55 protein-coding genes and 1 riboswitch (2 of these 56 running past the window's edge) are annotated in these 56,013 nt (G+C 69.2%); of the genes, 21 read left to right on the top strand and 34 right to left on the bottom strand.

Features of this window, described 5'->3' with window-relative positions:
• Both AC6CH0_RS15900 and AC6CH0_RS15895 read left to right on the top strand, forming a co-directional pair.
• Positions 1-374, top strand: the 3' portion of a protein-coding gene (locus tag AC6CH0_RS15900; protein ID WP_498102611.1) for an O-methyltransferase. Its footprint begins 259 nt before the window's first position; 374 of the gene's 633 nt are visible here — the last part of the coding sequence; its start codon lies beyond the left edge, outside the window; the stop codon is at positions 372-374.
• 93 nt (positions 375-467) lie between these two features.
• Complete coding sequence (locus AC6CH0_RS15895; RefSeq protein WP_498102609.1) at positions 468-1,469, top strand: zinc-binding dehydrogenase; 1,002 nt, start codon at positions 468-470, stop codon at positions 1,467-1,469.
• A gap of 63 nt (positions 1,470-1,532) precedes the next feature.
• Here the strand turns inward: AC6CH0_RS15895 and AC6CH0_RS15890 are convergent, their stop codons facing one another.
• From AC6CH0_RS15890 to dapE, 3 genes are all read right to left on the bottom strand, one after another.
• Positions 1,533-1,706 (bottom strand): DUF3117 domain-containing protein, encoded by a 174-nt coding sequence (locus AC6CH0_RS15890; protein ID WP_495353471.1) that lies wholly within the window; start codon positions 1,704-1,706, stop codon positions 1,533-1,535.
• 140 nt (positions 1,707-1,846) lie between these two features.
• Positions 1,847-3,076, bottom strand: coding sequence for a hypothetical protein (locus AC6CH0_RS15885; protein ID WP_498102607.1), 1,230 nt, complete (start codon positions 3,074-3,076; stop codon positions 1,847-1,849).
• Positions 3,077-3,093: 17 nt separating this feature from the next.
• Complete coding sequence (dapE, locus tag AC6CH0_RS15880) at positions 3,094-4,194, bottom strand: succinyl-diaminopimelate desuccinylase (RefSeq protein ID WP_498102605.1); 1,101 nt, start codon at positions 4,192-4,194, stop codon at positions 3,094-3,096.
• Between the two features lie 77 nt (positions 4,195-4,271).
• Between dapE and dapD the strand changes: the two genes are divergently transcribed.
• Entirely contained in the window at positions 4,272-5,228 is a 957-nt protein-coding gene (dapD, locus tag AC6CH0_RS15875) for a 2,3,4,5-tetrahydropyridine-2,6-dicarboxylate N-succinyltransferase (RefSeq protein ID WP_498102603.1), read from the top strand.
• 115 nt (positions 5,229-5,343) lie between these two features.
• A complete protein-coding gene (locus AC6CH0_RS15870; RefSeq protein ID WP_498102601.1) occupies positions 5,344-7,926 on the top strand; it encodes a penicillin acylase family protein in 2,583 nt (860 codons plus the stop codon).
• Positions 7,927-7,998: 72 nt separating this feature from the next.
• Here the strand turns inward: AC6CH0_RS15870 and AC6CH0_RS15865 are convergent, their stop codons facing one another.
• From AC6CH0_RS15865 to AC6CH0_RS15845, 5 genes are all read right to left on the bottom strand, one after another.
• Positions 7,999-9,324 carry a citrate synthase gene (locus AC6CH0_RS15865; protein WP_498102599.1) on the bottom strand — a complete coding sequence of 442 codons (1,326 nt, stop codon included), beginning with the start codon at positions 9,322-9,324 and terminating at the stop codon, positions 7,999-8,001.
• A gap of 183 nt (positions 9,325-9,507) precedes the next feature.
• On the bottom strand, positions 9,508-10,623 hold the full coding sequence (gene dapC / locus AC6CH0_RS15860; RefSeq protein ID WP_498102597.1) for a succinyldiaminopimelate transaminase: 1,116 nt from the start codon (positions 10,621-10,623) through the stop codon (positions 9,508-9,510).
• A 2-nt stretch (positions 10,624-10,625) separates the two neighbouring features.
• The gene (gene fdxA / locus AC6CH0_RS15855) at positions 10,626-10,946 is read right to left on the bottom strand and encodes a ferredoxin (protein ID WP_498102595.1); all 321 of its coding nucleotides are present in this window, start codon (positions 10,944-10,946) and stop codon (positions 10,626-10,628) included.
• Between the two features lie 38 nt (positions 10,947-10,984).
• Positions 10,985-11,368, bottom strand: coding sequence for a hypothetical protein (locus AC6CH0_RS15850; RefSeq protein ID WP_498102593.1), 384 nt, complete (start codon positions 11,366-11,368; stop codon positions 10,985-10,987).
• Positions 11,365-11,820: a hypothetical protein gene (locus tag AC6CH0_RS15845; RefSeq protein WP_498102591.1), complete on the bottom strand. Its 456-nt coding sequence runs from the start codon at positions 11,818-11,820 to the stop codon at positions 11,365-11,367. The genes AC6CH0_RS15850 and AC6CH0_RS15845 overlap by 4 nt, the downstream gene beginning before the upstream one ends.
• A 154-nt stretch (positions 11,821-11,974) precedes the next feature.
• Between AC6CH0_RS15845 and AC6CH0_RS15840 the strand changes: the two genes are divergently transcribed.
• Complete coding sequence (locus AC6CH0_RS15840; RefSeq protein WP_498102589.1) at positions 11,975-12,793, top strand: enoyl-CoA hydratase-related protein; 819 nt, start codon at positions 11,975-11,977, stop codon at positions 12,791-12,793.
• A gap of 27 nt (positions 12,794-12,820) precedes the next feature.
• On the opposite strand, the gene AC6CH0_RS15835 is transcribed toward AC6CH0_RS15840, so the two are convergent.
• The 6 genes from AC6CH0_RS15835 to AC6CH0_RS15810 all read right to left on the bottom strand — a co-directional run bounded on the left by AC6CH0_RS15835 (position 12,821) and on the right by AC6CH0_RS15810 (position 21,490).
• Positions 12,821-13,522 (bottom strand): M23 family metallopeptidase, encoded by a 702-nt coding sequence (locus AC6CH0_RS15835; RefSeq protein WP_498102587.1) that lies wholly within the window; start codon positions 13,520-13,522, stop codon positions 12,821-12,823.
• Between the two features lie 382 nt (positions 13,523-13,904).
• Complete coding sequence (typA, locus tag AC6CH0_RS15830; protein ID WP_498102585.1) at positions 13,905-15,809, bottom strand: translational GTPase TypA; 1,905 nt, start codon at positions 15,807-15,809, stop codon at positions 13,905-13,907.
• Positions 15,810-16,041: 232 nt separating this feature from the next.
• Complete coding sequence (locus tag AC6CH0_RS15825) at positions 16,042-17,811, bottom strand: dipeptide ABC transporter ATP-binding protein (RefSeq protein ID WP_498102583.1); 1,770 nt, start codon at positions 17,809-17,811, stop codon at positions 16,042-16,044.
• A complete protein-coding gene (locus tag AC6CH0_RS15820) occupies positions 17,808-18,761 on the bottom strand; it encodes an ABC transporter permease (protein ID WP_498102581.1) in 954 nt (317 codons plus the stop codon). The genes AC6CH0_RS15825 and AC6CH0_RS15820 overlap by 4 nt, the downstream gene beginning before the upstream one ends.
• A complete protein-coding gene (locus AC6CH0_RS15815) occupies positions 18,751-19,680 on the bottom strand; it encodes an ABC transporter permease (RefSeq protein ID WP_498102579.1) in 930 nt (309 codons plus the stop codon). The genes AC6CH0_RS15820 and AC6CH0_RS15815 overlap by 11 nt, the downstream gene beginning before the upstream one ends.
• Positions 19,681-19,867: 187 nt before the next feature.
• Complete coding sequence (locus AC6CH0_RS15810) at positions 19,868-21,490, bottom strand: peptide ABC transporter substrate-binding protein (RefSeq protein ID WP_498102577.1); 1,623 nt, start codon at positions 21,488-21,490, stop codon at positions 19,868-19,870.
• 206 nt (positions 21,491-21,696) lie between these two features.
• Between AC6CH0_RS15810 and AC6CH0_RS15805 the strand changes: the two genes are divergently transcribed.
• Complete coding sequence (locus AC6CH0_RS15805) at positions 21,697-22,461, top strand: CPBP family intramembrane glutamic endopeptidase (RefSeq protein WP_498102575.1); 765 nt, start codon at positions 21,697-21,699, stop codon at positions 22,459-22,461.
• Here AC6CH0_RS15805 and AC6CH0_RS15800 read toward each other — a convergent pair.
• The gene (locus AC6CH0_RS15800) at positions 22,407-22,874 is read right to left on the bottom strand and encodes a hypothetical protein (protein ID WP_498102573.1); all 468 of its coding nucleotides are present in this window, start codon (positions 22,872-22,874) and stop codon (positions 22,407-22,409) included. The two genes, AC6CH0_RS15805 and AC6CH0_RS15800, sit on opposite strands and share 55 nt — an antisense overlap.
• Positions 22,875-22,962: 88 nt before the next feature.
• Between AC6CH0_RS15800 and AC6CH0_RS15795 the strand changes: the two genes are divergently transcribed.
• Positions 22,963-23,217 carry a hypothetical protein gene (locus tag AC6CH0_RS15795; protein WP_498102571.1) on the top strand — a complete coding sequence of 85 codons (255 nt, stop codon included), beginning with the start codon at positions 22,963-22,965 and terminating at the stop codon, positions 23,215-23,217.
• 24 nt (positions 23,218-23,241) lie between these two features.
• Here AC6CH0_RS15795 and gcvP read toward each other — a convergent pair whose 3' ends face one another.
• The 3 genes from gcvP to gcvT are packed head-to-tail and all read right to left on the bottom strand — an operon-like array spanning position 23,242 to position 27,738.
• Positions 23,242-26,139, bottom strand: a complete 2,898-nt coding sequence (gene gcvP / locus AC6CH0_RS15790; RefSeq protein WP_498102569.1) for an aminomethyl-transferring glycine dehydrogenase — start codon at positions 26,137-26,139, stop codon at positions 23,242-23,244.
• Positions 26,140-26,147: 8 nt separating this feature from the next.
• A complete protein-coding gene (gene gcvH / locus AC6CH0_RS15785) occupies positions 26,148-26,519 on the bottom strand; it encodes a glycine cleavage system protein GcvH (RefSeq protein WP_498102567.1) in 372 nt (123 codons plus the stop codon).
• Between the two features lie 49 nt (positions 26,520-26,568).
• On the bottom strand, positions 26,569-27,738 hold the full coding sequence (gcvT, locus tag AC6CH0_RS15780) for a glycine cleavage system aminomethyltransferase GcvT (protein ID WP_498102565.1): 1,170 nt from the start codon (positions 27,736-27,738) through the stop codon (positions 26,569-26,571).
• A gap of 166 nt (positions 27,739-27,904) precedes the next feature.
• Positions 27,905-28,026, bottom strand: a riboswitch (glycine riboswitch).
• A 156-nt stretch (positions 28,027-28,182) separates the two neighbouring features.
• On the opposite strand from gcvT, the gene AC6CH0_RS15775 reads away from it, so the two are divergent.
• The 7 genes from AC6CH0_RS15775 (at position 28,183) to AC6CH0_RS15745 (ending at position 35,678) form a co-directional block, all read left to right on the top strand.
• On the top strand, positions 28,183-28,917 hold the full coding sequence (locus AC6CH0_RS15775; RefSeq protein WP_498102563.1) for an NUDIX hydrolase: 735 nt from the start codon (positions 28,183-28,185) through the stop codon (positions 28,915-28,917).
• Positions 28,914-30,236, top strand: a complete 1,323-nt coding sequence (gene nadA, locus AC6CH0_RS15770) for a quinolinate synthase NadA (protein ID WP_498102561.1) — start codon at positions 28,914-28,916, stop codon at positions 30,234-30,236. Before AC6CH0_RS15775 ends, nadA begins: the two co-directional genes overlap by 4 nt.
• Position 30,237: 1 nt before the next feature.
• The gene (gene nadB / locus AC6CH0_RS15765) at positions 30,238-31,809 is read left to right on the top strand and encodes an L-aspartate oxidase (RefSeq protein ID WP_498102559.1); all 1,572 of its coding nucleotides are present in this window, start codon (positions 30,238-30,240) and stop codon (positions 31,807-31,809) included.
• A complete protein-coding gene (nadC, locus tag AC6CH0_RS15760; protein ID WP_498102557.1) occupies positions 31,809-32,663 on the top strand; it encodes a carboxylating nicotinate-nucleotide diphosphorylase in 855 nt (284 codons plus the stop codon). The genes nadB and nadC overlap by 1 nt, the downstream gene beginning before the upstream one ends.
• Positions 32,660-33,805 (top strand): cysteine desulfurase family protein, encoded by a 1,146-nt coding sequence (locus AC6CH0_RS15755; RefSeq protein ID WP_498102555.1) that lies wholly within the window; start codon positions 32,660-32,662, stop codon positions 33,803-33,805. Before nadC ends, AC6CH0_RS15755 begins: the two co-directional genes overlap by 4 nt.
• Positions 33,802-33,972 (top strand): hypothetical protein, encoded by a 171-nt coding sequence (locus AC6CH0_RS15750; protein ID WP_498102553.1) that lies wholly within the window; start codon positions 33,802-33,804, stop codon positions 33,970-33,972. Before AC6CH0_RS15755 ends, AC6CH0_RS15750 begins: the two co-directional genes overlap by 4 nt.
• Before the next feature lie 242 nt (positions 33,973-34,214).
• A complete protein-coding gene (locus AC6CH0_RS15745) occupies positions 34,215-35,678 on the top strand; it encodes an MDR family MFS transporter (RefSeq protein WP_498103284.1) in 1,464 nt (487 codons plus the stop codon).
• A gap of 104 nt (positions 35,679-35,782) precedes the next feature.
• Here AC6CH0_RS15745 and AC6CH0_RS15740 read toward each other — a convergent pair whose 3' ends face one another.
• A complete protein-coding gene (locus tag AC6CH0_RS15740; protein ID WP_498102551.1) occupies positions 35,783-37,492 on the bottom strand; it encodes a VWA domain-containing protein in 1,710 nt (569 codons plus the stop codon).
• Positions 37,493-37,734: 242 nt separating this feature from the next.
• Here AC6CH0_RS15740 and AC6CH0_RS15735 point away from each other — a divergent pair, with 242 nt between their 5' ends.
• Positions 37,735-38,385, top strand: coding sequence for a phosphoribosyltransferase (locus AC6CH0_RS15735; RefSeq protein ID WP_498102549.1), 651 nt, complete (start codon positions 37,735-37,737; stop codon positions 38,383-38,385).
• Here the strand turns inward: AC6CH0_RS15735 and AC6CH0_RS15730 are convergent.
• Positions 38,374-39,201, bottom strand: a complete 828-nt coding sequence (locus AC6CH0_RS15730) for a putative protein N(5)-glutamine methyltransferase (RefSeq protein ID WP_498102547.1) — start codon at positions 39,199-39,201, stop codon at positions 38,374-38,376. The two genes, AC6CH0_RS15735 and AC6CH0_RS15730, sit on opposite strands and share 12 nt — an antisense overlap.
• Before the next feature lie 171 nt (positions 39,202-39,372).
• On the opposite strand from AC6CH0_RS15730, the gene AC6CH0_RS15725 reads away from it, so the two are divergent.
• A complete protein-coding gene (locus AC6CH0_RS15725; RefSeq protein ID WP_498102545.1) occupies positions 39,373-41,289 on the top strand; it encodes an anthranilate synthase family protein in 1,917 nt (638 codons plus the stop codon).
• Between the two features lie 88 nt (positions 41,290-41,377).
• Positions 41,378-41,887: a hypothetical protein gene (locus AC6CH0_RS15720; RefSeq protein WP_498102543.1), complete on the top strand. Its 510-nt coding sequence runs from the start codon at positions 41,378-41,380 to the stop codon at positions 41,885-41,887.
• 15 nt (positions 41,888-41,902) lie between these two features.
• Here AC6CH0_RS15720 and AC6CH0_RS15715 read toward each other — a convergent pair whose 3' ends face one another.
• The 9 genes from AC6CH0_RS15715 to AC6CH0_RS15675 form a co-directional block, all read right to left on the bottom strand.
• Positions 41,903-42,487, bottom strand: coding sequence for a GNAT family N-acetyltransferase (locus AC6CH0_RS15715; RefSeq protein ID WP_498102541.1), 585 nt, complete (start codon positions 42,485-42,487; stop codon positions 41,903-41,905).
• Positions 42,488-42,517: 30 nt separating this feature from the next.
• The gene (locus AC6CH0_RS15710; RefSeq protein ID WP_498102539.1) at positions 42,518-44,194 is read right to left on the bottom strand and encodes an ABC-F family ATP-binding cassette domain-containing protein; all 1,677 of its coding nucleotides are present in this window, start codon (positions 44,192-44,194) and stop codon (positions 42,518-42,520) included.
• A 43-nt stretch (positions 44,195-44,237) separates the two neighbouring features.
• Positions 44,238-44,834 carry a GNAT family N-acetyltransferase gene (locus AC6CH0_RS15705; RefSeq protein WP_498102537.1) on the bottom strand — a complete coding sequence of 199 codons (597 nt, stop codon included), beginning with the start codon at positions 44,832-44,834 and terminating at the stop codon, positions 44,238-44,240.
• A 25-nt stretch (positions 44,835-44,859) separates the two neighbouring features.
• A complete protein-coding gene (locus AC6CH0_RS15700; RefSeq protein ID WP_498102535.1) occupies positions 44,860-45,720 on the bottom strand; it encodes an Fpg/Nei family DNA glycosylase in 861 nt (286 codons plus the stop codon).
• A gap of 73 nt (positions 45,721-45,793) precedes the next feature.
• Positions 45,794-47,200, bottom strand: a complete 1,407-nt coding sequence (locus AC6CH0_RS15695) for a hypothetical protein (protein WP_498102533.1) — start codon at positions 47,198-47,200, stop codon at positions 45,794-45,796.
• Positions 47,201-47,271: 71 nt separating this feature from the next.
• Positions 47,272-47,793, bottom strand: coding sequence for an RNA polymerase sigma factor (locus tag AC6CH0_RS15690; protein ID WP_498102531.1), 522 nt, complete (start codon positions 47,791-47,793; stop codon positions 47,272-47,274).
• 101 nt (positions 47,794-47,894) lie between these two features.
• Positions 47,895-48,746 carry a DNA-formamidopyrimidine glycosylase family protein gene (locus AC6CH0_RS15685; RefSeq protein ID WP_498102529.1) on the bottom strand — a complete coding sequence of 284 codons (852 nt, stop codon included), beginning with the start codon at positions 48,744-48,746 and terminating at the stop codon, positions 47,895-47,897.
• An 84-nt stretch (positions 48,747-48,830) separates the two neighbouring features.
• The gene (locus AC6CH0_RS15680) at positions 48,831-49,082 is read right to left on the bottom strand and encodes a DUF6458 family protein (RefSeq protein ID WP_498102527.1); all 252 of its coding nucleotides are present in this window, start codon (positions 49,080-49,082) and stop codon (positions 48,831-48,833) included.
• 30 nt (positions 49,083-49,112) lie between these two features.
• Complete coding sequence (locus AC6CH0_RS15675) at positions 49,113-49,295, bottom strand: CsbD family protein (protein WP_498102525.1); 183 nt, start codon at positions 49,293-49,295, stop codon at positions 49,113-49,115.
• A gap of 154 nt (positions 49,296-49,449) precedes the next feature.
• Here AC6CH0_RS15675 and AC6CH0_RS15670 point away from each other — a divergent pair, with 154 nt between their 5' ends.
• A complete protein-coding gene (locus AC6CH0_RS15670) occupies positions 49,450-49,677 on the top strand; it encodes a hypothetical protein (protein ID WP_498102523.1) in 228 nt (75 codons plus the stop codon).
• Positions 49,678-49,685: 8 nt separating this feature from the next.
• On the opposite strand, the gene AC6CH0_RS15665 is transcribed toward AC6CH0_RS15670, so the two are convergent.
• Complete coding sequence (locus tag AC6CH0_RS15665) at positions 49,686-49,991, bottom strand: NIPSNAP family protein (protein WP_498102521.1); 306 nt, start codon at positions 49,989-49,991, stop codon at positions 49,686-49,688.
• Positions 49,992-50,163: 172 nt separating this feature from the next.
• On the opposite strand from AC6CH0_RS15665, the gene AC6CH0_RS15660 reads away from it, so the two are divergent.
• From AC6CH0_RS15660 to AC6CH0_RS15650, 3 genes are read left to right on the top strand one after another with little or no spacing between them, the layout of a single operon-like run.
• Complete coding sequence (locus tag AC6CH0_RS15660; RefSeq protein ID WP_498102519.1) at positions 50,164-50,508, top strand: LysR family transcriptional regulator; 345 nt, start codon at positions 50,164-50,166, stop codon at positions 50,506-50,508.
• A gap of 30 nt (positions 50,509-50,538) precedes the next feature.
• Positions 50,539-51,753, top strand: coding sequence for a hypothetical protein (locus AC6CH0_RS15655; protein ID WP_498102517.1), 1,215 nt, complete (start codon positions 50,539-50,541; stop codon positions 51,751-51,753).
• Positions 51,746-51,889, top strand: coding sequence for a hypothetical protein (locus tag AC6CH0_RS15650; RefSeq protein ID WP_498102515.1), 144 nt, complete (start codon positions 51,746-51,748; stop codon positions 51,887-51,889). Before AC6CH0_RS15655 ends, AC6CH0_RS15650 begins: the two co-directional genes overlap by 8 nt.
• Before the next feature lie 316 nt (positions 51,890-52,205).
• Here AC6CH0_RS15650 and AC6CH0_RS15645 read toward each other — a convergent pair whose 3' ends face one another.
• From AC6CH0_RS15645 to AC6CH0_RS15630, 4 genes are all read right to left on the bottom strand, one after another.
• Positions 52,206-53,654: a hypothetical protein gene (locus AC6CH0_RS15645; protein ID WP_498102513.1), complete on the bottom strand. Its 1,449-nt coding sequence runs from the start codon at positions 53,652-53,654 to the stop codon at positions 52,206-52,208.
• Positions 53,655-53,703: 49 nt separating this feature from the next.
• The gene (locus tag AC6CH0_RS15640; RefSeq protein WP_498102511.1) at positions 53,704-54,273 is read right to left on the bottom strand and encodes a hypothetical protein; all 570 of its coding nucleotides are present in this window, start codon (positions 54,271-54,273) and stop codon (positions 53,704-53,706) included.
• 54 nt (positions 54,274-54,327) lie between these two features.
• Positions 54,328-54,924 carry a GNAT family N-acetyltransferase gene (locus AC6CH0_RS15635; protein WP_498102509.1) on the bottom strand — a complete coding sequence of 199 codons (597 nt, stop codon included), beginning with the start codon at positions 54,922-54,924 and terminating at the stop codon, positions 54,328-54,330.
• A gap of 477 nt (positions 54,925-55,401) precedes the next feature.
• Positions 55,402-56,013, bottom strand: the end of a protein-coding gene (locus AC6CH0_RS15630) for a cell wall-binding repeat-containing protein (RefSeq protein WP_498102507.1). Its footprint extends 837 nt past the window's final position; 612 of the gene's 1,449 nt are visible here — the last part of the coding sequence; its start codon lies beyond the right edge, outside the window; the stop codon is at positions 55,402-55,404.

Here is a 56,013-nt window from a genome sequence, read left to right as displayed (position 1 = left end):
AGTACCAGCAGCACGCCCGTCAGCACTTCGCCGACGCGGGCATCGCGGCAGCGCGCGTGCGCCTGATCGCGGGGCGTGCCAGCGAGGTGCTGCCGCGCATGAACGAGAGCTCGTACGACATCGTCTTCATCGACGCCGATGCACCATCGGTCATCGAGTACGCCGAGCATGGCCTGCGTCTCGCCAAGCCCGGCGGCATCGTGCTCGTCGCCCGCGCACTCTGGAAGGGCCGTGTGGCCGACCCGGCCCGCCGCGACGAGTCGGCGAGTGCCTACCGCACACTCATCACCGAGCTCTCGGCCTCGACCGCCGTGGCGACGGCGATCACTCCGGCCGGCGACGGGCTGCTGCAGATCGTCAAGCTCGGCGTCTAGCTGCACCGAGCCGACGGCGCCTCCGTCTCGCATTCGCATCCACGATTCCCGTCGGCTTGACGTCAAGCAGACTTGAAGTTGCAGACTCCCTCCATGGAAGCTATTCGTCTGCACACCTTCGGCCCACCCGAGAACCTCGTCCTCGATCACGTTCCCGACCCCGTTCCCGGCCTCGGCCAGGTGCTGATCGAGGTTCGCGCACATGGCGTGCACCTGCTCGACACGACACTGCGCCGCGGTGAAGCGGGCGGACCCCTGGGCCTGCCCGCACTGCCGACGATCCCGGGCCGTGAAGTCGGCGGCACGGTCATCGGGGTCGGCGACGACGTGGACCCTGCGTGGACCGGACGCCGCGTCGCCGCCCACCTCGGCGCGACGGTCTCCGGCGGTGGGTACGCGCGTCTCGCCGTGGCGCCGGTGGAGGCGTTGCATCCGGTGCCCGACGAGCTCGACGAAGCCGACGCCGTCGCGATGATCGGCACCGGCCGCATGGCGGCGTACACGCTCGAGATCGCCGCGCTCCACGACGACGACATCGTCGTCGTGACGGCCGCCGCGGGCGGTCTCGGTTCACTGTTCGTGCAGGCGGCCCTGTTGGCGGGGGCACGAGTCGTCGCCCTCGCCGGCGGGCCGGAGAAGGTGCGCGCACTCGAGTCCGTCGCTCCCGCCACGGAGCGACTGACGATCATCGACTACCGCGCGAGCGGGTGGGAGTCGGCAGCTCGGAGCGCCTTCGGTCCGAACGGGCACGGGGCGACGATCGCGCTCGACGGCATCGGCGGAGACCTCGGTGCAGCAGCCACCGCGCTGCTGGCTCCCGGCGGCCGGCTCGTCGTCTTCGGCTGGGCATCGGGCTCCGCGAACCCGCTCGCCGAACCCGAACGCGCGGCCGCCGCCGGCATCGAGGTGCGACCGGTGGTCGGGCCGGGTGCGCCGAAGGTCGGCGACATGCGTCAGTACCAGGAGCGCGCGCTCGCACTCGCGTCCGCCGGCACGTGGCGGGTGCTGACGCACCGCGTGCCGCTGGCCGACGCCGCACGAGCGCATCGCGAGCTCGAGGAGCGCCGGACGACGGGAAAGGTCATCCTCGTCTGACGCCACGCCTGCAAACGGATCGAGCCCCGAGAGTCTCGGGGCTCGATTCGGGAGTGATGTGACTCAGGCGGGCTTCACGACGCCGCCGAGCACGTCGTGCAGCTCCTTGGCCTCAGCGTCGTTCACCGAGACGACGAGGCGCCCCCCACCTTCGAGCGGAACTCGAACGATGATGAGCCGACCCTCCTTCACAGCCTCCATAGGCCCGTCTCCGGTGCGTGGCTTCATGGCCGCCATAGAGCTCCCCTTTCGTGGCTGAGCTTCCATTATCTGCCATCACAGGCGGTGCTGGGAAATCGCCGCGAGTCTGTGGACAACGTGTCGGAAGGCAGCGGGCACGAGGAACGTCGCCGTCGCCTCACGGATTCGTGCTCCGATCAGGGCGGCGTCCAGTCGCGCCCGTCGACGCCCCATGCGATGAGCAGCCAACCCAATTGGAGCACGAGGGAAAGCGCTACCACGCCCCAGCGGTACCATGCCGCCCGCGGCGCCGCCAGCGCGCCGACGAGAGGGAACATCGGCGCGAGCAGACGGAACGTGCTCGACTGCGGGAAGAACACCGCGAGGAGGTACAGCGCGTAGCTCGCGAGCCACAGCCGGAGGTCGACGCCGAGGCGTCGCACCGCCGGCAGGAAGAGCGTGATGGCGAAGCCGGCGATGAGCGCGACCACGACGATCGTGCCGAGCGGCTGGTGCAGCCACCAGTCCCCCGACTGGAACCAGGCCGTGAACGGCACGAGCTCCTGGTAGCCGATGTACGCCGATCGCCAGGCGAGCTCGGTGGCCGTGTACCCGTGCAGGTCCCCGGTCACCGCCCACACGACGCCGGGCCACGCGAGACCGGCGAGACCGGCGAAGACGGTGACGGATGCCGCGAGCACGCGCTCCCGCATCGGGAACGGCTCCCGCTTGCGCGTCCACCAGCGCCACGCCCAGTGCAGGCCGAGGGTGAGTGCGAACGCGAGCGCCCCGGGCCGGGTGAAGGCCCACACGGAGATCACGGGCACGAGCCATCCGTAGCGCCGATCGACGAGCAGGAGCAGTGCGAGCGCGAGCCAGAGCAGCCCGAGCGACTCGGCGTAGCCGAACTGCATGATCGGCGACACCGGTGCCACCGCGAAGAGCACGACGGCGAAGAGCGCGCGGTCGGGCTCGAGGAATCGGCTCATCAGCCGGTGCGTCACGAGCGCGGCACCGAGCCCTGCGACGAGCGCCACGACGACGGATGCCGCGTTCCACGGCACGCCGAACCACGTCACGACACCGACGAGCATCGGATAGACGGGCAGGAACGCCCACGCGTTCTCGGCGACCTGGCCGGCCTCGGTGAGCGGGAGTTCGCGCGGGTAGCCGCCGAGCCAGATGATCTGGTACCACCGCGCGTCCCAGAGATTGGCGTATTCGAAGTACCCGGGGCGAGCGCCGGTCCACGGGTTCGCCCCCTGCACGCTCGCGAGGCAGAGCACCATCAGCGTGGTGATCGCCCGGGCCCCGAGGAAGATGACGACGACCTTCGCCCACCACGGTGCGAGGCGCCAGCGCACCCGCGGCGATCGGCGGGTCGCCCGGAACGGGTCGGGCTCCCGCTCGGCGGTCGCGACGGTCACGGTGCCGTGCCTCCGCGTCAGCCGGCGGTGCCCGACAGCCAGGCGCGCAACGCCCGCTCGGTCGAGTGGATCTGCTCGACGGCGACGCGCTCGTCGTCGGCGTGGGCCTTCAGCGGGTCGCCCGGCCCGAAGTTGACGGCCGGCACGCCGAGTGCGCTGAAGCGCGCGACATCCGTCCAGCCGTACTTGGGGCGCGCTTCGGCTCCGACGGCGCGCACGAATTCCTGCGCGAGTGGATCGTCGAGACCCGGCCGGGCACCCTCGGAGCTGTCGACGATCGTGACCTCGAAGCCGTCGAAGAACTCGATCACGAGCGCGGATGCCTCGGCGACGCTGCGACTCGGCGCGAACCGGTAGTTGACGTCGAGCACGGCGTCGTCGGGAATGACGTTGCCCGCGATGCCGCCGCCGACCCGCACGGCGTTCAGCCCTTCACGGTAGGCGAGCCCGTCGACCGTCACGGTCTCGGCCTCGTACGCCGCGAGCTTCGCGAGTGCGGGAGCGAGCTTGTGGATCGCGTTCTCGCCGACCCAGCTGCGTGCGGAATGGGCTCTGAGCCCTCGCGCCCGCACCTCGGCCCGCAGCGTGCCGTTGCAACCGCCCTCGACCTGACCGTTGGAGGGTTCGCCGAGAATCGCGAAGTCGGCCTCGAAGAGCTCGGGCCGGTTGCGGGAGAGCCTGCCGAGCCCGTTCAGCGCCGCCGCGACCTCTTCGTTGTCGTACCACATCCAGGTGAGGTCGACGATGGGCTCGGTGAGCTCGAGCGCGAGCTTCAGCTGCACCGCGACGCCCGCCTTCATGTCGACAGTGCCGCGGCCCCAGAGGAAGTCGACCCCGTCGATCGTCTCGAACCGCGTCGGCAGGTTGTCGTTGATCGGCACCGTGTCGAGGTGACCGGCGATCGCGACACGGCGGTCGCGACCGAGGTTCGTGCGAGCCACGACCGTGTCGCCGTCGCGGATGATCTCGAGGTGGGATGCTCCGGCGAGCGCGTCGACCACGAGGTCGGCGAGCAGCGTCTCATCGCCGGATTCGCTCGGCACGTCGCAGATCGCACGGGTGATGGCGACGGAGTCGGCGGAGAGGTCGAGCGGCGGAGCGGTCGCGGTCGAAGGCATGGGTCCCAGTCTACGAACGCCCCGGATGCCGCGACGCACCACGTCACAGCCGCCCGCGGCTCGATACGCTGGAGCACATGCCCGAGAACGACGTCGCCCCCAGCTCGCCCCGCCTCGCCCGCGGGGCAGGACTCGCCACGATCGCCGCCGACGGCACCGTGCTCGACACGTGGTTCCCGGCGCCGGCGCTCGGCGACACGAACGCCGAGGCGATCGCCGCCGAGCATCTCGCCCTCACCGGCCGAGACGAGCGCCGAAACGTCACGGTCGACGCCGTCGACCTCACGATCGACCTCGATGCCCCTCCCGCAGGCACGAGCGACGCGTACCTCCGCCTCCACCTGCTCTCGCACCTGCTCGTCGAGCCGAACACGGTGAACCTCGACGGCGTCTTCGGTCACCTGCCCGCCGTCGTCTGGACCAACGCGGGCCCGGTGCATCCGGCCGACTTCGACCGCCTGCGCCCTGCACTCCAGCGCGCCGGCATCCACGCGACGGGCATCGACAAGTTCCCGCGCCTTCTCGATTACGTCACGCCCGAGAGAGTGCGCATCGCCGATGCCGCGCGCGTGCGCCTCGGGGCGCATCTGGCACCGGGCACGACGGTGATGCACGAGGGCTTCGTGAACTTCAACGCCGGCACGCTCGGCGCCTCGATGGTCGAGGGCCGCATCTCGCAGGGCGTCGTCGTCGGCGACGGCTCCGACATCGGCGGCGGGGCTTCGATCATGGGCACCCTCTCGGGCGGCGGCACCCAGCGCGTCGCGATCGGCGAGCGCGCACTGCTCGGTGCCAACTCCGGCATCGGCATCTCGATCGGCGACGACAGTGTCGTCGAGGCCGGCCTCTACGTCACCGCCGGCACGAAGGTCGTGCTGCTCGGCGCCGCGGGTGAGCGACCGAGCACGGTGAAAGCAGTCGTGCTCTCGGGCGTGCCGAACCTCCTGTTCCGGCGCAACTCGCTGAACGGGCAGGTCGAAGCCCTCTCCCGCACGGGCGAGGGCGTGCAGCTGAACGCGGCGCTGCACGCATAGCACCCAGGAGTCCGCCCGGCTTCGCTCCCGCTGTCCCGCGCCCACCGTCTCGGCTACAGTTGGTCTCCTGGCCGCCGCGGGGCGGCCCTCGTCTTGCGCATCACGAAGGAGTGGCGTGGGTACCGACGCACCGAGAACCCGTCGGCATCGGGGAGTGAGCCTGCTCATCGGGCTGCTCATCACCGTGCTCGTGCTCGCCGTCGTGGCTGCCGGGCTCGGATGGTGGACGGTGCACCGGTCGTTCCCGACCACGAACGGCACGATCGAGGTTCCGGGCCTCGCCGCGACGGCCACGGTGCATCGCGACGACGCCGGAATCCCCCAGCTCTACGCCGAGACCGACCACGACCTGTTCCTCGCCCAGGGCTACGTGCACGCGCAGGACCGATTCTGGGAGATGGACTTCCGCCGGCACGTCACCGCTGGCCGTCTCGCCGAGCTCTTCGGCGAATCGCAGGTCGAGACCGACGCGTTCATCCGCACGCTCGACTGGCGCGGCATCGCCGAGCAGGAGTACGGCATGCTCGACGAACCGACGAGGGCGTACTACGACGCCTACGCCGAGGGCGTGAACGCCTACCTCGCCGAGCGAAGCGGGGCTGAACTCTCGCTCGAGTACGCCGTGCTCGGCCTGCAGAACCCCGGGTACTCCCCCGAGCCGTGGTCCGGAGTCGATTCGATCGCGTGGCTGAAGGCGATGGCGTGGGACCTGCGCTCGAACCTCGGCGACGAGATCGATCGCGCCCTCCTCTCGACGGTGCTGCCGCCCGAAGAGGTCGCCCGCCTGCACCCCGGATTCGCATGGGGGCAGATGCCGACGATCACCGGCGAGGGGGCCGTCGCCGCACCCGCGGCGCTCTCGGTCGCACCGCTCACGAGCGCCGCCGAGTCGACCGAGACGGATGTCGCAGCGGCATCCGCGCTGCCGCCCGACTACGCCGCCGCGCTCACGACGCTTCGGACCGCGATCGACGGTGTGCCCGAGCTGCTCGGACCCGAAGGCGGGGATCTCGGCTCGAACTCGTGGGTCGTGTCGGGTTCGCTCACCGAATCGGGACTCCCGCTGCTCGCCAACGATCCGCACCTCGGCCCTGCCATGCCCTCGATCTGGACGCAGATGGGCCTGCACTGCATCGAGATCACCGCGGACTGCGGCTTCGACGTCGCCGGCTACTCGTTCTCGGGGTTGCCCGGCATCGTCATCGGACAGAACCAGAACATCGCGTGGGGGTTCACGAACCTCGGACCGGATGTCGCGGACCTGTACCTCGAACGCATCGAAGGCGAAGCGTACGAACTCGACGGCGCCCTCGTGCCCCTCACGATCCGCGAAGAGACGATCACTGTCGCCGGTGCGGACCCCGTCACGATCACCGTGCGGTCGACGGCCCGGGGGCCGATCGTGACCGGCATCGGCGAGAACTTCGCCGCCGTCGCGGCAGGGTTGCCCGCGGCGACCGGCGAGCCCGAGGGCGAGTATCAGGTGTCGCTGCAGTGGACAGCCCTCACTCCGGGCACCACCGCGCGCGCGATCTTCGCGCTCGATCGCGCGCAGGACTGGAACGGGTTCCGCGCCGCCGCCGCCATGTTCGACGTGCCGGCCCAGAACCTCGTCTACGCCGACGTCGCCGGCAACATCGGGTACCAGGCGCCCGGCCGCATCCCGGTTCGTCTCTCGGGCGACGGCACGATGCCGCTACCCGGCTGGACGACTGCGAACGGGTGGGCCGGCAGCGTCGCGTTCGACCAGCTCCCATCGGTGGTGAACCCCGCTGCGGGCTACATCGTCACGGCCAACAATCCCCCTGCCGGGCCCGACGGCCCCATGCTCACGGCAGACTGGGACTACGGCTATCGAGCCGCAGCCATCGAACGTCTCATCGGCGAACAGGCCGCGGCCGGCGAGAAACTCACGGCAGAGGCGATCGCGCAGATCCAGCTCGACACGAACGACGCGAATGCCGCGGCATTGCTGCCGGTGATCGAGTCCCTCGACCTCGGCGGTGACGCCGCGCGGGGAGCCGATCTCCTCGTCGGCTGGAACGGCCGAGCCGACGCCGACAGTGCGCAGGCAGCCTACTTCGCCGTCTTCTGGCGCACACTGCTCGACGACATGTTCGGCGGGCTGCCCGATGCCGCGCGGCCGCAGGGCGGCGATCGGTGGTACAGCGTGGTGGGCGCCCTGCTCGCCGAACCCGACTCGGCCTGGTGGACGAACGGCGATCTGAATGTCACCGGCCGCGACGCGATGATCGAGCGTGCGCTCGGCGCCGCGTGGAGCGAGGCCGAAGACCGCATGGGGTCGAATCCGGGTTCCTGGCGGTGGGGGCGCCTGCACACGCTCACCCTCACCAATCAGAGCTTCGGCGAGTCGGGCATCGGCCCCATCGAATGGCTCTTCAATCGCGGACCCTACGAACTCGGCGGCGGCTCATCGATCGTGAACGCGATCGGCTGGGACGCCAGCGTCGGCTACGGCGTCGACTGGGTGCCGTCCATGCGCATGGTCGTCGACCTCGCCGATCGAGACGCTTCTCGCTGGATCAACCTCACGGGTGCTTCCGGTCACGCGTTCCACCCGAACTACGTCGACCAGGCGCCGCTCTGGCAGCACGGCGAGCTGCGCGACTGGGCGTTCACCGCCGAGGCGATCGAGACCAACGCGCGGGACACCCTGCGCCTCGTCCCGGCTGAGTGAGGCGGCGGGGCTCCTGCACGACGAAACGCCGGCAACGCCCGAAGGCGGCACCGGCGTTTCGACGAGTGGCGTTCAGACCGAGGGGTAGTGCCGCTCCGCATCGCCGATGTACAGCTGCTGCGGCCGACCGATCTTGGTCTGCGGGTCGAGGTTCATCTCGCGCCAGTGCGCCATCCATCCGGGCAGGCGACCGATCGCGAACAGCACGGTGAACATGCGCGTCGGGAAGCCCATGGCCTTGTAGATGACGCCCGTGTAGAAGTCGACGTTCGGGTAGAGCCGGCGCTCCTTGAAGTAGTCGTCCTGCAGGGCGAACTGCTCGAGCTCCTTCGCGATGTCGAGCAGCGGGTCGGCGACGCCGAGCCCGGCGAGCACCTCATCGGCCGACTGCTTCACGATCGTGGCGCGCGGGTCGTAGTTCTTGTAGACGCGGTGCCCGAAGCCCATGAGCTTCACCCCGTCTTCTTTGTTCTTCACGCGCTCGACGAACTTCTCGACACCCTCGCCCGAGTCGCGGATGCGGGCGAGCATCTGCAGCACGGCCTCATTGGCTCCGCCGTGCAGCGGCCCCGACAACGCATGGATACCCGCGGAGATCGAGGCGTACAGGTTCGCACCGGTCGAGCCGACGAGACGCACGGTCGATGTCGACGCGTTCTGCTCGTGGTCCTCGTGCAGAATCAGGAGCCGGTCGAGCGCCGTCGAGAGCACCGGGTCGACCTCGAACGGCTCGGCCATGTTGCCGAAGTTGAGCTTGAGGAAGTTGTCGACGAACGAGAGCGAGTTGTCGGGGTAGAGGAACGCCTGGCCGATCGACTTCTTGTGCGCGTAGGCCGCGATCACCGGAAGCTTCGCGAGCAGTCGCACCATCGTCAGTTCGACCTGTTCGGGGTCGTGCGAGTCCGACGAGTCCTCGTAGTAGGTCGAGAGCGCGGAGACCGCGCTCGAGAGCACCGCCATCGGGTGGGCGGTGTGCGGCAGCGAGGAGAAGAAGCGCTTGAGGTCTTCGTGCAGCAGCGTGTGGCGACGGATCTTCTCGTCGAACTCGCCGAGCTGGTCGGCCGTCGGCAGCTCGCCGTAGATGAGGAGCCATGCGACCTCGAGGAACGTCGAGTTCGCCGCGACCTCTTCGATCGGGTACCCGCGGTAGCGGAGGATTCCCTGCTCGCCGTCGATGTAGGTGATGGCCGACCGCGTCGAGGCGGTGTTCACGAAGCCGTAGTCGAGCGCCGTCAAGCCCGTCTGGCGCGTCAGCGTCGAAACGTCGATGCTCGAGTTGCCCTGTGCCGACCGGTGGACGGGGAACTCGGCGGTGGTGCCGCCGAAGCTGAGGGTGGCGGTCTGGGGGGTCTCGGCCTGGGGGGTCTCCCCTGCCGCATTCTTCACGACGTCGTTCACGGCGCCTCCTGTGATCGTCACTTGCGCGGTCACCTGCTTTCCGGTCGGGACCGTGAGGTCGGCCGCAACCCGAATACAGCCTAGACGGGCTCTGGGCACACTGTCGCATCCGCCAACAGATCACAGCTTCCGTTGGCGGTGATCACCACCGTCAGGCGCGATCCGACGACGAGCGAGCGGATGTCACGCCACAGCAGCGGCGCTGAGACGCTCGGCGGCGGCCGCGATGCGCTCGTCGTTCGCGGTCAACGAGAGCCGGATGTGCTCGGGGTGGTGCACCCCGTAGAAGTGGCCGGGTCCGCCGACGATGCCGAGGTCGGCCAGTCGCCCGATGGAGTCCCAGGCATCGCGCCCCTCGGTCGCCCACAGGTAGAGGCCCGCCTCACTGCGGTCGATCCGGAATCCCGCGACCTCGAGCGCGGACTTCAGCACCGTGCGCCGCGCGCGATAGCGCTCCTTCTGAGCGGCGACGTGCTCGTCGTCGCGGAGGGCGGCGAGCATCGCCGCCTGCAACGGCTGCGCGAGCATGAGTCCGGCGTGCTTGCGTACCGTGGTGAGTCGGCCGATCACCGTGCTGCAGCCGGCGACGAACGCGGTTCGATAGCCGGCCATGTTCGACTGCTTCGACAGGGAGTAGGCGACGAGGGTGTTGTGCCGGTCGTCGCCGACCACGTGCGGGTCGAGCAGGCTCGGCACCGGCGTCTCGGCCCACTCGCCCTCCCAGCCGAGTTCGGCGTAGCACTCGTCGCCGACGATGACCGCTCCGAGTTCGAGCGCACGCTCTCGAGCGGCACGCAGCTCGCTGATCGTGAGCACCCTGCCGTCGGGGTTGCCGGGACTGTTGAGCCAGACGAGCCGAGTCGCGGCCGGCCACTCGGCGGGGTCGTCGGACGCCATCGCCGTGGCTCCGACGAGCACGGCGCCCATCTCGTAGCTCGGGTACGCCGCCCGCGGGTGCACGACCACATCGCCCTCGCCGAGTCCGAGGAGGAACGGCAACAGGGCGACGAGCTCTTTGGAGCCGACCGTCGGCAGCACGTTCGCGGCGGTGAGGCCGGTGACGCCGCGGCGCCTGGCGAACCAGTCGACGATCGCGTCGCGCAGCTCATCGGTGCCCGTGGTCTGCGGGTAGGCGTGGGCGTCGGTCGCATTCACGAGCGCCTCGCGCACCAGATCGGGCGTCGAGTCGACCGGTGAACCGATCGAGAGATCGACGACGCCGCCCGGATGCGCCGCCGCACGCTGCCGGTACGGCGCCATGAGGTCCCACGGGTAGTCGGGCAGCTCTCCGCGAGCCATGCTCAGTGGACCTGGGGCGGAAGCGCAGAGATCACCGGGTGATCCTTCGGGATGACACCGATCTTCGCGGCGCCGCCGGGCGAGCCGATGTCGTCGAAGAATTCGACGTTGGCCTTGTAGTAGTCGGCCCAGAGTTCGGGCAGGTCGTCTTCGTAGTAGATCGCCTCGACCGGGCAGACCGGTTCGCAGGCGCCGCAGTCGACGCACTCGTCGGGGTGGATGTAGAGCGAACGCTCACCCTCGTAGATGCAGTCGACCGGACACTCGTCGATGCACGCACGGTCTTTCACGTCGACACACGGAAGGGCGATGACATAGGTCACGGTGGCTTGCTGTCCCTTCGGAAGGCTGGAAGTCCAGTCTAGGCGTCGCGCGGGCGCGCCGACGGCAGCTTGGGCCAGGCGACCACGAGCACCGCGATGAGTGCCGGGGAGATCGACCACACGGTGCCGGTCACGTCACCGACGATGAGCACCGACCCGCCGGGGCCGGGCAGCGTGAGCACGGCCACGGCGACGACGATGCCGGCGCCCGCCGCGGCTGCAGCGGCCCTCCCGCCCGCGACGAGGCGGATGCCGAGCAGCAGGGCAGCCACCCCGACGAGCGCGGCGAGCAGCCCCCAGGGAATCGCGACCTCCCCGATGCGGAGAGTCGATCGATGGCCCGCCGTCGCGAGCGCGCCGAACGCGAGTCCGATCAGGAACGAGATGACGATGGTGCCGATTCGACTGCCGGTGCGCGTCATTTCGGCTGGGGGGTGACCGTGTACGACACGGTCTCGCCTTCACCGGCGACGAGCACGAGGTACTCGCCGTTGGTATACACCACGGCGCCGGTGTCTTGACCTGCGAGGCTCGTGTCCTGCGTGAACCCTGCGGCTTCGAGCTTCGATGCCGCCTCGGCGACCGGGTCGGCCGCCGACGACGTGATCATGACGGTCCAGCCGGAGGTTCCACCGGCTTCGCCGCCGGCGGCGAAGCCGATCTCGCCCTCGATCAGTTCGACCGATTCGGGGAAGTCGGCGGGCAGTTCGCCGCCCAGGCTCACGTCACCGCCGGTGGCGTCTTCGATGGCGTCTTCGACGCCCTGGTTGACGAGGTCGCCGGGATTCGGGAAGCACCCGGAGAGCAACGTCGCGGCCACCGCCGCGATCACCGCGGCGGTGACCGCTCGACGATGGCTGATGGAGTGTCGCATGGCCGGCTCCTCGTGTGCGGTGGTCGAATGCTGGGGTCATGGCGCGGCGCGCCGATGGCGTCCCCAGCCTGAATTCTAGCGACCCGAACGCTGGTGGACCATGGCGTACCGTGGACGTGAACACACGGGACGGACCGTGCGGAGAGGATCGACCATGGCCGAGACCACCCCACCCGCAGCCGCGCCGAACGCACCCGACGTGCTCGTCGAGCGCGACGGCGGAATCGCCATCGTGACGATCGATCGCCCGAAGGCCCTGAACGCCCTCTCTCCCGACCTGCTCCGCTCGCTGCTCGGCGTCTTCGAGTCACTCGCCGAAGAGGGCAGTGCCGTGCGCGGCGTGATCCTCACGGGTGCCGGCGGCCGCGCGTTCGTGGCGGGCGCCGACATCCGTGCGATGGCCGACTTCTCCCCCGAGCAGGGCGAGGAATCCGCGCGCCTCGGCCACAGGGTCGCCGCCGCGATCGAGGGACTCGCGGCCCCGGTCATCGCCTGCGTCGACGGCTTCGCACTCGGCGGCGGGCTCGAGCTCGCCCTGGCGTGCGACTTCATCTACGCGACGGAAGCCTCGAGCTTCGGCCAGCCCGAGGTGCACCTGGGGCTCGTGCCCGGCTTCGGCGGCACCGTGCGTCTTCCCCGCGCGGTCGGTCTCGCGCGCGCGAAGGAGCTCATCTACACCGCACGACGCATCGACGCGGCCGAGGCGAACGCACTGGGCCTCGTCGCTCGCACCTTCGCCGATCGTGCGGCGCTCTTCGCCGGAGCCCGTGCGACGCTCGACGAGGTGGCCGCCAACGCGGCTCCCGCGGTCGCCATCGCCAAGCGAGTGCTCGTCGCCGCGGCAGGCCGTCGCACCGAGAGTGCGACCGAGCTCGAAGTCGAAGGGTTCGGCGACGCGTTCCGCACCGACGACATGCGCGAGGGCGTCGCGGCGTTCATCGAGAAGCGAGAGCCGCGCTTCACCGGCGCCTGAAGCGAACGGCCGGCGTCGACCTCGACCTCAGCCGATGCGCGCGGCGAGCCAGGCGAACCCGTCGAACCGCACGCCGTCGACTCCGAACATCTCGAGGTGCAGGTGCGGGCCGGTGGACTGGCCGGTCGAGCCGACGAGGCCGAGCTGCTGGCCAGCGGTGACCCGCTCGCCCACGGAGACGCCGAGCGAACCGAACTGCATGTGCCCGTAGGAGCTCGTGATGAGCTCACCGCCGATGTTGTGCTGCACCTCGACGTTGACGCCGAGGCCGCCGCCGTTCTCGGTCGCGAGCACGACGACGCCGTCGGCGATCGACATCACCGGGGTGCCGTTGCCCGGGTTGAAGTCCACACCGTCGTGGTTGGTCGAGCAACCTGCGCAGGGCGCCGAGCGCGGGCCGAAGCCGGAGCTGCGGCGGTCGGGTGTCAGCACGGGCCAGACGACGGCATCGGTGTCGATCAACGAGACGCTGCCGACGCTCGCCACCTGCGAGAGCAGGGGCGGAGGTGCGGCTTCGACGTTGTACTGCTCGGCGGCGAGCGTCGACATGACGCCGTCGCTGCCGACCTCGACGGTCTGCGGCTCGTAGTGCACCGTGTCCTCGGCCGGCGCGTACACGGAGGCGAGAGGCTCGACGGCGGTGGCGGTGATCGCGGTGGCCGGCACGTTCGCGGCGATCATCATGCCGCCGACGAAGGTCATCGCGAGGAGCGAGAAGGCCGGACGCACCGCGCGTCCGCCTCGCGTGGATCTGGGCTGCGCCGATTGCGGGGGTGTCGAGTTCGCGAACTCGCGGGGGGCTGCGGAATCACGAGTGGTGGAGCGGCGGAGGCGGGCAGAACGGGGGGCGGCCGCGCGACGGCCGTGCGTGGGGAGAGTCATGTGGTGCGTTACGTATCCGGGTCGAGGGGGAGTCGAGACGATCTCGTCGGGGGCTGTCGAGACAATCTCAGCTACCGTACGCACCGAGTCTGAGAGAGTCCTCCGTTATGCATCCGTTATCTGGCAAAACCCTGAGAGCGCTCTCCTGGGAGCGCTCTCCGGCGACGAGCAGAGCGGATGTCACGAGCCCTCGCCCGCGACATCCGCTCAGTTCTCTCTTCGCCGAGTATCAGCCCTGCTTCTTCAATCGCGAGGTGTTGCGAGCGCGGGCAGTGGCGTCGAGCTCGACCTTGCGGATGCGCACCGCAGCGGGCGTGACCTCGACGCACTCGTCTTCGCGGGCGAACTCGAGGCACTCCTCGAGCGAGAGCTGACGCGAAGGCGTCATCGACTCGAACGTGTCGGAGGTCGACTGACGCATGTTGGTCAGCTTCTTCTCCTTCGTGATGTTCACGTCCATGTCGTCGTTGCGCGAGTTCTCGCCGATGACCATGCCCTCGTAGACCTCTTCGGTCGGGTTCACGAAGAACGTCATGCGCTCCTGCAGGGCGATGATCGCGAACGGGGTGACGACACCCGAGCGGTCGGCGACGATCGAACCGTTGTTGCGCGTGACGATCTGGCCGGCCCACGCGTCGTAGCCGTGCGAGATCGCGTTCGCGATGCCGGTGCCGCGCGTGGTGGTCATGAATTCGGTACGGAACCCGATGAGGCCGCGGCTCGGCACGATGAACTCCATACGCACCCAGCCTGTGCCGTGGTTCGACATGTTGTCCATGCGACCCTTGCGGGCGGCGAGCAGCTGCGTGATCGCTCCGAGGTACTCTTCGGGCGCGTCGATCGTGAGGTGCTCGTAGGGCTCGTGCGTCTTGCCGTCGACCTGCTTCGTGACCACCTGCGGCTTGCCGACGGTGAGTTCGAAGCCTTCACGGCGCATCTGCTCGACGAGGATCGCGAGCGCGAGCTCGCCGCGTCCCTGCACCTCCCACGCATCGGGCCGGCCGATGTCGAGCACCTTGAGCGAGACGTTGCCGACGAGTTCGCGGTCGAGGCGGTCTTTCACCATGCGAGCGGTGAGCTTGTGGCCCTTGACCTTGCCGACGAGCGGCGAGGTGTTCGTGCCGATCGTCATCGAGATCGCGGGCTCGTCGACCGCGATGATCGGCAGGGGGCGCACGTCGTCGGGATCGGCGAGCGTGTCGCCGATCATGATGTCTTCGAAGCCGGCGACCACGGCGATGTCGCCGGGCCCGGCACTCTCGGCCGGGAACCGGTCGAGCGCCTTCGTGAGGAAGAGCTCGGTCACGCGCACGTTCTGCACGGAGCCGTCGTGCTTGACCCAGGCGACCGTCTGGCCCTTCTTGATGGTGCCGTGGAAGACTCGGAGCAGCGCGAGGCGGCCGAGGAACGGCGAGGCGTCGAGGTTCGTCACGTGGGCCTGCAGCGGGTGCTCGTCGTCATAGACGGGAGCCGGGATGTGCTGCAGGATCGCCTCGAAGAGCGGCTCGAGATCGTCGTTGTCGGGCAGCTCGCCGTTGCCGGGCTTGTTGTGGCTCGCAGCGCCGTTGCGCCCCGAGGCGTAGACGACGGGAACGTCGAGGATCGCGTCGAGGTCGAGGTCGGGCACGTCGTCGGCCAGGTCGGAGGCGAGGCCGAGCAGTAGGTCCTGGCTCTCGGCGACGACCTCGTCGATGCGCGCGTCGGGGCGATCGGTCTTGTTGACGAGCAGGATCACCGGCATGCGCGCCTCGAGTGCCTTGCGCAGTACGAAGCGGGTCTGCGGCAGCGGGCCCTCGCTCGAGTCGACGAGCAGCACCACGCCGTCGACCATCGACAGGCCGCGCTCGACCTCGCCGCCGAAGTCGGCGTGACCCGGGGTGTCGATGACGTTGATCGTGATCGGGCCGTCGGTGGCGTGCACGCCCTTGTACGAGATCGCCGTGTTCTTGGCGAGGATCGTGATGCCTTTTTCGCGCTCGAGCTCATTGGAGTCCATCGCCCGCTCTTCGACGTGGGCGTGCTCGGCGAACGAGTGCGTCTGGTTGAGCATCGCGTCGACGAGCGTGGTCTTGCCGTGGTCGACGTGTGCGACGATCGCGACGTTGCGCAGGTCATTGCGGGTGGCGTTGGCCATAGTTGGTCCTCGAGGGTGCCGGCCGCCGCGCCGCCCGAGCGGCGTGAGCACGCACGGGGACAGCATGGAAGCGCTGTGATGAAGGTCTGTGGGGAGCGCGGGAAGCCGCAAGGACGGCGTGCGCCCCTCTAGCGTACCCTGCTACGCGCCCTGCACGCTGAGAACGCACAAGCGCCCGCCATCCGAGTGTCGGATGTCGGGCGCTCGCGTCGCGCGTGTTCTGCTCTGCGCGCTAGGCGCCGAGCTCGATGTTCGCACCTGGGATCGCCGCGAGGAGATCCTTCGTGTACTGCTCTTTCGGGTTGTCGAACACCTCATCGGTGGTCGACGCCTCGACGATCTTGCCTCGTTGCATCACGCAGACATGGTCGGCGATGACTCGCACGACCGCCAGGTCGTGCGTGATGAAGAGGTAGGTCAGGTCGAGTTCGGCCTGCAGGTCGGCGAGCAGACGCAGGATCTGCGCCTGCACCAGCACGTCGAGCGCCGACACCGCCTCGTCGAGCACCACGATCTCGGGCTTCAACGCGAGCGCACGTGCAATCGCGATGCGCTGGCGCTGGCCGCCTGAGAGCTCGTTCGGGTACCGGCTGACGAGGGTGCGCGGAAGCGACACCTGGTCGAGCAGCTCGTAGACCCGCTCACGACGAGAGGCGACCGTGCCCACCTTGTGCGTGAACAGCGGCTCGGAGATCGTGTTGCCGATGTTGCGCAACGGGTTCAGCGAACCGTAGGGGTCTTGGAAGACCGGCTGCATGCGGCTGCGGAGGTTGAAGAGCTCCTTGCCGGAGACGCTCGCGAGGTCGTGACCGCCGACGACGATCTTGCCGCTCGTGGTGTCTTCGAGCTTCAGCAACATCTTCGCCACGGTCGACTTGCCCGAGCCCGATTCGCCGACGAGCGCCATGGTGGTGCCCTTCGCGATCTGGAAGGAGACCTTGTCGACCGCCGTGAAGTCGCCGGAGCCGCGAATCTTGAAGACCTTCGTCAGGTCTTCGACCACGATCGCCGGCGGAGCCGGAGGGGCCGCCGCGAGCGCTTCCGCGCGAGCCTCGGCCGTGGCGATGAGGTCGATCGCGTCTCCCGCGGCGGCTGCCGCGCCCACGTGCATCGATGACTCCGCCGCCGCGATCGAGCCCGTCGCCTGGATGCGGCGCGAGGCGAGGCTCGGTGCCGCTGCGACGAGCCGCTGCGTGTACGGGTGCTGCGGATTCTGCAGGATCTCGACCGACGGGCCGGATTCGACGACCTTGCCCTTGTACATCACCACGAGCTGCTCTGCCCGTTCGGCCGCGAGACCGAGGTCGTGCGTGATGAACAGCAGTGTCGTGCCGAGTTCGCGCGTCAGCGACTCGAGGTGGTCGAGGATGACCCGCTGCACCGTGACATCGAGCGCCGAGGTCGGCTCGTCGGCGATGAGCAGCTGCGGGTCGGCCGCCAGGCCCATGCCGATCAGCACGCGTTGCCGCATGCCGCCCGAGAACTGGTGCGGGAACTGCCGCATGCGACGATCGGCATCGCCGAGGCCGGCCTCTTTCAGCACCTCGATCGCACGCTTCTTGACCGCCTTGCGGCCGCTCGCGATGCCGTTGGCCGCAATCGCCTCTTCGACCTGGAAGCCGATCGACCACACGGGGTTCAGGTTCGACATCGGGTCTTGGGGAACGAACCCGATCTTGCGGCCGCGAACGGCCTCCATCTCTTTCTTGCTGGCCTTCGTGAGGTCTTGGCCATCGAGGAGGATCTGTCCGCCCGAGATGTGCCCGGTGCCGGGGAGCAGGTTGATGATCGCGTGCGCTGTCGTCGACTTGCCCGAGCCCGACTCCCCCACGATGGCGAGGCTCTGCCCGCGGTAGAGGGTGATGTTCACGCCATCGACGGCCTTGACCAGCCCGTCTTGGGTGTTGAAGCCGACCTGGAGGTCCTTGATCTCCAGCAGCGGCCGTTCGGCGCCTTCGGCACGTTCTGTCTGCACGTTCGATCCGTTCGAAATCTCGCTCATCGCTGTGCCCTCGCCTTCGGGTCGAGTGCGTCGCGCACGACCTCGCCGAGCATGATGAAGCTCAGCACGGTGACCGACAGCGCGATCGAGGGGAGGATCAGCGTCTGGGGCGCGGTGCGCAGCGAGGTCTGCGCCTGGCTGATGTCGTTGCCCCACGACATGATGTTGGTCGGCAGTCCCACACCGAGGAACGACAGCGTCGCCTCTGCGACGATCGCCGATGCGAGCGAGATCGTCGTGATGACGATGACGGGTGCGATCGAGTTCGGCAGCACGTGACGCAGCAGAATGCGGAATCGCGAGACGCCGAGCGCCGTCGATGCCATCACGAAGTCGGCGTTCTTCACCCTGAGGATCTCGGCTCGCAGCACACGTGCCGTGGCCGGCCATGCGAACAATCCGATCGCGAGCGAGATCACCCACACGTTCCGGTACCCCGAGAGCACCGACATGATGACGACCGCCGCGAGGATGTAGGGGATCGAGAAGAAGATGTCGCCGAGGCGCGAGAGTACTGCGTCGAGCCATCCGCCGTAGAAGCCCGCGAAGGCACCGAAGACGATGCCGAGCAGCGCCACGAGCGACGTGACGATGATGCCGACGGCCAGTGAGGTCGACGTGCCGTGGATGATGCGCGAGTAGATGTCGCAGCCCTGCTTGGTGAAGCCGAGCGGGTGACCGTCGGTCGGGCCGCCGTTGCTGTTCGCCAGGAGGCAGTCGTTGTTCGGCGGTGTCTGGGTGAACCAGCCCGGGAACAGTGCGACGACGACGACGAGCAGGATCAGCACTGAGGAGATCCAGAACATCGGGCGCTTGCGAACGTCGTTCCACGCATCGGTCCAGAGGTTCGAGGGCTTGCCCTCGGCCTTGACGGAGTCGATCGCGACGAGCGGGGTTTCGTCGAGCGGGGCGACGAAGTGCTGCTGGTCTGGTCTGGTGTTACTTTGCATAACGGATCCTCGGGTCGAGAACGGCGTACAGGAGATCCACCAGCAGGTTCACCACGAGGTAGATCAGCACCATGATCGTCACGAAGGAGACGACGGTGGGTCCCTCTCCGCGAATGATCGCCTGGTAGAGCGTGCGGCCGACACCCGGCACGTTGAAGATGCCCTCGGTGACGGTCGCACCGACCATGAGCGTGCCGAAGTCGACGGCGAGGTAGGTCACGACCGGAATGAGCGAGTTGCGCAGGATGTGCACGGGGACGATGCGGTTGCGGGAAAGGCCCTTGCTCGCCGCGGTGCGAACGAAGTCCTGTCCTCCGGTCTCGATGACCGACGCCCTCGTCAGTCGAACGATCTGCGCGAAGCTGATCGTCGCGAGCACGATGGCCGGCAATATCAGGTCTTCCGTCGGGGCTCCGGGCCCCACAGTTGTTCTGAACCACCCCAGATAGATGCCGAAGAACCACTGCATCACGAACGCCAGCACGAAGATCGGCAGCGAGATCAGGATGAGGCTCACGACGAGCGCGCTGGCATCGAAGATGCCGCCCTTGCGGAGGCCCGACACGAGGCCGATAGTGATGCCCGCGACCATCTCGAAGAACACGGCCATCGCCGCGAGGCGGAGCGTGACGGGGAAGGTGGCCATCAGGATCTCGGAGACCGGCTGCCCCGAGAACGAGACGCCGAGGTCACCCCTGAAGATGTTGCCGAGGAAGATGAAGTACTGGACGATGAACGGCTGGTCGAGGTGATACCGCTCGCGCAGGGCTTCGATGACCTGAGGGGGCGGAGTCTTGTCGCCGAACAATGCGACGATCGGGTCGCCGGGCATGGCGAAGACCATGAAATAGATCAGGAACGTGGTGCCGAGCAGGACAGGGATCGCCTGCAGGAGTCGGCGCAGGATATAGCCGGCCATGGATCAGGCCCTGCGTTCTGCGTATGTGGACATGTTGAAAGAAACCTCACCGTTGTGCGAGTTCGATTCCACGATGCTACGCCGATCAGGCGAACACCATGGATACGTGGGAGTGGGGCGGCAGCCTGCTCGGCTGCCGCCCCACGGGCGTCTCAGAGTCTAACCCCGAGGCGTCCTCGATCGAGAATTACTCGCTCTTGGTGATCTGGTAGTACAGCGGCACCGAGTTCCAGCCGAACTCGACGTCGTTGACCAGTTCGCTCCAAGCGCCGTTGACCGTGGAGTACCACAGCGGAACGGCCGGGAGGTCCTGGAAGAGGATCTCCTGCGCGGCCTGGAACTTCTCGTTGGCTGCTTCGATGTCGGTCTCGGCGAGGCCTTCGGTCAGCAGGGTGTCGACCTCGGGGTTCGAGTAGTCGCCGTCGTTGGAACCGGCACCGGTTCCGTAGAGCGGGCCGAGGAAGTTGAAGAGCGCCGGGTAGTCCGCCTGCCAGCCCGAACGGAATGCCGTCTGGATGGTGCGGTCGGTGATCTTCGTGCGAGCTTCGGCGAACGTCGGGTAGGGGTCGCCCGCCGCGTCGATGCCGAGCGTGTTCTTCAGGCCGTTCGCCACAGCGTCGACCCAGGCCTGGTGGCCGCCGTCGGCGTTGTAGGCGATCTTGAAGGTGCCGTCCCACGGAGCGATCGCGTCGGCCTCGGCCCACAGCTTCTTCGCCTCGTCGGGGTTGTACTCGAGCACCTCGGAACCGGGGATCTCTTCCGAGTAGCCGTCGATGACCGGCGACGTGAAGTCGTGTGCCGGGGTACGGGTGCCGGCGAAGATCACGTCGGTGACCTCTTCACGGTTGATCGCGAGCGAGATCGCCTGGCGACGGAGGTTGCCCTCTTCGCCCGAGAAGTGCGGCAGACGCGCGGGGATCGTGAACGACTGGAAGATCGCGGCGGCCTGGGTGACCGAGCGGTCGCCGAACTCGTCTTCGAAGGTCTCGAGAGCGGAGTCGGGGATCGCGTCGAGCACGTCGAGGTTGCCACCCTGGAGGTCCGCGTACGCGGCGTCCTGCGAGGCGTAGAAGATGATGCTCAGACCACCGTTGACCGCCTTGCGGGGACCGTCGTAGTCGGGGTTGACGACGAGGTCGATCTTCTCGTTGTGCTTCCAGGCGCCTTCGCCGTCGAGCATGTACGGGCCGTTGCCGACGGGGTTCTCACCGAAGCCGGCGGGGTCGTCGAGCGCGCCCTCGGGCAGCGGGTAGAAGGCCGAGTAGCCGAGACGCAGCGGGAAGTCCGACTCGGGCTGCTTCAGTGCGACCGTGAACGTCGTGTCATCGACGACCTCGAGGCCCGGAAGCTCGGGGACCGACTCTTCGTAGCTGAAGCCCTCGATCGACTCGAAGAAGTACTGCGAGAGCTGCTCGTTGCCCGTGTCGGCGCCGTAGTTCCACGCGTCGACGAAGGAGCTCGCCGTGACGGGCGAGCCGTCGGAGAAGGTCTGGTCGGCCTTCAACTTGATCGTGTAGTTCTGAGCGTCTTCGGTCTCGATCGACTCGGCGACGTCGTTGTGGGCAGCGCCCTCGGCGTCGTAGTAGACGAGGCCCGCGAAGATCGCGTCGAGGATCTTGCCGCCACCAACCTCGTTGGTGTTGGTGGGGATCAGCGGGTTCTGGGGCTCGGAGCCGTTGGTCGTGATGACCGCGGTGGCATCGCCCGCGGGCGCCGACGGGTCAGCGCCGCCACTCGTGCAGCCCGACAGCGTCAATGCGCCGGCGGCGGCAAGAGCAATGGCGGCTACGCCGATTCTCTTGATCTTCAATGTTCCTCCTGATGAGATATGCGACGCAACACGGCTCGTGGCCGCGCTGGAGCGCTGGTAGATCGAGACTATGAACCCGGTCACCCCGAAGCAAACCCGAAGGGCAAACCGTTACCGACGCGCAACCTAGCGTCACATGCTTCGCCGAAATTCGGCGCTGATCCGCACGATTCTTGCGTTTCGGACCCTCGTGCGAAGATTGCGGCATGTCTGCTGCACGACGACTGCGACTCGAGGTCGTCATCGTGCTCGGGCTGTCACTCGGGGCATCCGCGGTCTATTCGATCGTCTCGATCGTCGCGAAAGTCACCGACGAAACGCCGCTCGGGGAGCAGTCGGTGGCCCTGAACCCATCTCGCGCGCCCCGTGAATGGCTCGACTTCACCTATCAATTCCTCGACGTCTTCTTCGGGCTGTTCGCCGTCGCCCTCGTGCTCTACCTGCTCTGGCAGCCGGGCGGAAACCCCTTCCGCCGGATCGGGCTCGACCTGTCGCGACCAGGCCGCGACGCGTTGTCCGGCGTGCTGCTCGTGGTCGCCATCGGCGCGCCGGGAATCGCCCTCTACGCGCTCGGCCGTGCACTCGGCGTCACCGTCGCCGTGGAGGCCTCACCCGCCGATTGGCTGTGGTGGACGGTGCCGATCCTCGTATTCCGTGCGCTCGAGGCGGCACTCACCGAAGAGATCATCGTCATCGGCTACCTCTTCACCCGGTTCAGGGAACTCGGCGTCGGTCCGTGGGCGACGATCCTGTCGAGCGCGGTGCTGCGGGGCAGCTACCACCTGTACCAAGGCTTCGGGCCGTTCTTCGGCAACGTCGCGATGGGCATCGTATTCGGCTGGTGCTACCAGCGATGGGGGCGCACGATGCCGCTCGTCGTCGCGCACTGGATCATCGACATCATCTCGTTCGTCGGCTACCCGCTCGCCGTGGGCTGGTGGCCGGCGCTCTTCGCGGTTCCGGCCGGCTGAGGCGCAGTGGTGGGCGACTGGCCTGATCGGTGCGGATGCCTGGAGCGCGGCGCCGTGGCCACGTGCCGACTGTCGCCGAGCGCGACGACAGTTGCCGGCATCGGTGGCAGGCTCTCCTCGGCGGCTTCGACGCGCAGGTCGGAATCGGTCGCCCGAAGACGCGCCATCTCGAGCCCACTGCGCCGGCTCGGAGTGCACACCGCCGAGAACCCCTCATTGGCGTAGATCCCGACGCTCGCGAAGTCGGTGACGGATTGAGCTCGACGCAGCGCGGCCGCAGTGCCGGGGTCGCGTCGCTCGAGGAGACCGGCACGCTGCTCGAGTCCGAAGCCGCGACCGGCGAGCACCGAGGTTCCGACGAGGAGCCCGAGGAAACCGGCTGTCGCGAGCAGTCCGAGGAGATCGACGGTCATGACGCCCCCTATCCTGAGAGAATCTCAGTGTACTCCCGGAGCAGTGATCGGGCTCACCCTGATCTGCGTCGCTCTCGCGGGCGCCAGCATGAGACCGGCCCTCGCCTTCGAGGTGCTGCCGTCACCGGCCGGCCGACCCGATGGAGCGCACAGCATGTTCGCACTCGCACTGATCCGCGGCACCACGACTCGAGCCGAGGCACGCCGAGCGGCAGAGCTCCGCGCCGCCGAATTGCGGGTCGCCGCCCGTAGTTCGCTCAGTGGTGCAGCCTCCGGCCGCCGCGAGTACCTCGAGCGAGGGCGGCACGCCGCCCCCGCTCGTCTCGCTCCGCGTGCGCCGTGACTGCAGACGGCGAATCGTCGCTCGCTACGCGAACGCCTCGACCGGCGGGCACGCGCACACGAGGTTGCGGTCGCCGTAGGCCTGGTCGATGCGACGCACTGGAGCCCAGTACTTGTTGCGCACGAGCGCATGCACCGGGTAGACGGCCTCTTCGCGGGTGTAGGGGTGGGTCCACTCCCCCGCGATGACCGACTCCGCGGTGTGCGGCGCATTCACGAGCGGGTTGTCGTCGGCCGGCCATCGACCGCCGGCGACCGCGTCGGCTTCGGCCTTGATGGCGACCATCGCCTCGACGAAGCGCTCGAGCTCGGCGAGATCCTCCGACTCGGTCGGCTCGACCATGAGCGTCCCGGCGACCGGGAACGACATCGTCGGCGCGTGGAAGCCGTAGTCGACGAGCCGCTTCGCGACATCGTCGACCGTCACTCCCGTGGCTGCCGTGAGAGGTCGCAGGTCGAGGATGCACTCGTGCGCCACGAGCCCGTTGTCGCCCGTGTAGAGCACCGGGAAGTGCTCGCGCAAGCGCGACGCGACGAAGTTCGCCGCGAGCACGGCCGTGGCCGTCGCCTGCTTCAGGCCCTCGGAGCCCATCATGCGCACGTAGGCCCACGAGATCGGCAGGATCGACGGGCTGCCGTAGGGCGCAGCCGAGACCGGTCCGCCGTCGTGCGTGACACCGCCCGAGTGGTCGGCGCGCTGCGCCATCGGATGCCCGGGCAGGTACGGCGCGAGGTGCGCCTTCGCCGCGACCGGGCCGACGCCGGGGCCGCCACCGCCGTGCGGGATGCAGAACGTCTTGTGCAGGTTCAAGTGCGACACGTCGCCGCCGAAGTCTCCGAAGCGCGCGTACCCGAGCAGCGCGTTGAGGTTCGCGCCGTCGACGTAGACCTGGCCGCCGGCATCGTGCACGGCCTGGGTGATCTGCTTGACCTCGTGCTCGTAGACGCCGTGCGTCGAGGGGTAGGTGATCATGAGCGCGGCGATGCGATCGGCGTGCTCGGCGATCTTCGCGCGCAGGTCGTCGAGGTCGACGTTGCCGAGCTCGTCGCACGCGACGACGACGACGCGCATGCCGGCGAGCACGGCTGAGGCCGCGTTCGTGCCGTGGGCGCTCGAGGGGATGAGGCAGAGATCGCGGTCGGCCTCGCCGTTCGCGAGGTGGTAGCCGCGGATCGCGAGGAGTCCGGCGAGCTCGCCCTGACTGCCCGCGTTCGGCTGCAGCGACACGGTGTCGTAGCCCGTCACCTCGGCGAGCCAGCTCTCGAGCTGCTCGATGAGGCCGAGCGTGCCGACGACGTCGGACTCGGGTGCGAAGGGGTGCAGGTTCGCGAACTCGGGCCACGTGACCGACTGCATCTCGGTGGCCGCATTGAGCTTCATCGTGCACGAGCCGAGCGGGATCATGCCGCGGTCGAGCGCATAGTCACGGTCGGCGAGTGTCTTCAGGTACCGCATCATCTGCGTCTCGGACTGGTGCGTGTTGAACACCGGGTGCTCGAGGTAGCCGCTCGTGCGGCGGAGGGCGCCGTCGGCGACGGCCGGCAGCGTCGAGACGTCGACGGTGACCGGAGTGCTCTCGGGCAGGCCGAATGCGTGGGCCACGAGCGACAGCTCGACCTCGGTGGTGGTCTCGTCGACGGCGACGTGCACGGTCGCCTCATCGGCCTCCCACACGTTCACGCCGAGCGCGCGGGCACGCTCGACGATGTTGCCGGCGAGCCCGGGCACGTGCACCCGGATCGTGTCGAAGAAGGTGTCGTTCACGAGCGTCAGGCCGTGCCCGGTGAGCACCTCGGCGAGCGCGGTCGCCTTCGCCGCGGTCGAGACGGCGATGTGACGGATGCCACGGGGCCCGTGGTACACCGCGTACATCGACGCCATGACGGCGAGCAGCACCTGCGCGGTGCAGATGTTCGAGGTCGCCTTCTCGCGGCGGATGTGCTGCTCACGAGCCTGCAGGGTGAGTCGATAGGCCGGCGCGCCGACGGCATCTTTCGAGACGCCGACGAGGCGCCCCGGCAGCTGGCGTTCGAGGCCCTTGCGCACGGCCATGTAGCCGGCGTGCGGTCCGCCGAAGCCCATGGGCACCCCGAAGCGCTGGGAGGTGCCCACCGCGACGTCGGCGCCGAGTTCACCAGGGCTCGTGATGAGCGCGAGCGCGAGCAGGTCGGCCGCCGCGACGACGAGACCGCCCTGCGCCTTCGACGCCGCGATGACGGATGCCGGGTTCCACACACGGCCCGATGCGCCCGGGTACTGCACGAAGAGACCGAAGTGCTCGCCGAAGGCGGCGACATCCGTCGCCTCATCGAGCGACGCGACGACGAGCTCGATGCCGACCGCGACCGAACGCGACTCGAGCAGCGCGAGGGTCTGCGGCAGCACGTCGGCGTCGACGATGAAGCGGTTCGACGTCGACTTCGAGGCGCGGCGCGCGAGCAGCATGCCCTCGACGACCGCGGTGCCCTCGTCGAGCATCGACGCGTTCGCCGTGTCGAGCCCGGTGAGGTCGGTGACCATCGTCTGGAAGTTGATGAGCGCCTCGAGCCGGCCCTGGGAGATCTCGGGCTGGTACGGCGTGTAGGCGGTGTACCAGCTCGGGTTCTCGAGCACGTTGCGCTGGATGACCGACGGCGTGATCGTGCCGAAGTAGCCGAGGCCGATCATCGAGGTGCGCACGGTGTTCTGTTCGGCGAGTGCCGCGAGTTCGGCGAGCGCCTCGCGCTCGGTCGCCGCGGCCGGGATCGCCGAGTTGAGCACCTCCCCCATGCGGATCGACGTGGGCACCGCGGCGCCCATCAGCGCGTCGAGGGAGTCGTAGCCGAGCTCGGCGAGCATGAGCCCGTGGTCGCTCGGGCTCGTGCCGATGTGGCGACGGCCGAAGGCGTCGAGGTCGAAGGCTGAAGAGGTGGGGGTGCTCATGTGGTTCGTTACTCTCCGACCAGTGCGCGGTATTCGTCGTGGGTGAGGAACTTCGGCAGGCTCGAGGCGTTCACCTTGATGAGCCAGCCCTCGCCGAACGGGTCGCTGTTGACGAGTTCGGGCGAGTCGACGACGGCCTGGTTCGCCTCGACCACCTCGCCGCTGACGGGAGCGAAGAGCTCGCCGACCGATTTCGTCGACTCGATCTCGCCGACGACGGTGCTCTCGGTCACGGTGGTGCCCGCTGCGGGCAGCTCGACGTAGACGACGTCACCGAGCTTGTCGGCGGCATAGTCGGTGATGCCGATCGTCGCGATGTCGCCGTCGACGGCGATCCACTCGTGTTCTTCGGTGTAGTGCAGTTCGGTCTGGTCGGTCATGACGTGCTCCTCGAGAGTGGTGTGGTCGGTGCTGGCGGCGGGTGCCGGGTCAGGCGTTGCGCTTGTAGAAGGGGAGGGGAACGACGGTTGCTGCGACTCGCGTGCCCCGCACATCGACGAACAGCTCCCTGCCGGTCTCGGCGGCATCGGGGACGACGGACGCCATCGCGATCGGGTGTCCGAGCGTCGGCGAGAGCGCGCCGCTCGTCACGACACCCACGCGGGTCGCCGCCTCGCCATCGCCGTCGAACACCTCGTAGTCGGCGCGCGGCGCACGGCGGCCGGTCGCGGTGAGGCCGACGAGCACCGGGGCATCCGCTGCCGGGCCCTGCTCGATGGCCGCGCGACCGACGAAGTCGCCCGGCTTCGCGAGCGCCACGACACGACCGAGGCCGGCCTGCACGGGCAGGGTGTCTCGGCTGAGCTCATGGCCGTAGAGCGGCATGCCGGCTTCGAGGCGCAGCGTGTCGCGGCTCGCGAGGCCGCACGGCGTGAGCCGGGGTCCGCCCGTCTCGACGAGCGCCTCCCAGAGCCGCGATGCCCGTTCGGGCGCGACGTAGAGCTCGAAGCCGTCTTCGCCGGTGTACCCGGTTCGAGCGACCAGCACGGGCTGGCCTTCGAAGGTGGCGGGGAACGCGCGGTAGTACTTCAGGGCTCCGAGCTGCACGTCGAAGTCCTCGGCATCGTTGCCGGGCCCGTCGACGCCGAAGCCCGGCGTCTCGAGCAGGATGGCCCGCGCATCGGGCCCTTGCACGGCGACGAGCGCGACGTCATCGCTCTCGTCGGTCACGATCGTGTCGAAGCCGGCTGCACGGGTGCGCAGTTCGTCGGCGACGACAGCGGCGTTCGACGCGTTCGCCACGACCATGTAACGGTCGTCGCCCGTGCGGTAGACGACCAGGTCGTCGATGATGCCGCCGCCGTCGGCGAGCAGCAGGGAGTACTTCGCCTGGCCGATCTCGATCGCCGAGAGCCTGCCGGCGAGCGCGAAGTCGAGCGCGGCAGCGGCATCGGGGCCGATGAGCACGATCTCGCCCATGTGCGAGAGGTCGAAGATGCCCGCGGACGTGCGCACGGCGTGGTGCTCGGCGAGGTCGCTTGAGTACCGCACCGGCATCTGCCAGCCGGCGAAGTCGGTGAAGCTCGCCCCCGCTGCACGGTGCACGGCGTCGAGGGGGCTCAGCCGTTCGGGGCTGGCGGTACCGGGTTCGATGGTCACGAGAGTTCTCCAGACTCGCCGGTCACGACCGGCATGGTCACGAATCGCACGGCGAGCCGTGTGGGAACTCCCCCTCTGTCATGAGCCTGAGAGTTTCACGCGGGGTCGACGCGCTTTCACCGTGGGCGGGAAGCCGCGGGCGCGCGGTTCCACTTTTCAGAGTGGCCTCGTCATCGCGGTGTAGTGACCTGAGAGATTGGCAGGGAGGCTTGCTCCTTCGGTGCCGGCCTGCGACCCGTCAACCACGTGGTGCGTTGACAGGACTGCCGGCTCTCCCGCGACGCGTCGATGGCCCGGTATGAGGTTGTGCTCCGATCCTAGCAGCGGGCGGGCCCGCAGGATCGGACTGGGAGCCGGGCCGTCGAATGGTGTTCGAGTCGAACTGACTGTAAGGTGAACGGTACGAGTTCGAGTCAAGCTGACCTGAAGATCGGAGAACCGCGGATGCCCCAGTCGCACGACATGCCGGCAGACGCGCCGACGCGCCTTGCGGTGTCGACGGTGATCTTCGCCCTGCGCCCCGACCGCAGCGGCCGCCCCGTGCTCTGGACCCCCCTCGTACGCCGCACCCGTGAGCCGCAGCTCGGCCTCTGGGCGCTGCCCGGTGGCTGGCTGCCGCCGAACGAGGAGCTCGAGGCCGCCGCGGCCCGCACACTGCGACTGACGACCGGCCTCGCCCCCAAATACCTCGAGCAGCTCTACACCTTCGGCGAGGTCGACCGCTCCCCCGGCATCCGCGTCGTCTCGGTCGTCTACTGGGCGCTCGTGCAGAGCGACGAGGCGGCGCGGGCGACAGCGGGGCCGAACGTGCGGTGGGTTCCGGCCGACACCCTGCCCGAGCTCGCATTCGATCACAACCGCATCATCGAGTACGCGCTCTGGCGGTTGCGCACCAAGGTCGAGTACGCCGAGATCGCCCACGCGTTCCTCGGCGAGACGTTCACCATCGCCGAGCTCCGCGAGGTGTACGAGGCGGTGCTGCAGCGATCGCTCGACCCGGCGAACTTCCGCCGCACGATGATCGCTTCGCGGCGACTCCGCGAGACCGGCGAGGTCGTGGCCGGCGCGGCGCACCGACCGCCCAAGCTCTACCGCTACGACGCGTCGCCGTCGACCTCCGACGCGAGCGAACGATTCACGGAAACCCCACCACTCATGAGAGAGCGACCCGCATCATGACCATTTCCATCGATGAGACGCGCGCCGCGGCATCCGTCGACCGCGCCATCCGGTTGATCACGACCGGCGCGACGGCCGGCGCGACCTGCGCCCCAGAGCTCGCGAGCGGGCCGTGGGAGTTCGATCAGGGCCCGATCGGCTACGGCCCCGGTTCGTCGATGGGCGACGTGATCCCCACCGGCTCACCGCGGCAGGGCGCGCTGCCCGAGTCGTACCGTGTCGCCGCGAACAACGAGTTGCACGACCGCATCCGCGCGGCGAAGGCGACGCTCGGCGACCGCGTCGTCGTACTCGGCCACTTCTACCAGCGCGACGAGGTCATCGAGCACGCCGATTTCGTCGGCGACTCGTTCCAGCTCGCGAACGCCGCTCTCACCCGGCCCGACGCCGAGGCGATCGTGTTCTGCGGCGTGCACTTCATGGCCGAGACCGCCGACCTGCTCTCCACACCCGAGCAGGCCGTGATCCTGCCGAACCTCGCCGCAGGCTGCTCGATGGCCGACATGGCCGACGAGTCGAGCGTCGAGGAGTGCTGGGAGCAGCTCGAATCGGTCTACGGCGATCTCACCGCGACCGACGCCGACGGCCGCGTGCCGGTGATTCCCGTCACCTACATGAACTCCTCGGCGGCGCTGAAGGGATTCGTCGGCCGGCACGGGGGCATCGTGTGCACCTCGTCCAACGCGAAGACGGTGCTCGAGTGGGCGTTCGAGCGCGGACGGCGGGTGCTCTTCTTCCCCGACCAGCACCTCGGCCGGAACACCGCGAAGGCCATGGGCGTGCCGCTCGAGCAGATGCCGATGTGGAACCCGCGCAAGGCACTCGGCGGCAGCACTGCGAGCGAGCTCGACGACGCCCGCGTCATCCTCTGGCACGGCTTCTGTTCGGTGCACAAGCGATTCACCGTCGACCAGATCGCCGCGGCGCGCGAGACGCACCCCGGCGTGCAGGTCATCGTGCACCCCGAGTGCCCCATGCCTGTCGTCGACGCAGCGGATGCCGCGGGCTCGACCGACTTCATCGTGAAGGCGATCGCCGCGGCACCCGCCGGCTCGACCTTCGCGATCGGCACCGAGATCAACCTGGTGCAGCGCCTCGCCGCCGAATATCCGCAGCACACGATCTTCTGCCTCGACCCCGTCGTGTGCCCGTGCTCGACGATGTACCGCATCCACCCCGGTTACCTCGCCTGGGTGCTCGAAGAGCTCGTCGCCGGCCGCATCGTCAATCGCATCACGGTCGCCGACGCCGTCGCCGAGCCCGCTCGACTCGCGCTCGAGCGGATGCTCGCGGCGAAGCCCCCGGTTGCGGCGGCCTGACATGGCACGCGTGCTCGTGATCGGCGGCGGCATCGCGGGCCTCTGGGCCGCGGTCAAGGCGAGCGATGCCGGGCACACGGTCGAACTCGTCGCGAAGACCGAGCTCGCAGAGGGCAACACCCGCTACGCCCAGGGCGGCATCGCGGCGGCGCTCTTCCCCGACGACTCGGCCGAGCGGCACTTCGCCGACACGATCGACGCGGGCGCAGGACTCGCCGATCCCGCCGCGGTGCGCGTGCTCGTCGACGAGGGGCCCGCCCGGGTTCGCGACCTGATCCGATTCGGCGTCGCCTTCGACCGCGGCGAGTCGGGCCTCGAGCGAGGGCTCGAGGCCGCACACTCGCGTGCCCGCATCCTGCACGCCGGCGGCGATGCCACCGGCGCCGCGATCGAGCGCGCACTCGTCGGCACCGTGCGCCGCCGCGGAGTGCAGATCGACGAGCACACGATGCTCGTCGACCTGCTGGTCGAAGGCGGTCGCGCCGTCGGAGCACGGCTGCTGGCGGCATCCGGAGCACTCGTCGATCGCCGCGCCGACGCCGTGATGCTGGCCACCGGTGGGAGCGGATGCCTCTACGCGCATACGACGAACCCGGCGGTCGCGACGGGTGACGGCGTGGCGGCGGCGTGGCGCGCCGGGGCGGAGGTCGCCGACCTCGAGTTCACCCAGTTCCACCCGACCGCGCTCGCCGCGCCCGGGACGCCGCTCATCTCCGAGGCCGTACGGGGCGAGGGTGCGGTGCTTCGCGATGCGCGGGGGCACCGTTTCATGGTCGACGTCGACTCCCGCAGCGAACTCGCGCCCCGCGACGTCGTGGCCCGCGCCGTCTGGCGACGCTCGCTCGAGCAGGGCGGCGCGCCGGTGCTGCTCGATGCCGTCGCCCTCGGCGGCGAGACCCTGGCACGGCGCTTCCCCGGGCTCGACGCCGTCGTCCGCGCCGCAGGGTTCGATTGGGGGCGCGCACCGGTGCCCGTGACCCCTGCTGCGCACTACGCGATGGGCGGCGTGGTCACCGACCTGCACGGCCGCTCGAGCGTGCCGGGTCTCTTCGCGATCGGCGAGGTCGCCCGCACCGGGGTGCACGGCGCGAACCGACTCGCCTCGAACTCGCTGCTCGAGGCGGCCGTGTTCGCCGAGCGCGCGGTGCTGGCGCTCGGCGATGCTCGGGCCGAGTCGCCGGCGCCTTCGCCCGTGCCGGTGCCGGTGCGTGTGCCGGGTGTGAACGACTCCGCATCGAAGCACCGATCCGGCGAGGTCGGGCTGCCCGATGTCGACCGCGACGAGCTGCGCGAGTTGATGTGGCGCCACGTCGGTCTCGAGCGCGACGCGAATGGTCTCGCCGCGGCATCCGCTCGGCTGGGCCGGTGGCGAGCACCGGCGCCGATCGATCGGCGCTCCGCCGAGGACCGCAACCTGCTCGACCTCGCTCGACTGACCGTCGCCGCCGCCCTGGCGCGCCCCGAGAGCCTCGGCGCCCACTTCCGCACCGACGACCCGAGGACGGCGGCGGGTACGGGACCGATCACGCCGACACCGGCAACCGCCCCGACCCTCGACCGAGAGGCTGCCTGATGACCGACGCACGTGAGATCGACCGCATCGTCGGCGCCGCCCTCGACGAGGATGCCCCGTGGGGCGACCTCACCTCGGAGACCCTCATCCCGGCAGCGGCGCGCGCGACCGCGGAACTCGTCGCCCGCGAGGCCGGTGTGCTGAGCGGCGTCGCCGTGTTCACGGCGGCGTTCCGGCTGGTCGATCCCTCGGTCGTCGTCGAGCTGCACGCCGGCGATGGCGACGCATTCGCGGCGGGCGCGGTGCTCGCACGGGTGAGCGGACCCGCGCGCGGCATCCTGCGGGCCGAGCGCATCGGACTGAACTTCGTGCAGCGGATGTCGGGCATCGCGACGCAGACCGCCCGCTACGTCGCTGCCGCCGCGGGCACGAGCGCGCGAATCGTCGACACCCGCAAGACGACGCCCGGGCTGCGCAGCCTCGAGCGGCAGGCGGTGCGCGACGGCGGCGGCCGCAACCACCGCCGTTCGCTCTCCGACGCGGTGATGGCGAAGGACAATCACCTCGCGGTGCTCACCGCGGGCGGGCTCGATCTCGCGACCGCGCTGCGAGCGGCGCGCGATCGGATGCCGCACACCGCCCACCTCGAAGTCGAGGTCGATCGGCTCGACCAGATCGAGGCCGTCCTCGCGGGCGGTGCCGACACGGTCATGCTCGACAACTTCTCGATCGAGGGGCTTCGCGACGGCGTCGCGCTCATCGCGGGCCGGGCGGTCGTCGAGGCATCCGGCGGTGTCACGCTCGATGCGGTGGCCGAGATCGCCGCCACCGGTGTCGACGTCATCTCGGTCGGCGCGCTCACGCATTCGGTGCGCGCCCTCGACCTCGGGCTCGACGTGGTGGTCGAGCCGTGATCTTCCTCGACCACGCAGCGACGACCCCCGTGCGCCGGGAGGCGCTCGAGGCGATGTGGCCGTTCCTCACTGGTGCGTTCGGCAATCCGTCGAGCCGGCACGGGCTCGGCGACCGGGCGGCGCGCGCCCTCGCCGACGCGCGCGCGACGGTCGCCGAAGTCGTCGGCTGTCGTCCGGGCGACGTGGTCTTCACGAGCGGCGGCACCGAGGCCGACAACCTCGCGGTGAAGGGGCTCGCCCTCGCGAACCCCCGCGGCCGTCACCTCGTCGTCTCGCCGATCGAGCACGAGGCCGTGCTCGAGTCGGCCGCCTACCTTGCGCGGGAACACGGGTTCGAGGTGTCCGAGGTCGCCGTCGACGCGGGCGGCATCGTCGAAACCGAAGCCCTCGCCCGCGCCATGCGACCCGACACCACGCTCGTGTCCGTGCAGCTCGCGAACAACGAGATCGGCACCGTGCAGCCGATCACCCGCCTCGCCGAGGTGGCCCACGCCGCGGGCGCCCTGATGCACACCGATGCCGTGCAGGCCGCCGGCTGGCTGTCGGTTCGACTCGACGAGCTCGGGGTCGACGCGCTGTCGCTCGCCGGCCACAAGGTCGGGGCGCCGAAGGGCACGGGCGCCCTGATCGTGCGCGGGCGACTCCCCATCGAACCGGTGCTGCACGGCGGCGGACAGGAACGCGGGCGCCGCTCCGGCACCGAGAACGTCGCCGGCGCGGTCGCGTTCGCGACCGCCCTACGACTCGCAGAGGGCGAGCGAGCTCATGCTGCGGCGCACGTCGGCCCGCTCGGCGCCGAGCTCATCGCGCGAGTGACCGCGACCGTCCCCGGCGCGCGCCTCACCGGCGACGCCGAACGCCGGCTGCCGGGCACCGTCTCGTTCGTCTTCCCCGGCACCGGCGGCGAGGCCGTGCTGCTCGAGCTCGAACGCGAGGGCGTCATCTGCTCGAGCGGTTCCGCCTGCGCCGCGGGCAGCGACGAGCCCTCGCACGTGCTCACGGCCATCGGCCTCCCGGCGGAGCTCGCGCAGACGGCGGTGCGGTTCACGCTCGGCGCGGCGACCACCGCCGACGAGGTCGCGGACGCCGTTGCCGCCGTCTCCCGGGCCGTGTCGGCGGTTCGCGCTATCGTGGAAATATGAGCAATTCGACACCGACCCCCGCAGCCGACGACGAGTCCGCCCGCGGGGCCGGCGACACCGAGGCCGACGATGCCCGTGTCGATGCCGAACTCGCACCAGAAGAGCTGCTTCTGAAGGGCTGGCTGCCCGAGTCGACACCGACTGACGGCCCGGCTCCCGCTCCGTAAGTCGCTCGCGCGACGACCGACGTTCCCACACGGTTGCACTCCCTCGCCGGGGGCGAGTTTCCATGCGTTCCGATTGATGTCGGAAGCTGGGAATAGCATGTCACCCGCCGTGGGTTGACCCACCTATTCGACGCATTTTCCGGCGCACCTCTGCGCCGTCATCGATTGGACACATCTCCTTGACCGAACGCGCCGTTCCCGAACTCCGTGACCCCGGCGTCGCCGCTGCCGGCGACGCCCCGATGCACGAGCACTCCGATGTCGAGGCGCTGCACGGCGCCCGCAACAACCGGGTGATCTGGCTCCTGCTCTCCGCGACCTTCGTGGTCTTCCTCAACGAGACGATCATGGGCGTCGCGATCCCCCATCTGGTCGTCGATCTCGACATCACCCTGTCCGCCGCGCAATGGCTCACGACGGCGTTCATGCTGACCATGGCCGTCGTCATCCCGATCACGGGTTTCCTGCTGCAGCGGTTCACGACCCGCCAGATGTTCATCACCGCGATGAGTCTCTTCTCGGCCGGCACGCTGCTCGCAGCCCTGTCTCCGGGCTTCGAGGTGCTGCTGCTCGCCCGCGTCGTGCAGGCGACCGGTACGGCGATCATGATGCCGCTGCTCATGACGACCCTCATGACCCTCGTCGCACCGTCCGATCGTGGTCGCCTGATGGGCCGCGTCTCGATCGTGATGTCGGTCGCGCCGGCAGTCGGTCCGACGATCTCGGGTCTGATCCTCGACTCGCTGAACTGGCGCTTCATGTTCTGGCTCGTCCTGCCGATCGCGGTCACGATGCTCGTCATCGGCTTCCGCCGGGTCGAGAACGTGAGCGAGACCCGCAGCACCCCGATCGATCCGCTCTCGATCGTGCTCTCGGCGGTCGGCTTCGGCGGCATGATCTACGGATTGAGCCTCGTCGGCGGAGTCGTCACGGGCACCGACACGGTCAACACGGTGCAGATGTGGGTCGCGTTCATCGCGGGCGCGCTCGGCATCACCGCGTTCATCCTCCGTCAGATCGTGCTCCAGCGCCGTGACGCGGCGCTGCTCGACCTGCGCACGCTCCGGTCGCGCAACTTCGCCGTCGCCGTCGGCCTCATGACGATCATGATGGCTGCACTTTTCGGCACGATCGTGTTGCTGCCGATCTACCTGCAAGACGTATTGCACCTCAGCCCGTCGATGACCGGCCTGCTCGTGCTGCCCGGCGGGCTCGCGATGGGCCTGCTCGGCCCGACCGTGGGCCGTCTCTTCGACCGCTTCGGCCCGACGCCGCTGCTCGTTCCCGGCAGCATCGTGGTGAGCGGCGTGCTGTGGTCGCTCACGCTCGTCACCGAGCAGACCGAGCCGTGGCTCGTGCTCATTGCGCACGTCGCCCTCTCGATCGGCCTCGCGTTCATGTTCACGCCGCTGTTCACGTCGGCACTCGGCTCGATCGAACCGCGCTTCTACTCGCACGGCTCGGCGATCGTGGGCACGATTCAGCAGGTTGCCGGCGCTGCAGGCACCACGCTGTTCATCACCGTCATGACGTCGCGCGCCGCGACGGCGGCCGGCGAAGGTGCTGCCTCCGCGGAGATCGCCGCAGCCGCGGGCATCCGCAACGCGTTCCTCGTCGGCGCGATCCTCTCGCTGCTGGCGATCGTCGGTGCCTTCCTCGTGCGCAAGCCGGCCGACATGATGGAGGGTGCTCCCGCGGCTCACTGAGCCATGGGCGCCCGAGCACGACCGACGAAGGGGCCCGGCGGATGCCGGGCCCCTTCGTCGTGACCGGAGCTACTTCGCCGCAGGCGGATCGACCGCCGAGCGACTCAGCCGCAGTCGGGACGGCAGCTGCGTTGCGAGAGCGCGTCGACGAGCACGATGCTGAGGTCTTCGGGCTTCGACGCCGAGTACGCAGCACCCTTCGTCGCGTGGGCGATGCGCTGCATCGCCGCGAGGTCGGTGTCGGGTCCGAAGCCGATCATGATGACCGGCACCGGCTTCGACGGATCGTCGATCTTCGCGAGTTCGGCGAGCAACGTCTCGAGGTCGATGCCGTTCTCGTCCTCGTTCTTGCCGTCGGTGAAGAGCAGCACCGAGTTGACCTTCTCGGGATCGTACGTCTCACGAACCCGCTGCACCGCAGCGAGTGTCGTGTCGTAGAGTCCGGTGGCACCGCCGAGCCGTGCCGGCAGCGACTGGATGATGCCGGCGATCTGCTGCGTGTGCGCGGCATCGGCGAGCGGGGCGATCGGCGCGAGGTCCTCGTAGTCGATGTCGCCGTTACGGGCGGTGGAGAACACCCACACACCCATCTCGACCTCACCGGAGAACTTCTGCATCGCGCCGACGGCTGCCTGCTGGAAGATGTCGATACGACGCAGGCCGTTCTCGGCGGGTTCCTCCATCGATCCCGACACGTCGATCACGGCGAGCATGCGCGAACGCAGGGTGAGCACCGACCAGGCGCGGAGGATCTCGAGTTGCGCAGCGCCGTCGAGCGCCGCCGCTGCGGGCGGCGCATCGGCCCCGAGGCCGGCGATGTCGAGTTGGCCGGTACCGTCGGGGGCGCGGAAGCCCGCTGCCGCGAATGTCGCGCCGGCCTCCTGGACGGATGCCTCGAATGCGTCGAGGAGTTCCGCTCGTGACACCGACCCGGCATCGGCGGTATCGGCGGTACCGTTGCCGCTCGCGGCATCCGTCGCCGACAGCCGAACGAACGGATAGTCGAGGGAGACGGTCCCGTCGACGGGATACGCGGCGACGAGGCCTTCAGCCGGCTCGTCGAGGTTGTAGGCCGCCACCTGCGCCTCGCTCGTCACCACGACGGCGGGCTGCTGCGCCGCGCTCAACGTGCCGAAGGCGGCGCCGGTCGACGCCGGAATCGACTTGCCGAGTTCGATCATGGCGCCCGCGAACTGGCGCGGGTCGTCGGGCGAGGAGTGGCCGCGCAGTGCCAGGAGTCCGGCAAGGCTCGCCGCGGATGCCTCGGGGTCGGGCAGGATCGTCGGCAGCGCGCCACCGAGCACCCTCGCCCAACTCACCGGTTCGGCCGCGAGCTCGGTCGCCTTCGTCGCGGCGCCGGCGAAGACGACGGGAGACGAGGCGATCGAGCCGCTCACCTCGACGTCGGGCACGGACTGGCCGAGCGACGTCGCCGTGGCGTTCACCCGGTCGAGCCAGACGCTCGAGTCGGGAATCCAGGCGTCGGCCTCGGAACCGCCCGAGGCGATGACGGCCGCGGTGTCGGCGGAGTCTTGTGCGGTGATCTCGGTGGTCACGCAGCGATCGGGTGACTCGTCGAAGGTCGCGGCGACGTCGCGGAGCGCGGGCGCGATCGACGTGTCGGCGACGACGACGATCGTCTCGGTCTCAGCGCAGCCGGCATCGGCCGAGGCGAAGATCGGGTTCAGGTAACCGCCGACCCAGAGGAAGACGCCTGAAGCGACGACTCCGACCACGGCCACGGCACCGACGATGGACAGGATGAGCTTGCGGCCCGGCTTCTTCACCGGTGCCGAGACACTATGACGTCCCACGGACACTCCAAGCCGACGGGTGGGGGCCCGTCGAATCCTTTTACAGCGGGTTCCCCTCACGGGGGAAGGATGTCGTTCAGTGTAGGCGACGAGCTCGAAGACGCGAAGTTCACTCGGCTTCACGGTGCGCTGGGCACCTCCGACGGACTGTTCCTTGGCAGTGCCGGTCGATGGTGGGAACATGGAATCGAGCCGCACGCGGGCCCACGCCGGCCGCAGTCCCGGCTCGATGGACCCACGACATGGAGCACTTCCGCAACCGCGCCGATGCAGGCCGCCGTCTGGCCGCCGCACTCGAGGGTGTCGGCCTCGAGCGGCCGGTCGTGCTCGGCCTGCCACGCGGCGGAGTGCCGGTGGCGGCGCCGGTCGCTCGAAGGCTCGACGCCCCGCTCGACGTGCTCGTCGTGCGCAAGCTCGGCGTCCCGGGCCAGCCCGAGGTCGCCATGGGGGCGATCGGCGAGCGGGCCGCGCGCGTGCTCAACGACGACGTCATCGAGGCCGTCTTCGTCTCGCCTGGAGAGTTGCGCGATGTCGAGCGCCGGGAACGCACCGAGCTCGACGCGCGGGTCGCCCGGTTCCGAGGTGGCGAACCGCCAGTACCGCTCGATGGGTGCACCGCCGTGATCGTCGACGACGGCGTCGCCACCGGAGCGACCGCCCGGGTCGCTGCCCACGTCGCACGGGCGCGCGGCGCCGCCCGGGTCGTGCTCGCGATGCCGGTCGGCTCACCCGAGGCGCTCGACTCGCTCGCCGCGGACGGCGCGATCGACGAGATCGTCTGCCTCTCGGCGCCGCAGGGATTCATGTCGGTGGGAATGCACTACCTCGACTTCGCGCAGACCACCGATGACGAGGTCGCCGAACTCCTCGCAGCGAGCCGTTCAGTCGACTGACGGGGCCGTGCCGATCACGACGGTCGCGTCGGCGTCCTCGTCGTGCACGATGCGTGCGGTGAGCCCGCCGGCGGTGAAGAAGGCCGCCGCCACCGGCGCCTGCTGCTCGCTCGTCTCGATCAGCAGGGCACCGCCCGGAATCAGCCAGGAGCGAGCGGATTCCGCGACGCGTCGGTGCACGTCGAGTCCGTCGTCGCCGCCGTCGAGTGCCATGCGCGCCTCGTGGTCGCGCGCCTCGGGCGGCATCATGGCGATGGCATCGCTCGGCACGTACGGCGCGTTGACGGCGAGCACGTCGATGCGTCCGCGCAGTTCCACGGGCAGGGCCTCGAACAGGTCGCCCTCGAACACGCCGGCACCCAGTGGTTCGAGATTGATGCGCGCCGCCTGCACGGCGACCGGATCGAGATCGGCGGCGATGAGTCGCAGGTGTTCCGGCCCGACGGCGTTCGAGACTGCCGCGCCGATCGCTCCGGCGCCGCAGCAGAGGTCGACGACGACCGGCATGTGCACCGGGTCGCCGTCGGGCACACGGGCGGCACCGGCGGTGAGGCGTGCCGCCTCGGCCGCGAGGAACTCGGTACGCCGGCGGGGCACGAAGACTCCGGGCAGCATGCGGATGCGCAGCCCCGCGAACTCCGCCCAGCCGAGCACCTGTTCGAGCGGCTCACCCAGTACGCGACGCTCGACGAGTCGATCGAGCGCGTCTCGGTCGTCGCTCGCCTCGACCAGGAGTCGCGCTTCGTCTTCGGCGAAGACGCATCCGGCGGCGCGCAATCGGTTCACGATCTCGGATTCGGGTGCAGGAAGTGCCATCTCTCGCAGCGTAGCGGCGTGGTGCTAGAGTCCATGGCATGACCTCGTCGAACCAGAGCTGGTGGCCCGCCTCCTAGGCGGCCATTCGTTTCGACGTACTGACGACCGCCCGAGGGCGGTCGTTTCGCGTTTGCGGGAAGACTCCACCCGAGGGTCCGACCGGAGAATCCCATGACGCGACTGCTCGCTTCCCTGCTCACCGCCGCTGCCCCCGGCCCGTTCGCGATCGTGCGTCGTGAGCACGAGCCGACGCTCGACGTGCTCGTCGGCGACATCGTCGATGTCGACCGGCTCGCCGACATTCCGCTCGACGGCGCAGAGGTGCTTGCGCTCGTGCCGTTCCGCCAGGTGCGCGAGCGCGGCTTCACCGCCCACGACGACGGCGCACCACTGCGCTGCCTCGTGGTTCGCGACCGCGAGACGATCGAGCTCGGGGCGGCCGTCGACCTGCTGCCGGAGCATCCGATCTCGCTCGATCACCTCGACGTCGACGTGAGCGACGCCGACTACGCGGCGCGGGTGCGCCGCGTGATCGACGAGGAGATCGGCCGCGGCGAGGGCGCGAACTTCGTGATCCGACGCGAGTTCACGGGGCGAATCGAGGCGCCGGCGGCGATCGCCGTGCTCGGATGGTTGCGGGCCCTGCTCGAGCACGAGGCCGGTGCGTACTGGACGTTCGCGATGCACACCCCCGGGCTGTCCGCCGTCGGTGCGACGCCGGAACGCCATGTCTCGTCGATCGGCGGAGTCGTCTCGATGAATCCGATCAGCGGCACGTTCCGTCATCTGGACGGACCGCCGACCGACGACGAGCTGGCGATCTTCCTCGACGACGTGAAGGAGCGGGAGGAGCTCGTCATGGTCGTCGACGAGGAGCTGAAGATGATGAGTGCGGTCTGCCCAGACGGCGGCCGCATCCGCGGCCCGTTCCTGAAGCGGATGTCGCGGCTGACCCACACCGAGTACCTGCTCGAGGGGCGCAGCGACCTCGATCCGCGCGAGGTGCTGCGCCGCACCATGTTCGCGCCCACCGTGACCGGCTCGCCGATGGGCAACGCCTGCGCGGTGATCGCACGCCACGAGGCGACACCGCGCGGCTACTATGCGGGCGTGCTGGCACGGTTCACGCCGACCGCTGCGGGATACGACCTCGACGCGCCGATCCTCATCCGCACCGCCTACGTCGACGGCGCAGGCGAGGTGCGTGTGCCGGTGGGTGCCACCCTGGTTCGGCATTCCGACCCTGCCGGCGAGGTGGCCGAGACGCATGCGAAGGCGGCCGGCGTCCTCACCGCGCTCGGTGCGGTGCCGGGCGCGAAGGGCGCAAGGGCGGCGAGTCCCGCCTCGACGGCCGCCATGGTGGCCGGGCACCGCGATCACGACCGCATTGCGACGCTCCTCGATTCGCGCAACGATCAGCTCGCGCCGTTCTGGAGCACCCCGCAGGCGGCGCACGCCTCGCGTGGCGCCACCGCCCTCGTCATCGACGCCGGCGACGACTTCACGACGATGCTCGCGCACCAGCTGCGCCACCTCGGCGTCGCGGCGCGGGTCGTTCCATGGAACGAAGCCGAGCCAGAGGCATCCGACGACCTCGTGGTCTTCGGCCCAGGCCCCGGCGACCCCCGCAACGAGGCCGACCCGCGCGTCGCCCGGCTGCGCGAGCTCATCGCAGCACGAGTCGACCTCGGCGCCCCATTGCTCGCAGTGTGCCTCAGCCATCAGGTGCTCGCCGGCCTCGGCGGCCTGCCGATCGAGCCGCTGCCGGCACCGAGGCAGGGCGTGCAACTCGAGGCCGAGCTGTTCGGCGAGCCGGCCAGGATCGGTTTCTACAATACGTTCGCGGCGTTCGCTCCGAACGGCTCGACGACGCCGCGACTCGCGCTCGAAGTGGCGTCGGATGTCGCGACGGGTGTCGTGCACGCGCTTCGCGGGCCTCGCGTGGCATCGGTGCAGGGGCACCTCGAATCGGTGCTCTCGCCCGACGGACTCGGCGTGCTCCGGCGGCTCCTCGATGAGCTGCTGGGCGCGTTGCCGCCGGAGGCCGCGACGGCCGAACGCCGAATCGAGGCGACTCCGGCCGGATGATCCCGCACTGCGCCGGGTTCCGCAAGGCATTGCCGGCTCGCGCGAGACGGGCTTGGCTGGGCGTGACCACCTGAGGAGGCGGATCACCATGGACACGAGCACCATCGTCTGGATCATCATCGGCATCATCGTCGTCATCGCGATCATCGTGATCGTGGTGATCGCCACGAATCGGCGACGCAGCGAGGCACGCGTCGAGGCCGGCCGAAACCGCGCCGCCGAGCTCCGGCAGAGTGCGGCGGAGACCGATGCGGAGGCGCGTCAGCGTGAGGCCGAAGCAGCTCGCACCGCGGCGGCGGCCAAGCAGGCCGACGCCGACGCGGCGCAGGCACGACTCGATGCGGAGCGACTCGCTCGCGAGAGCGCCGACCGCCAGTCGGCGGCCACCGACCTGCGTACCGAAGCCGACGACCGCCTCCGGAAGGCCGACACGCTCGATCCCGACGTCGAGACCGACGACGCCGGTCGACGCGACGACGTACGGGTCGACGATGTGCGACGCGACGACGTGGCACAGTCCGACGAACGACGCGACGACGCGACACAGCCCCAGGTGCGACGCGACCACGCGCGACGGGACGACAGCACGCTGACCTGAGAGCGCGCGACCTGCTCACCCCAGCGCGATCACCGCATCGAGGGTGTCGGCGTCGAGCGTGCGATCGGCGAAGATCACCCGATCGAGATGCGTGGTGCCGGTGCCGTCGGGTGCCGGCGCGGATCGCCCGCGCCAGATGAGCTGCAGCCCGATCCGCTCGAGTACCCGGATCGATGCCGCATTCTCTCCCAGTACGCGAGCGGTCACTGGCGTCGACGGCCGAGTCGATCGGGCAGCCTCGAGGCTGACGGCGGCGGCTTCGGTCGCGAAGCCGAGACCCCAGGCCCCGGGCGCGAAGCGATAGCCGAGGTTCCACGCGTCGAAGTCGAGCATCTTCGCGCCGGCCGAGCCGAGGAAGACGCCGGCCGGCAACGCGCCGAGAGGCTCACGCAGAATCACCGCGTTGTGCGAGAAACCGTACGCAAGGCGCCCGTCGATGGCGCTCTGGATGGCCTGCTTCGACACGGCGCGACTCGAATGCCGGCCGCTCGGCAGGTGCACCCAGGTGCGGGGGTCGCCGTAGATGCCGAAGTACGCGTCGACGTCGTCGAGAGTCAAGGGGCGCAGCAGCAGGCGCTCGGTCAGGAGTTCGTCGATCATCCGTACCAGTCTTGCAGCGGCATCCGATCGTCAGTGCTCGGTGACGCGCCCGGCTTCGACCTGCCAGCGCCGATCGAGGCGCACGTGCTCGAGCATGCGCCGGTCGTGGGTCACGAGCAGCAGCGTGCCCTCGTACGACTCGAGTGCTTCTTCGAGCTGCTCGATGGCCACGAGATCGAGGTGGTTGGTAGGCTCGTCGAGCACGAGGACGTTCACGCCGCGAGCCTGCAACAGGGCGAGGCCGGCGCGGGTGCGTTCGCCGGGCGAGAGCGCGTCGACCGGCCGCAGCACGTGATCGGCCTTGAGGCCGAACTTCGCGAGCAGGGTTCGCACCTCGCTCGCACTGTATTCGGGCACGAGCGCCTCGAACGCCAGCGCGAGCGGCGCATCGCCGGTGAGCTGCGTCCGCGCCTGGTCGATCTCCCCGATGGCGACGGATGCCCCGAGACTCGCGGCTCCGGCATCGGCGGCACGCCGCCCGAGCAGCAGTGAGAGGAGCGTCGACTTGCCCGCTCCGTTCGGCCCCGTGATGCCGATGCGCTCCCCCGCGTCGACCTGCAGCGAGACCGGGCCGAGGGTGAAGTCTCCCTGCACGACCACGGCCTCGTTCAGCGTCGAGACGACGGAACTCGAGCGGGGCGCCTGGCCGATCGTGAACTCGAGCTGCCACTCCTTGCGCGGCTCCTCGACCTCGTCGAGCCGAGCGATGCGGCTCTCCATCTGGCGAACCTTCTGCGCCTGCTTCTCGCTCGACTCGGTCGCGGCCTTGCGGCGGATCTTGTCGTTGTCGGGCGACTTCTTCATCGCGTTACGCACGCCCTGGCTCGACCACTCGCGCTGCGTCCGCGCGCGCGAGACGAGGTCGGCCTTCTTCGCCGCGAACTCGTCGTACTCCTCGCGCTGCTGGCGGCGCGCGGTCGCCCGCTCCTCGAGGTACGCGTCGTAGCCGCCGCCGTAGATGCGGTTCGAGGACTGCGCCAGATCGAGTTCGAGCACGCGCGTCACCGAGCGGGCGAGGAACTCGCGGTCGTGGCTGACGAGCACCACGCCGCCGCGGATTCCGCGCACGAAGGACTCGAGCCGTTCGAGGCCGTCGAGGTCGAGGTCGTTCGTCGGCTCGTCGAGGAGCACGAGGTCGAAGCGAGAGCAGAGCAGGGCCGCGAGGCCGACACGTGCGGCCTGCCCGCCCGAGAGCGACGTCATCATCGAATCGGCCGAGAGGTGGGCATCGGCGCCGTCGAGGCTCAACCCGAGCTCGGCGAGCACGACCGGCAGTCGCTCGTCGAGGTCTGCGGCGCCCGAGGCGAGCCAGCGCTCGAGCGCGACCGAGTACTCGTCAGCCGGGTCGGGGGCGCCGGGCGCCGGGGCATCCGTCGAACCGAGCGCTTCGGCGGCGGCATCGAGGCGAGCGGATGCCTCTGCGGCTCCGGTTCGCCGCGCGACATACGCTGCGATGGTCTCACCCTCGATGCGCTCGTGCTCCTGCGGCAGCCATCCGACGAACGCGTCGCTCGGCGAGAGGTGCACGGTGCCGGCCTGCGGTTCCAGTTCCCCCGCGAGGATGCGGAGCAGCGTCGACTTCCCGGCCCCGTTCGCGCCGACGATGCCGACCACGTCGCCAGGTGCGACCGTCAGATCGAGGTCGTCGAAGAGGGTTCGGTGGGCGTAGCCTCCGGCGAGCCCCTGGGCCACGAGCGTTGCAGTCACCGGTCAACTGTAGTCATCCGGGCGACGAGAAGGTGCTGACCGCTCAGCGACCGGCACCGACGGGTCGGCGAGCCCGCCACTCCTCGTCGAGGATCGCGTACGTGTACCCGTCGATCCAGCCGAGCTCGGCATGCCACGAGTCGCGAAGGCCGTGCTGCTCGCGACGCATGCCGAGCTTCTCCATGATCTTCCACGAGGCGGTGTTGTCGGCGAAGCAGCCCGCCGTGACCCGGCGCACGCCGAGTTCATCGAAGGCGAGGTCGAGCAGCGCACCGGCGATCTCGGTCGCGAACCCCTTGCCCGCGTGCGCCGGGTCGATGAGATAGCCGATTCCGGCCTCGCTTCCCTCGAAGATCGTGGCGTCGCCGTGCGTCTGCCCCATGCCGTCGGTGATCCAGAGCGAGCCGGTGCCGACGACCTCGTCGCCGAGCACGGCGATCGCCGAGTGGTCGCGCGGGTCGCCGATTCCGTCGAGCCAGATTCTCGCGAAAGCCTCGGGTTCGGCCTCGGTGCGGAGCAGCCAGCGCGTCACCTCGGGTCGGTTGCGCCAGGCCAGCACCCGGTCGATGGTGTCGGCGGTCGGAAGTCGGAGCTCGAGCGGCCCGGCGGCACGCGGCCACGTCACGTCGGAAGTCGTCATGCTTCTTGCATACCAGTCGGCGCCGTCACTTCACGAGCCGGGAGAGCACCCGATCGGCGAGCGGCTTTCCGCCGGTCTGGCACCCCGGGCAGTACTGGAACGTGGAGTCGGCGAAGATCACCTGGCGGATCGTGTCGCCGCAGACCTCGCAGCGCTCGCCGGTGCGCCCGTGCACGCGCATCGCCCGGCGCTTGGCGTCTTTCAGTTCGGCCGGCGGGCGACCGGATGCTGCGGCGACCGCCTCGGCGAGGGTGTCACGCAGTGCGCGGTACAACTGCTCGACCTGGTCGCTCGAGAGCTTCGCGGCGAGTGCGTACGGCGACATCTTCGCCGCGTGCAGGATCTCATCGGAGTAGGCGTTGCCGATGCCGGCGAACACGGACTGGTCGCGGAGCAGCCCCTTGATCTGCGTGCGGCGCCCGTCGAGCACGGCGGCGAAGTCGGCGAGCGAGAAGTCGGGCGCCGTCGGGTCGGGCCCGAGTCGCGCGATGCCGGGCACCTCGGCGGGGTCGCGCACGACGTAGACGGCGAGCGACTTCTTCGTGCCGGCCTCGGTGAGGTCGAAACCCGAGCCGTCGTCGAGTCGCACTCGCAGGGCGAGCGGCGAGCGGCCCGGCTTGACGGGCGTCGATGGCAGTTCGTCGTACCATCGCAGCCAGCCTGCACGGGCGAGATGGAACACGAGGTGCTGGCCGCCGGCGTCGAAGTCGACGAACTTGCCGCTGCGCCCCACTCGCTCTATGCGCTGGCCTTCGAGCGCCGACAACGGTGGATCGAACGTCTTGAGCGCCGAGATCGCCGCGACGCGCAGGGAGGCGAAGGCGTGCCCGGTCACACGGCCGTCGAGGAACTCGGCGAGCGCGTGGACTTCGGGAAGCTCAGGCACACCACCATCCTGCACCCGACCGCCGACTTCGTCATCTCGCGCGACCTCCGTTCGCAGCGCGCCGTGCGACCGCCTACTCGGCTGAGAAGTCGAGCTTCGACTCGGCGACCGCGATGACCGACCAGGTGCCGCCGTCGGCATCGGTGAACACGTAGGCCGGAACGACGAGCACGCTGCCGTCGGGTTGCCATTGGCTCGCGAGGCCCAGCCGTGCGCCGACGATCTGCACGTCGCGCACCGGCCACGACACGGAGGTTCCGGTCGTCGGCGTGGCCGGGGGTTCGGTCGGAGCCACCCACTCCTCGACCATGCCGTCAGCCGGCACATCGACGGCAACGAGCGGCATCGCGGACATCTGCGCCCCGAACCGCGGGTCGGAGAGCCGCTCGACGCCATCCTGCTCGCTGACGACGTCGTAGTCGCCGATCGGCACGAGCTCGGCGAGCGCACCCGACGCGCTGGAGATGCCCTGTTGCGTGAGTTCGATCGTCCAGGCCTGGTCGATGCGCTGCCCGTCGACGACGGGCCAGGCCTGCGCCATCCGCGTCACCGCGCCCTCCCAGGTCTCGGAGGTGAATTCGAAGGCCCCTGAGTCGCGCCCCGTCGACGCGATGAGCGAACGAAGCGCGTCGATCGCCGCAGCCTCGCTCGGCACATCCGCCGTATTCGGCGCGCAGTCCGGCGCCACGGGCGCGATCGGTTCGGGAATCGTCGCATCGGGCGCATCCGGCTCTGGTGCCGCCGGCTCTGGCATGGCCGGTTCGATGCACGCCCACGGATTGATCCGCGGGTCGGAATACGAGAAACCGAGCGTACCGTCGACCGCGACGTAGAGCACGGGGCCGCTGCCGTCCTGCGGACCGACCGTCCAGCTTCCGTCCTTCAGCACTGCGGTTCCCTCGACCCCGAGTGCAGCGGCGAGTGCGGTGACGGTGTCGGGGTTCGACGCGGACCGCGCGTCGAACGCATATGCCGACGCCGTGCCGCCTGCGGTGGCGAGCCCGGTGGCGCTGAAGCTGTTCCGGCCGAACCCGTACGGCATCATCATGTCGCTGACGCCGGATCCGGTCATCTTCCGGCCGCTGGCGTCCATCGACGCAGGGCCCTCCTGCATCGCACCGCCCTCAGCCGCGCCGAACTGCAACGAGATCGGCGGGGCCGAGGCGAGGTTCGTCGTCCCTCCCGTCATCGCCCCCAATCCGAACCCGGCGCCGCCGACGAGCGCGACCGAGGCGGCGACGGCGGCCACGACGGCGATCGGCGACCACCGGGGACGACGACGGACCCGTTCCGACGCGAGATCGGTCACCTCGCCGGAATCGCTGTTCGGAGTCTCGGACCGAGTCGCAGGAGCCGCAGGCGTCTCGGCGGTCGCCGCCGTGATGACGTCGTCGGCGAAGCCCGCACGGGGCTCGACGCCGGCCGCGGGGTCGGCGGCGCGCAGTCGTGCGACCGGGTCGAGCTCGTTGTCGTCGTTCATGTCGAACACCCTTCGTGCGTGCAAACCGCTTCACTCGGGATATGTCCCGGGGCGGCGGCATCTTGCAGCGCCTAGAACGACATCCGTTCGCCCCAGGCATCCCGGAGCCGCTTACGAGCGCGTGAAAGCGCGGCATCCGCACCCGAACGAGAGATGCCGAGGACTTCTGCGAGCTCTTGGCCGTCGAGCCCTTCCCAGGCATGCAGCAGCAGGATGCGCCGGTCTCGCTCACCGACGCTGCCGAGCGCGCCCCGCAACTCGGCGTCGAACAGCGCGCTCAGCTCGGGGTCGTGCTCGATGCGCACCGCCCCTGTCTCGGGCAGCTCCTCGACGGGGAGATCGACGCGCTTGCGACGACCGTTCGCGAGCGTGAAGCCCGCCGTGCGGTACAACCACGGCAGCACGGCATCGCGTGGCACGTCGTCTCGCCGGCGCCAGGCGGTCGCGAAGACCTCGGCGGCGAGGTCTTCGGCGTCTTGGCGCGGGCCACGACGGGCGAAGTAGCGAACGAGCGCAGTCGAGTGCTCGCGAACGATCTCGGTGAACCAGGCCGTCGCCGCACCGGTCGCTCTCCCGTCAGCGGGCTCGGGCATCGCCACCTCCTCGGCCGCGTCGGCGCTTGCTTCGGTGCTGGCGATCCTCACGACATGTTTGTGTCACGTCAGCCGCGAGTCTTGCACGGTCCGCGTGCCGATCACTTCGCAGCACGCAGCGGAAGGTGCTCTCCGGCCGTCTGGCAGCTCGGGCAGTACTGCGCAGTGGTGCTCGCGAACGAGAAGTCGAGCACGGTGTCGCCGCAGACCGGGCACTCCGCACCGGCCCGGCCGTGCACCCGCATCGATGCGACCTTCGCGGCCTTGAGCTGATCGATCGGTGTTCCCCGCTGGTGGTCGATCGCACCCCTGATCGTGCCGACCGTGGCCTCGAAGAGGCGGCCGAGCTCGGCCTCCGTCAGCGACGCAGCGTGCGCCACGGGCGAGACCTTCGCAAGGTGCAGGATCTCGTCGGAGTACGCGTTGCCGATACCCGCGAGCGACTCCTGCTCCTGCAGCACGGCTTTCACCTGCTTGCGCCGGCCGGCGACGACGCGGTCGAAGTCGGCCTGCGTGAACTCGACGTCTGCAGGGTCTGGTCCGAGTTTCGCCAGTGCGGGAACCTCATCGGGATCATCGACGACCCAGCAGCCGAGCGAGACCCAGTCGCCGGCATCCGTGAACTCGACGATCCTCCCGTCGTCGAAGGCGAGGGCGACCAGCGTCGGCGGGGCCTCGCCTGCGGCGGATGCATCCGTCTCCGCGTTCCCGTAACGCGCCCAGCCGTGGCGACCGAGCGAGACCACGAGGTGCTGGCCCTCGCCGACCGAGAGGTCGACGTGCTTGCCGTGCCGTACAGCTCCGTGCACGCGCTCGCCGCGCAGCGACGATGGCGATCGGCCGCGGGTCTTGGCAGCGCGGAACTCCACGACGTCGACGCCGGTGATCTCGCGGCCGGCCAGCCGCATGCCGAGATCATCGACGAGCGCCTCAACCTCGGGCGACTCGGGCATACCGCCAGCTTCGCATACCTCGACCGACGCAGTCGAGCGGGTGCCGCGCCCCCGGCGCGACACCCGCTCTTCCCCCTGCAGGCCCTACACCCCGGGAGGCGGGACCTGGTCTTCGACGCGCGTGACGCGCTGGCCCACCGCCGGATCGGCGGTGCTGGTCGTGGAGATGCTCCGACGACGCATCATGAAGATGAGGCCGAGAATGACGACGATCACTCCTGCGATCATCAAGATGTAGCCGACGAGATCGAGGTCGATCCAGTCGACCGTGACGTTCAAGGCGAAGGTGAGGATCGCCCCGATCGCCACGAGCAGAATTCCGATGCCGATACTCATGTCATTGCTCCTTCTGCTCGACCATTCGGCCTATTCGGTGGCGTCTTTCCACGCGTCCTTGGCCTTCTCTCCGGCTTGCTTCACGTCGGCCTTGACCTGATCGGCCTTGCCTTCGGCCTCGAGCCGCTCGTTGTCGGTCAGCTTGCCGATGCCCTCTTTGGCCTTGCCCGTCAGTCGTTCTCCGGTGTTGCCGAGATCGTCCTTGGCGCCCATGGCGTCCTCCTCAGGAATCGGTTCCGCCGGCGCACATGTTCTGCGCCGGTGATTCCACGTTAGGCAGGCGCGTTCGGGTCGACAACGGGTTGACAACGCCGCGTGCGGCCCTTAAGCGCCGCCCAGTGTCGGTGGGTGTTGAGACACTCTCACTATGGCGACGATCGAATTGCGGCAGACCCGGCACCTCGCTGTGGGCGACACGCTCATCAACGTCTCGGGCAGTCACTACGAGGTCACGCGGCTCGCGCGCGTCGGCCGCGGCATCAGGGTGCACTACGTCTCGACCGAGGGTGCCCCTGGCCGGTTCACCGCGGCTCCCGATGCCATCAGCCGAGTGCTCGTCGAGGGTCGCGGCGCTCGAGGAGCGCACGCGGCGTGAGACGCCGCTCAGGCGAAGACGGGCGAGACGAACCGTCGCTCGTACCTGCGAATGCACTTCGTCTCGACGGCGAAGTTGTACGCCTCGATGCACTCGGGGTCGTCGGCCGCTGCGATGCGGTACTGCTCGTACTCGGCGAGCGACGGGAACGTGAACAGCGCGAACGCCTCGTCGCTGTCGCCCTCGCTCGGCAGGAAGTACCCGTGGTGGTCCCCGCCGAGTCTGTTGACGAGGCGGATCCAACGCTGCCCGTACTCGCGGAACTCGGCGAGCTTGTCGGCGTCGATCTCGTAGCGGAGGTGCACGGTGATCATCGGGATCGACTCGTTTCTGTCGGTGGTCGTTCTCCAAGGGCTCGGAGCTCGCAACGAGTATCTCGGTGGCGAGGTGGCCCCGTCCAATCCACGCCGACGCAGGTCGGGCCGCGTCCGACCCGCGTACCCTGAAGAACGGCCGCGATCCCCGCGGACCGACGAAAGGCTGCCCGTGAACATCACCCTGCTTCGGCGCTTCGTCGCGGTCGCCGAGGAGCTGCACTTCCCGCGTGCCGCAGCCGCCCTCGACATTCCGCTCGCTTCTCTCTACTCGTCGATCGAGAAGCTCGAGACCGAGGTCGGACACCCCCTCTTCACCCGGCAGGGCGAAACGCAGCTCACCAAGTTCGGAATCCTCCTGCTCGATGAAGCCCGAGAGCAGATCGCCGCAGCGCCCGCGCCTGCCGAGAGCCCCGCGGCGAAGGCCGGCGGCAAGGCGAAAGCCTCGAAGGGCAAGGGCCGTGCTCCCATCGTGAAGGGGCAGCCGAAGCCGTACAAGAGACGTCAGGGGCGGTGACCGGGCGCGTCATGAACGCATAATGGTCGGGTGGAACGCTGGCGAACGAGTACCCGACTGCTCGAGGTCCTCGACGCGCTCAGCCTGTCCGAACAGCATCCGGCGACGCGTCGGCTGGTGGACGCGTTCGGGGGCGATCCGGCCGGCGTCACGGAACGGCTGGTCGGCGAACCGGCCTTCCGCTCCCGCCGGCTGCTGTTCGCCTTTGGTGGGGAGATCACGCTGCACGACGACGCGCTCGTGGCGGTGCGCCTGCACCTCGCACCGACGCCGACGGCTCCGCACGGGCGCGACCTGTCGGAGTGGATCGCCGACGCCGACAACGACGCCACGCTCGGTGAACTCGAACGGGCCATCGGAGCTCCGTCGCACTTCGCAGGGAGCGACATGCCGTATTTCACGCTCGACGGCGCATACGCGCGATTCGATTTCGAGAACCGCGGCTGGAAGGAAGCGGGGAATCTCCTCGGCTTCACCGTCACCGCGGAGCAGCCAGGCCTTGCCTGCCACCCTGAAGACGACGGATGCCCCGCCTGCAGCGATCTCCTCGTCCGCAGGAGCGGCGTGGACGGCGGAGTCGATGTGGACGGCACCGTCGACGCGCTCGCCACGTCACTCACTGCCGGCCTCCTGACCGAGAACGGTCGCTGGGTCGGGCTCGCCGACCTGCAGCCACTTCATGCCTCACGGCTCATGGAGCGGGTCGAGAGTCAGCTCACCTGCACCGCATGCCGGCGGATCATCTGCTTCACCTTGGTCCGCGACTCCTCCCCGACCTTCGGATACCACGTGCTGAATGACGCGATGCGACGACCGCTCCAAGCGATCCCGCCCGTCGAGCAGTGGGGCGATGCCGCCAGGATCGCAGAGGACCGCGAGGCGATGCACTACGTCGACCACGAGCCCGGGGCATGGTTCCTCGTCGAACAACAGGGAAGCCTTTACCTCGACGCCAGGTACGTCGTCAACTCGATGGTCGATGATTCCGCGTTGATCCGCCTCGGTGATTCCGAGCTCGAGGCCTATCGAGCCGGCGGCCGCGACTACGTGGCGAAGCTCGCCAGGAGCATCCACAGCAGCTCCCCGCACCTGGAAACGTCTCGATTCCACGCGAAGAATCTGTTCAGCGGACCGGACGGCAAGAACTACCGTGACGCGGTCGCCGTCGCGATCGTCAACCACACATGGATCGCGGAGCAGCGGGCGATCACTTCACGAGACGCCGCACAGTCCTTCGATGCTTGAGGATCGCGCGGCCCATGCGGCCTTCCGTGCGTGGGTCGAGGTGGAGTTCGACACCACCGTCCCCGCTGTCTGGTCGGTCGCCGACCCCGACCCGTTCGAGGCGTGCGGCCGGATGCAGGACCAACGGGCCCGATGAACGCGAGATATGCAGGTGCGTGCGAAGTCTGCACGGGGTACTGGCACACGTACGATCCCGAGAGTCGGGCGGTGACGATCGGCGAGAGCGACGAGTTCATGGCCGAGGTCCGTCGGTGTCGCCATTGCGGTGCGTACTGGGAGGTCGGTGCCTTCAGTTACCCGAAGGTGCTCTCTCGCGAGCAGGCACGACGAGAGCTTCCCGATCTCGATGGCCTCGAAGTGAGACTCGGAATCGACTTCCCCGGTCCCCCGAGCGAACGGCCCTGAACGGGTATCGCGGCGTTGGGCTCAGCGTCGCGTTGCGCCATCCGACGTCATTCCTCCAAGCCGATCGGCGGCTCCGTACTGACGCTGATGCTCGTGATCAGGCTGCCGTCGCGCGCGTGCGCGTGCACCCAACCCCGATCGAGCTTCCAGGCACTGTCATGTTCTCCGACATACGTGAGTCCCCAGAACGGAAGATCCTTGCGTGACGGCTCGGCCGGCAGCCCGTCGACGAACGCCGCGAAGCGCTCAGTCTGATAGCCGCTGGTGCCGATCTCGGCCGCGGCGACCACACCACCGCGCATTCGGAGACGTACACCGGGAAGAGCGCGCACGTGCGCGACGAGCGCGTTCGACGGCCGACGTCCGAGGACGTCGAGGAACATCGTGAAGTCGCCCGATCGCCACCGGGAGAATCGGCCTGAGATGCTGACGCCGGTGATGACCGCCGTCATCGTGGTCGGAGTCTCGCCTTCCATCGACACCCCGTAGTCGATCAGGAGGTCGTGTCGACCGTACCGGTGCAGGTCTCTGCCTCCGCTCGAGGCGACCGGAGCACCGAGCGCTCGACGAACCTGCTCTCGCGGTGCCGGCAACGTCACACCGGGAATCAGATCGCGTGCATGCCGGTAGCTCGAGTCGGCCGTGGCAGAGCTGAGGCTGATGCGCGCGCTCAACACCCGATCGTACTCGACCTGCATCTCCACGCCGCCGTCGAAGACGATCGCGCGACGCGCGCCCGCGGGCGCCGCCCACCGTCGGGTCCTGTCGCCGGCGAGTCGCGCCACAGCCTGGAATGCCGGCCCTCCCTCGGGCTCACCGAGCACTGCGAGGAACGTCCCGATCGGCTCTCCTGGCGGCGACGGCGTCTGAGGGCGCTCCAACGCGATCTCGACGAGGCCCTCGTCGACGTAACCGAGGCGCACTCGAATGCCCTCGACGGTGAACTCGTCGGAATCAGCCTCGACCGGGTCGCCCAGGATCGCCCGCGCGTGCTCACGTTCGCTGCCCGGGATGAGCCCGACGATCAACGCGCCGGGGCGCGGATACGCGCTGTCGCCGACGAGGGGGAAGGTCATGCCGGAGACTCCCTCAGGACCGGCCGAAGTCAGCCCCGTGCCCGAAGCGAGGCTCCGCGAAACGTCGATCCGTTCGCCATCCACCGGCTCGCCCAATGCATCGATGTGCCACCACACCTCGCCCGCGACTCGGGAAGGGATCATGCGCTCGCGGCACGCCAGCCACTGCTCGGGCTTCCACGATGCACCACCCGGGTGGAACAGGAGCAGGTCTTCGCGCTCGCCCTGCCAGCACTCGATGGTGAACTGCCGGTCCACTGCCCCGTCGACGAGCGCCGCGGCGTACTGCTCGTCGGTCAGCGCGAACAACGCGTCGGCGGAACCATGACCGACCTGCCGGTCGATACCGACCCACGCCCGACCGGTGGCGAGCTCCACGCCCATGCTCGGACTCTCGGCGACCTGCACGAAGCGCTTCACGTCGGCGCGTCCGCCATCACTCTCACCCGGATGGACTGCGGACTCTCGATCATGCGCGCGCATCCATGCCCAACGGCCACGACCAGACGACGTCGGCGACTCCAGCGACCGTCTCCTGCTCGCGGGCGATCCGTCGCCGGCGGGATGCCTCCCGTTTCGTGCCCGAGTTGAGCGGCGAATACCAGACCCAGTCCTTCGGGACGATGTGGAAAGCGATCGTCTCGAACGCGCTCCGCTGCTCGAACGAGCGCACGAGCAGGGCGGCGAACCGGCCGATCCCCCACCAGTAGCTCGGTGCGCGCGCGAGCGTCGAGGTCTCGACGAGCCTCCGCCCGTACCCCGCGTCGACACCGAGCTTCATCTCGGCATGGAATCCGTCACCACCGTAGAAATGAGCGCAGGCCAGCTCGAGTGCTCGCTCCCTCTCCACGAGGCGAGTCGACGCCGCAGGTTCGCGAACATCCTGAACTGCGGCCACGGCGAGCGGGAAGATCGCATGCGCCCCGCGGTCGACGACCGGCGCACCGAGCTCCGCCCAATTGAACGGACGCCCCCCGACGTCCTCGAGCGCACGCAGTATCGCGATGCCGTCGGCGATCTCGATCACGTGCTCAGACATCACCAGTCGAGTGTATGGCCCAGGCATGAGGCATCTCCTCGCCGCTCGCGCGGTTCAGCCCGCCCAGTCGTTCCGCAACAAGCCGTACACCCAGGAATCGGACACGACACCATTGACGATGCAGTCCTCGCGCAATGTCCCCTCGCGGAGAAAGCCCAGCTTCTCGAGAACACGCGCCGATGCCAGGTTGCGAGTATCAGTCTCGGATTGGACCCGGTTGAGGTCGAGTGCGTCGAACGCCCACTCGAGCAGGGCGCGTGCCGCCTCCGTCGCATAGCCGTGGCCCCAAGCCGCCTCGGTGAGGCAGTACCCCAAGGACGCACTTCGAAAGTCAGGATTCCAGCTGTTGAAGGTGCACCAGCCGATGAAGGCTTGGTCAGACCTGCGTTCGATGGCCACGCGCGCACCGGTGCCTTCCTCCGCCATCTTCTGACACCCGTCCATGAAGCGCACGACCGACGTCCTCTCTACCCACGGGGGAGAGTCCCAATAGCGCAGTATCTCGGCATTGCTCTGCAACGCAAAGAGGTCGTCGGCATCGGCCTCCGTGAACGGACGCAATCGCAGTCGCTCGGTCTCCAACGTCGGGGTCGGCAGAATCATGACGTCATCGTCGCACAACGTGAAAGCCGGCAGCAGCGAGCTGGCCATCAGCACGAATCGTCTTCCGTTGCCTGCGCGCTCGCATCCGAGCACGAGAACGCGTACATGTGCGCGACGTCTTCAGGTTGGCTCACGCGACGAGAGAACGCTCAAGCATGTCGCCGAGCGCTGTCGATCGCACCTGGGACGCTGTCGTTCACAGGTCTCTCTTCGAGACCTGAAGCACTACACGTTGAAGCGGAACTCCACCACCCCGCCGTCGTGCATGACGGAGATCTCGATCACGTGCTCAGACATCACCAGACGAGTACGACCCGGGCATGAGGTCGCGGCACCGCGCCGTGCGGCACCGAGCGCCTGCACCTGCAGAAACGTGGACCGCGATGCTGATCGCCTCACGCCCACTTTTCGAGCTCGAGGTCGACACGCGGATCAGAACGCACCCACACCGCACCTGACGACGCACTGGCCGGGGCTTCGGCCCTCTGAAGACCCAGCGTCCTCCGTGAGGTAGGGCGCCCGGGATCAGCCGAATCGGACGCCGCGGTCCAGCATGAACGGGACGGGATCGACCTGCGTGCCGTTCTCGTGCACCTCGAAGTGGAGATGGCATCCGGTCGCCGCCCCGGTTGCGCCGGACCATGCGATCTGCTGGCCGGGGAGCACCGATTGACCGACGCTCACAAGGATGCCCCCGTTGGCGATGTGCGCGTACCCGGTGTGCGTGGATGCGCCATGGTCGATCCTCACCCAATTGCCGTAGGTCCCGAGCCAGCCGGCGCTGACGACCCGGCCCGCAGCCGCCGTGTAGATCGGCGCGTTGCATCCGGTGCCCAGGTCGACACCCCGATGGAAGGACTGTGTGCAACCGCCCGGAGTGCAGATGGGTGCGCGCGGGCCGAAGACGTCGGTGATCCGTCCGGTGGCCGGCTTCATCCACGCTGCGCAGACGGCATCCCGTCCCACGGATTCGCTGAGTGCGGCCGGTCCGCCGAGAAGCACGCGTGCCGTCGGCGCCAGCGCGCCGATCGCGGTCGAGACCGACTGCGGCACGCACCACTGCTGCGCCACGTAGAGGGGCCCGCCGACCACGCCGGCGAGGGCGGCACCCGCCAGCGCGTCGGCGAAGCCGTCGCC

Source organism: Agromyces sp. GQ35, from assembly GCF_059758475.1.
Note: the sequence above shows the minus strand (reverse complement) of the source record. Positions and strands in the feature narration are given on the sequence as shown.

Bases quoted from the DNA above. Each gene is read 5' to 3' on its own strand.
- nadC (WP_498102557.1), top strand. From the start codon at position 31,809: ATGACCGACGCACGTGAGATCGACCGCATCGTCGGCGCCGCCCTCGAC.
- AC6CH0_RS15890 (WP_495353471.1), bottom strand. From the start codon at position 1,706: ATGGCGGCCATGAAGCCACGCACCGGAGACGGGCCTATGGAGGCTGTG.
- AC6CH0_RS15720 (WP_498102543.1), top strand. From the start codon at position 41,378: ATGGACACGAGCACCATCGTCTGGATCATCATCGGCATCATCGTCGTC.
- AC6CH0_RS15795 (WP_498102571.1), top strand. From the start codon at position 22,963: ATGAGACCGGCCCTCGCCTTCGAGGTGCTGCCGTCACCGGCCGGCCGA.
- dapD (WP_498102603.1), top strand. From the start codon at position 4,272: ATGCCCGAGAACGACGTCGCCCCCAGCTCGCCCCGCCTCGCCCGCGGG.
- AC6CH0_RS15730 (WP_498102547.1), bottom strand. From the start codon at position 39,201: ATGGCACTTCCTGCACCCGAATCCGAGATCGTGAACCGATTGCGCGCC.
- AC6CH0_RS15825 (WP_498102583.1), bottom strand. From the start codon at position 17,811: ATGAGCGAGATTTCGAACGGATCGAACGTGCAGACAGAACGTGCCGAA.
- AC6CH0_RS15840 (WP_498102589.1), top strand. From the start codon at position 11,975: ATGGCCGAGACCACCCCACCCGCAGCCGCGCCGAACGCACCCGACGTG.
- AC6CH0_RS15745 (WP_498103284.1), top strand. From the start codon at position 34,215: ATGCACGAGCACTCCGATGTCGAGGCGCTGCACGGCGCCCGCAACAAC.
- AC6CH0_RS15845 (WP_498102591.1), bottom strand. From the start codon at position 11,820: ATGCGACACTCCATCAGCCATCGTCGAGCGGTCACCGCCGCGGTGATC.
- AC6CH0_RS15650 (WP_498102515.1), top strand. From the start codon at position 51,746: ATGCTTGAGGATCGCGCGGCCCATGCGGCCTTCCGTGCGTGGGTCGAG.
- AC6CH0_RS15680 (WP_498102527.1), bottom strand. From the start codon at position 49,082: ATGAGTATCGGCATCGGAATTCTGCTCGTGGCGATCGGGGCGATCCTC.
- AC6CH0_RS15690 (WP_498102531.1), bottom strand. From the start codon at position 47,793: ATGCCCGAGCCCGCTGACGGGAGAGCGACCGGTGCGGCGACGGCCTGG.
- AC6CH0_RS15815 (WP_498102579.1), bottom strand. From the start codon at position 19,680: ATGGCCGGCTATATCCTGCGCCGACTCCTGCAGGCGATCCCTGTCCTG.
- dapE (WP_498102605.1), bottom strand. From the start codon at position 4,194: ATGCCTTCGACCGCGACCGCTCCGCCGCTCGACCTCTCCGCCGACTCC.
- AC6CH0_RS15895 (WP_498102609.1), top strand. From the start codon at position 468: ATGGAAGCTATTCGTCTGCACACCTTCGGCCCACCCGAGAACCTCGTC.
- AC6CH0_RS15750 (WP_498102553.1), top strand. From the start codon at position 33,802: ATGAGCAATTCGACACCGACCCCCGCAGCCGACGACGAGTCCGCCCGC.
- typA (WP_498102585.1), bottom strand. From the start codon at position 15,809: ATGGCCAACGCCACCCGCAATGACCTGCGCAACGTCGCGATCGTCGCA.
- AC6CH0_RS15805 (WP_498102575.1), top strand. From the start codon at position 21,697: ATGTCTGCTGCACGACGACTGCGACTCGAGGTCGTCATCGTGCTCGGG.
- AC6CH0_RS15735 (WP_498102549.1), top strand. From the start codon at position 37,735: ATGGAGCACTTCCGCAACCGCGCCGATGCAGGCCGCCGTCTGGCCGCC.
- AC6CH0_RS15695 (WP_498102533.1), bottom strand. From the start codon at position 47,200: ATGAACGACGACAACGAGCTCGACCCGGTCGCACGACTGCGCGCCGCC.
- dapC (WP_498102597.1), bottom strand. From the start codon at position 10,623: ATGGCTCGCGGAGAGCTGCCCGACTACCCGTGGGACCTCATGGCGCCG.
- AC6CH0_RS15640 (WP_498102511.1), bottom strand. From the start codon at position 54,273: ATGTCTGAGCACGTGATCGAGATCGCCGACGGCATCGCGATACTGCGT.
- AC6CH0_RS15670 (WP_498102523.1), top strand. From the start codon at position 49,450: ATGGCGACGATCGAATTGCGGCAGACCCGGCACCTCGCTGTGGGCGAC.
- AC6CH0_RS15635 (WP_498102509.1), bottom strand. From the start codon at position 54,924: ATGGCCAGCTCGCTGCTGCCGGCTTTCACGTTGTGCGACGATGACGTC.
- AC6CH0_RS15850 (WP_498102593.1), bottom strand. From the start codon at position 11,368: ATGACGCGCACCGGCAGTCGAATCGGCACCATCGTCATCTCGTTCCTG.
- gcvH (WP_498102567.1), bottom strand. From the start codon at position 26,519: ATGACCGACCAGACCGAACTGCACTACACCGAAGAACACGAGTGGATC.
- AC6CH0_RS15665 (WP_498102521.1), bottom strand. From the start codon at position 49,991: ATGATCACCGTGCACCTCCGCTACGAGATCGACGCCGACAAGCTCGCC.
- AC6CH0_RS15685 (WP_498102529.1), bottom strand. From the start codon at position 48,746: ATGCCCGAGTCGCCCGAGGTTGAGGCGCTCGTCGATGATCTCGGCATG.
- nadA (WP_498102561.1), top strand. From the start codon at position 28,914: ATGACCATTTCCATCGATGAGACGCGCGCCGCGGCATCCGTCGACCGC.
- nadB (WP_498102559.1), top strand. From the start codon at position 30,238: ATGGCACGCGTGCTCGTGATCGGCGGCGGCATCGCGGGCCTCTGGGCC.
- AC6CH0_RS15775 (WP_498102563.1), top strand. From the start codon at position 28,183: ATGCCCCAGTCGCACGACATGCCGGCAGACGCGCCGACGCGCCTTGCG.
- AC6CH0_RS15715 (WP_498102541.1), bottom strand. From the start codon at position 42,487: ATGATCGACGAACTCCTGACCGAGCGCCTGCTGCTGCGCCCCTTGACT.
- AC6CH0_RS15675 (WP_498102525.1), bottom strand. From the start codon at position 49,295: ATGGGCGCCAAGGACGATCTCGGCAACACCGGAGAACGACTGACGGGC.
- AC6CH0_RS15800 (WP_498102573.1), bottom strand. From the start codon at position 22,874: ATGACCGTCGATCTCCTCGGACTGCTCGCGACAGCCGGTTTCCTCGGG.
- AC6CH0_RS15705 (WP_498102537.1), bottom strand. From the start codon at position 44,834: ATGACGACTTCCGACGTGACGTGGCCGCGTGCCGCCGGGCCGCTCGAG.
- AC6CH0_RS15725 (WP_498102545.1), top strand. From the start codon at position 39,373: ATGACGCGACTGCTCGCTTCCCTGCTCACCGCCGCTGCCCCCGGCCCG.
- AC6CH0_RS15820 (WP_498102581.1), bottom strand. From the start codon at position 18,761: ATGCAAAGTAACACCAGACCAGACCAGCAGCACTTCGTCGCCCCGCTC.
- gcvP (WP_498102569.1), bottom strand. From the start codon at position 26,139: ATGAGCACCCCCACCTCTTCAGCCTTCGACCTCGACGCCTTCGGCCGT.